Source organism: Streptomyces sp. NPDC044044 (assembly GCF_056434405.1).
The window spans coordinates 224427-280519 of record NZ_JBWKFG010000012.1 but is presented as its reverse complement, the minus strand read 5'-3'; the positions used below and the strand labels follow the sequence as shown (position 1 = coordinate 280519).

52 protein-coding genes (2 of these 52 cut by a window edge) are annotated in these 56093 nt (G+C 72.1%); 31 read left to right on the top strand and 21 right to left on the bottom strand.

Annotated features, from left to right (window positions below; genetic code table 11):
• The 3 genes from AC07AG_RS38660 to AC07AG_RS38650 form a co-directional block, all read left to right on the top strand.
• On the top strand, positions 1-228 hold the final stretch of the coding sequence (locus tag AC07AG_RS38660) for a PadR family transcriptional regulator (protein ID WP_478761411.1). 420 nt of this gene lie to the left of the window's left edge; only the last 228 of its 648 coding nucleotides appear in the window; its start codon lies off the left edge, out of view; its stop codon occupies positions 226-228.
• Positions 229-305: 77 nt separating this feature from the next.
• Positions 306-440 (top strand): hypothetical protein, encoded by a 135-nt coding sequence (locus tag AC07AG_RS38655; RefSeq protein ID WP_478761409.1) that lies wholly within the window; start codon positions 306-308, stop codon positions 438-440.
• A 74-nt stretch (positions 441-514) separates the two neighbouring features.
• The gene (locus AC07AG_RS38650; protein WP_478761407.1) at positions 515-1198 is read left to right on the top strand and encodes a glycerophosphodiester phosphodiesterase; all 684 of its coding nucleotides are present in this window, start codon (positions 515-517) and stop codon (positions 1196-1198) included.
• 34 nt (positions 1199-1232) lie between these two features.
• Here AC07AG_RS38650 and AC07AG_RS38645 read toward each other — a convergent pair whose 3' ends face one another.
• Positions 1233-1784, bottom strand: a complete 552-nt coding sequence (locus AC07AG_RS38645; protein ID WP_478761406.1) for a GNAT family N-acetyltransferase — start codon at positions 1782-1784, stop codon at positions 1233-1235.
• 93 nt (positions 1785-1877) lie between these two features.
• On the opposite strand from AC07AG_RS38645, the gene AC07AG_RS38640 reads away from it, so the two are divergent.
• From AC07AG_RS38640 to AC07AG_RS38610, 7 genes are all read left to right on the top strand, one after another.
• The gene (locus AC07AG_RS38640; RefSeq protein ID WP_478761405.1) at positions 1878-2264 is read left to right on the top strand and encodes a VOC family protein; all 387 of its coding nucleotides are present in this window, start codon (positions 1878-1880) and stop codon (positions 2262-2264) included.
• A gap of 315 nt (positions 2265-2579) precedes the next feature.
• On the top strand, positions 2580-2855 hold the full coding sequence (locus tag AC07AG_RS38635) for a hypothetical protein (protein ID WP_478761404.1): 276 nt from the start codon (positions 2580-2582) through the stop codon (positions 2853-2855).
• 348 nt (positions 2856-3203) lie between these two features.
• Positions 3204-3821, top strand: a complete 618-nt coding sequence (locus AC07AG_RS38630; protein WP_478761403.1) for a TetR/AcrR family transcriptional regulator — start codon at positions 3204-3206, stop codon at positions 3819-3821.
• A 26-nt stretch (positions 3822-3847) separates the two neighbouring features.
• A complete protein-coding gene (locus AC07AG_RS38625; RefSeq protein ID WP_478761402.1) occupies positions 3848-4630 on the top strand; it encodes an MBL fold metallo-hydrolase in 783 nt (260 codons plus the stop codon).
• Between the two features lie 134 nt (positions 4631-4764).
• Positions 4765-6153 carry an NAD(P)/FAD-dependent oxidoreductase gene (locus AC07AG_RS38620; protein WP_478761401.1) on the top strand — a complete coding sequence of 463 codons (1389 nt, stop codon included), beginning with the start codon at positions 4765-4767 and terminating at the stop codon, positions 6151-6153.
• Between the two features lie 238 nt (positions 6154-6391).
• Entirely contained in the window at positions 6392-8074 is a 1683-nt protein-coding gene (locus AC07AG_RS38615; protein ID WP_478761399.1) for a hydantoinase/oxoprolinase N-terminal domain-containing protein, read from the top strand.
• Entirely contained in the window at positions 8067-9143 is a 1077-nt protein-coding gene (locus AC07AG_RS38610) for a DUF917 domain-containing protein (protein WP_478761398.1), read from the top strand. The genes AC07AG_RS38615 and AC07AG_RS38610 overlap by 8 nt, the downstream gene beginning before the upstream one ends.
• Here AC07AG_RS38610 and AC07AG_RS38605 read toward each other — a convergent pair.
• The 6 genes from AC07AG_RS38605 to AC07AG_RS38580 form a co-directional block, all read right to left on the bottom strand.
• On the bottom strand, positions 9116-11494 hold the full coding sequence (locus tag AC07AG_RS38605; protein WP_478761396.1) for a penicillin acylase family protein: 2379 nt from the start codon (positions 11492-11494) through the stop codon (positions 9116-9118). The genes AC07AG_RS38610 and AC07AG_RS38605 overlap by 28 nt on opposite strands.
• 28 nt (positions 11495-11522) lie before the next feature.
• Positions 11523-13067 (bottom strand): sodium:solute symporter family protein, encoded by a 1545-nt coding sequence (locus AC07AG_RS38600; protein ID WP_478761395.1) that lies wholly within the window; start codon positions 13065-13067, stop codon positions 11523-11525.
• Positions 13064-13417: a DUF3311 domain-containing protein gene (locus AC07AG_RS38595; protein WP_478761393.1), complete on the bottom strand. Its 354-nt coding sequence runs from the start codon at positions 13415-13417 to the stop codon at positions 13064-13066. Before AC07AG_RS38595 ends, AC07AG_RS38600 begins: the two co-directional genes overlap by 4 nt.
• Positions 13418-13483: 66 nt before the next feature.
• Positions 13484-14284 (bottom strand): SDR family NAD(P)-dependent oxidoreductase, encoded by an 801-nt coding sequence (locus AC07AG_RS38590; protein ID WP_478761391.1) that lies wholly within the window; start codon positions 14282-14284, stop codon positions 13484-13486.
• An 81-nt stretch (positions 14285-14365) separates the two neighbouring features.
• Positions 14366-15817, bottom strand: a complete 1452-nt coding sequence (locus AC07AG_RS38585) for an aldehyde dehydrogenase family protein (RefSeq protein ID WP_478761389.1) — start codon at positions 15815-15817, stop codon at positions 14366-14368.
• Complete coding sequence (locus AC07AG_RS38580) at positions 15814-17076, bottom strand: M20 family metallopeptidase (protein WP_478761387.1); 1263 nt, start codon at positions 17074-17076, stop codon at positions 15814-15816. Before AC07AG_RS38580 ends, AC07AG_RS38585 begins: the two co-directional genes overlap by 4 nt.
• A 157-nt stretch (positions 17077-17233) precedes the next feature.
• Between AC07AG_RS38580 and AC07AG_RS38575 the strand changes: the two genes are divergently transcribed.
• Positions 17234-18010 (top strand): FadR/GntR family transcriptional regulator, encoded by a 777-nt coding sequence (locus tag AC07AG_RS38575; protein WP_478761385.1) that lies wholly within the window; start codon positions 17234-17236, stop codon positions 18008-18010.
• Positions 18011-18028: 18 nt separating this feature from the next.
• On the opposite strand, the gene AC07AG_RS38570 is transcribed toward AC07AG_RS38575, so the two are convergent.
• Together AC07AG_RS38570 and AC07AG_RS38565 are read right to left on the bottom strand one after the other, a co-directional pair.
• Complete coding sequence (locus AC07AG_RS38570; RefSeq protein WP_478761384.1) at positions 18029-18694, bottom strand: MarR family winged helix-turn-helix transcriptional regulator; 666 nt, start codon at positions 18692-18694, stop codon at positions 18029-18031.
• A gap of 37 nt (positions 18695-18731) precedes the next feature.
• Positions 18732-20456 carry an FUSC family protein gene (locus tag AC07AG_RS38565; RefSeq protein WP_478761382.1) on the bottom strand — a complete coding sequence of 575 codons (1725 nt, stop codon included), beginning with the start codon at positions 20454-20456 and terminating at the stop codon, positions 18732-18734.
• Positions 20457-20613: 157 nt separating this feature from the next.
• Between AC07AG_RS38565 and AC07AG_RS38560 the strand changes: the two genes are divergently transcribed.
• The 4 genes from AC07AG_RS38560 (at position 20614) to AC07AG_RS38545 (ending at position 23980) form a co-directional block, all read left to right on the top strand.
• Positions 20614-21177: a DUF5134 domain-containing protein gene (locus AC07AG_RS38560; RefSeq protein ID WP_478761380.1), complete on the top strand. Its 564-nt coding sequence runs from the start codon at positions 20614-20616 to the stop codon at positions 21175-21177.
• 155 nt (positions 21178-21332) lie between these two features.
• Positions 21333-22268: a M56 family metallopeptidase gene (locus tag AC07AG_RS38555; protein ID WP_361048137.1), complete on the top strand. Its 936-nt coding sequence runs from the start codon at positions 21333-21335 to the stop codon at positions 22266-22268.
• Positions 22269-22381: 113 nt separating this feature from the next.
• Positions 22382-23080, top strand: coding sequence for a phosphatase PAP2 family protein (locus AC07AG_RS38550; RefSeq protein ID WP_478761378.1), 699 nt, complete (start codon positions 22382-22384; stop codon positions 23078-23080).
• Between the two features lie 198 nt (positions 23081-23278).
• On the top strand, positions 23279-23980 hold the full coding sequence (locus AC07AG_RS38545) for an HAD family hydrolase (protein ID WP_478761376.1): 702 nt from the start codon (positions 23279-23281) through the stop codon (positions 23978-23980).
• A 4-nt stretch (positions 23981-23984) separates the two neighbouring features.
• Here AC07AG_RS38545 and AC07AG_RS38540 read toward each other — a convergent pair whose 3' ends face one another.
• Together AC07AG_RS38540 and AC07AG_RS38535 are read right to left on the bottom strand one after the other, a co-directional pair.
• A complete protein-coding gene (locus AC07AG_RS38540; protein WP_478761374.1) occupies positions 23985-24407 on the bottom strand; it encodes a (4Fe-4S)-binding protein in 423 nt (140 codons plus the stop codon).
• Positions 24408-24455: 48 nt separating this feature from the next.
• Positions 24456-24701 (bottom strand): DUF2630 family protein, encoded by a 246-nt coding sequence (locus AC07AG_RS38535; RefSeq protein ID WP_249591440.1) that lies wholly within the window; start codon positions 24699-24701, stop codon positions 24456-24458.
• Positions 24702-24893: 192 nt separating this feature from the next.
• Here AC07AG_RS38535 and AC07AG_RS38530 point away from each other — a divergent pair, with 192 nt between their 5' ends.
• Positions 24894-25574, top strand: coding sequence for a TetR/AcrR family transcriptional regulator (locus tag AC07AG_RS38530; RefSeq protein ID WP_478761373.1), 681 nt, complete (start codon positions 24894-24896; stop codon positions 25572-25574).
• Here the strand turns inward: AC07AG_RS38530 and AC07AG_RS38525 are convergent.
• On the bottom strand, positions 25562-27064 hold the full coding sequence (locus tag AC07AG_RS38525; protein WP_478761371.1) for an LVIVD repeat-containing protein: 1503 nt from the start codon (positions 27062-27064) through the stop codon (positions 25562-25564). The two genes, AC07AG_RS38530 and AC07AG_RS38525, sit on opposite strands and share 13 nt — an antisense overlap.
• 177 nt (positions 27065-27241) lie before the next feature.
• On the opposite strand from AC07AG_RS38525, the gene AC07AG_RS38520 reads away from it, so the two are divergent.
• Positions 27242-27895, top strand: a complete 654-nt coding sequence (locus AC07AG_RS38520; protein WP_478761369.1) for a DUF305 domain-containing protein — start codon at positions 27242-27244, stop codon at positions 27893-27895.
• An 83-nt stretch (positions 27896-27978) separates the two neighbouring features.
• Here the strand turns inward: AC07AG_RS38520 and AC07AG_RS38515 are convergent, their stop codons facing one another.
• A complete protein-coding gene (locus tag AC07AG_RS38515; protein WP_478761368.1) occupies positions 27979-29229 on the bottom strand; it encodes an MFS transporter in 1251 nt (416 codons plus the stop codon).
• A gap of 141 nt (positions 29230-29370) precedes the next feature.
• Between AC07AG_RS38515 and AC07AG_RS38510 the strand changes: the two genes are divergently transcribed.
• Positions 29371-30300, top strand: coding sequence for a LysR family transcriptional regulator (locus tag AC07AG_RS38510; protein ID WP_478761367.1), 930 nt, complete (start codon positions 29371-29373; stop codon positions 30298-30300).
• Between the two features lie 43 nt (positions 30301-30343).
• On the opposite strand, the gene AC07AG_RS38505 is transcribed toward AC07AG_RS38510, so the two are convergent.
• On the bottom strand, positions 30344-30883 hold the full coding sequence (locus AC07AG_RS38505; protein WP_478761365.1) for a DUF6214 family protein: 540 nt from the start codon (positions 30881-30883) through the stop codon (positions 30344-30346).
• A gap of 179 nt (positions 30884-31062) precedes the next feature.
• Between AC07AG_RS38505 and AC07AG_RS38500 the strand changes: the two genes are divergently transcribed.
• Positions 31063-32412, top strand: coding sequence for an FAD-dependent oxidoreductase (locus AC07AG_RS38500; RefSeq protein WP_478761363.1), 1350 nt, complete (start codon positions 31063-31065; stop codon positions 32410-32412).
• Positions 32413-32485: 73 nt separating this feature from the next.
• On the opposite strand, the gene AC07AG_RS38495 is transcribed toward AC07AG_RS38500, so the two are convergent.
• The gene (locus tag AC07AG_RS38495; RefSeq protein ID WP_478761361.1) at positions 32486-32851 is read right to left on the bottom strand and encodes an ArsR/SmtB family transcription factor; all 366 of its coding nucleotides are present in this window, start codon (positions 32849-32851) and stop codon (positions 32486-32488) included.
• Between the two features lie 135 nt (positions 32852-32986).
• Here AC07AG_RS38495 and AC07AG_RS38490 point away from each other — a divergent pair, with 135 nt between their 5' ends.
• The 4 genes from AC07AG_RS38490 (at position 32987) to AC07AG_RS38475 (ending at position 38399) form a co-directional block, all read left to right on the top strand.
• A complete protein-coding gene (locus AC07AG_RS38490) occupies positions 32987-34084 on the top strand; it encodes an NADH:flavin oxidoreductase/NADH oxidase (RefSeq protein WP_478761360.1) in 1098 nt (365 codons plus the stop codon).
• Positions 34085-34252: 168 nt separating this feature from the next.
• Entirely contained in the window at positions 34253-34462 is a 210-nt protein-coding gene (locus AC07AG_RS38485) for a hypothetical protein (protein WP_478761358.1), read from the top strand.
• Positions 34463-34617: 155 nt separating this feature from the next.
• On the top strand, positions 34618-37524 hold the full coding sequence (locus tag AC07AG_RS38480) for a helix-turn-helix transcriptional regulator (RefSeq protein ID WP_478761356.1): 2907 nt from the start codon (positions 34618-34620) through the stop codon (positions 37522-37524).
• A gap of 128 nt (positions 37525-37652) precedes the next feature.
• Complete coding sequence (locus AC07AG_RS38475) at positions 37653-38399, top strand: AfsR/SARP family transcriptional regulator (RefSeq protein WP_478761355.1); 747 nt, start codon at positions 37653-37655, stop codon at positions 38397-38399.
• A gap of 374 nt (positions 38400-38773) precedes the next feature.
• Here AC07AG_RS38475 and AC07AG_RS38470 read toward each other — a convergent pair whose 3' ends face one another.
• From AC07AG_RS38470 to AC07AG_RS38445, 6 genes are all read right to left on the bottom strand, one after another.
• The gene (locus AC07AG_RS38470) at positions 38774-40207 is read right to left on the bottom strand and encodes a hypothetical protein (protein WP_478761353.1); all 1434 of its coding nucleotides are present in this window, start codon (positions 40205-40207) and stop codon (positions 38774-38776) included.
• On the bottom strand, positions 40191-41261 hold the full coding sequence (locus AC07AG_RS38465) for a caspase family protein (protein ID WP_478761352.1): 1071 nt from the start codon (positions 41259-41261) through the stop codon (positions 40191-40193). Before AC07AG_RS38465 ends, AC07AG_RS38470 begins: the two co-directional genes overlap by 17 nt.
• 32 nt (positions 41262-41293) lie before the next feature.
• The gene (locus tag AC07AG_RS38460) at positions 41294-42805 is read right to left on the bottom strand and encodes a hypothetical protein (RefSeq protein ID WP_478761351.1); all 1512 of its coding nucleotides are present in this window, start codon (positions 42803-42805) and stop codon (positions 41294-41296) included.
• A 63-nt stretch (positions 42806-42868) separates the two neighbouring features.
• Positions 42869-43699, bottom strand: a complete 831-nt coding sequence (locus tag AC07AG_RS38455; RefSeq protein ID WP_478761349.1) for a transporter substrate-binding domain-containing protein — start codon at positions 43697-43699, stop codon at positions 42869-42871.
• Between the two features lie 98 nt (positions 43700-43797).
• Positions 43798-45372, bottom strand: a complete 1575-nt coding sequence (locus AC07AG_RS38450) for a M81 family metallopeptidase (RefSeq protein WP_478761347.1) — start codon at positions 45370-45372, stop codon at positions 43798-43800.
• Complete coding sequence (locus tag AC07AG_RS38445; protein ID WP_478761346.1) at positions 45369-46601, bottom strand: ROK family protein; 1233 nt, start codon at positions 46599-46601, stop codon at positions 45369-45371. The genes AC07AG_RS38450 and AC07AG_RS38445 overlap by 4 nt, the downstream gene beginning before the upstream one ends.
• Before the next feature lie 169 nt (positions 46602-46770).
• Between AC07AG_RS38445 and AC07AG_RS38440 the strand changes: the two genes are divergently transcribed.
• The 8 genes from AC07AG_RS38440 to AC07AG_RS38405 form a co-directional block, all read left to right on the top strand.
• Positions 46771-48642, top strand: coding sequence for a peptide ABC transporter substrate-binding protein (locus AC07AG_RS38440; RefSeq protein WP_478761345.1), 1872 nt, complete (start codon positions 46771-46773; stop codon positions 48640-48642).
• Complete coding sequence (locus tag AC07AG_RS38435) at positions 48639-49589, top strand: ABC transporter permease (RefSeq protein WP_478761344.1); 951 nt, start codon at positions 48639-48641, stop codon at positions 49587-49589. Before AC07AG_RS38440 ends, AC07AG_RS38435 begins: the two co-directional genes overlap by 4 nt.
• A complete protein-coding gene (locus tag AC07AG_RS38430) occupies positions 49586-50500 on the top strand; it encodes an ABC transporter permease (RefSeq protein ID WP_478761343.1) in 915 nt (304 codons plus the stop codon). Before AC07AG_RS38435 ends, AC07AG_RS38430 begins: the two co-directional genes overlap by 4 nt.
• A 15-nt stretch (positions 50501-50515) precedes the next feature.
• A complete protein-coding gene (locus AC07AG_RS38425; protein ID WP_478761341.1) occupies positions 50516-52594 on the top strand; it encodes an ABC transporter ATP-binding protein in 2079 nt (692 codons plus the stop codon).
• The gene (gene mmuM / locus AC07AG_RS38420; protein ID WP_478761340.1) at positions 52591-53493 is read left to right on the top strand and encodes a homocysteine S-methyltransferase; all 903 of its coding nucleotides are present in this window, start codon (positions 52591-52593) and stop codon (positions 53491-53493) included. The genes AC07AG_RS38425 and mmuM overlap by 4 nt, the downstream gene beginning before the upstream one ends.
• A 133-nt stretch (positions 53494-53626) precedes the next feature.
• Positions 53627-54718, top strand: a complete 1092-nt coding sequence (locus tag AC07AG_RS38415) for a WD40/YVTN/BNR-like repeat-containing protein (RefSeq protein ID WP_478761338.1) — start codon at positions 53627-53629, stop codon at positions 54716-54718.
• Positions 54719-54751: 33 nt separating this feature from the next.
• The gene (locus tag AC07AG_RS38410; RefSeq protein ID WP_478761337.1) at positions 54752-55429 is read left to right on the top strand and encodes a uracil-DNA glycosylase; all 678 of its coding nucleotides are present in this window, start codon (positions 54752-54754) and stop codon (positions 55427-55429) included.
• Positions 55426-56093 carry the 5' portion of an N-acetylglucosamine kinase gene (locus AC07AG_RS38405; RefSeq protein WP_478761336.1) on the top strand. Its footprint extends 358 nt past the window's final position, so 668 of the gene's 1026 nt are visible here — the first part of the coding sequence; the start codon lies at positions 55426-55428; the stop codon falls past the right edge of the window. Before AC07AG_RS38410 ends, AC07AG_RS38405 begins: the two co-directional genes overlap by 4 nt.

Below are 56093 nucleotides of genomic sequence, written 5' to 3'. Positions count from 1 at the left end.
AGCGAGCACATCGCGCACACGCGGGGCGAGCTGAAGGAGGTTCATGACGCGCTCGCCCGCGCGGACGGCCAGGAGGCGTGGACGCATCCGCAGATCGCGCTCCGGTGGAGCGGGCGGCGGCTCGAGGCCGAGATCGAACTGGCGGAGGCGATGCTCGCCGATCTCGCTCGCGTCGACCTCGCGGAAGCCCCCGGTCAACCCCCCGAGGACTCGCCCACCCACGGGTGATGTGGCTCGCGGCGCGGGGCCCTCAGCCGGTAGGACGGGCGGGGTCAGCCGACCCCGCCGTATGGAGCAGTGCACCTGTGACCACCCGTGCCGTCCTTGTCGCCGCCGTCATCACCGGGCTCCTTCTCGGGATCGTGGGAAGCAGAGCGGACGACTCCGATTCCTCGGGGCGCCCCGGTACGGGCGGTTCCATCACGGAGGCGGGCCGTTAGGCTGCGACCGCCGCGTGGCACCTCCGTCCTCGCCGCGTGGCCACCGAGCCGCCGTCGACGGAAGCGAGTGAACCTTGAACTTCCTCACCATCGGTCATCGCGGGGTCATGGGTGTCGAACCCGAGAACACCCTCCGGTCCTTCATCGCCGCGCAAGCCGCGGGCCTCGATCTCATCGAGCTCGATCTGCATCTGAGCAAGGACGGCGCCCTCGTCGTCATGCACGACGCCGACGTGGCCCGTACGACCGACGGAAAGGGACCGATCGCCGAGAAGACCCTGGCCGAGCTGCGGGAGCTCGACGCGGGGCGCGGCGAGCGCATCCCCGTCTTCGAAGAGGTCCTCGACGCCGTGAAGGCGCCGCTGCAGGCCGAGATCAAGGACGTGGCCGCCGCCCGCGCCCTCGCCGAGGTGATGCACCGCCGCGATCTGGTCGCCCGCGTCGAGGTGATCTCCTTCCACGACGAGGCGATCGCCGAGATCGCGCGCCTGGTCCCCGGCGTACGCACCGCGCTCGTCGCGAGCCGCTACGGCACCGACGTCGTGGAGCGCGCCACGGCGGTCGGTGCCACCACTCTCGTGCTGAACATCAGGCGCCTGACGCTCGAGATCGTCGAACGTGCCAAGAAGGCCGACCTGCGGATCATCGGCTGGGTCGTGAACACGCAGGACGATCTGCGGCTCGTGCGCGCGCTGCAGCTGGACGGCGCGACCACGGACTACCCGGAGATCAAGCGCACGGGCCGCTTCACGGCCTGACCCGGCTCGGCACCTACAGACGCACGCGCTCAGATCAGACCAGGGATTTGACCAGCAACTCGAACTGCAGGTCGTCCCGCTGCGGAATGCCGAACCGCTCGTCGCCGTACGGGAAGGGAGTCATTTTTCCCGTACGGCGGTAGCCGCGCCGCTCGTACCAGGCGATGAGGTCGTTGCGTACGGAGATCACGGTCATGTGCATCTCCTTCGCGCCCCACGCCTCGCGGACGGTCCGCTCGGCCTCTGCCATGATCACCTTGCCGAGGCCCGCGCCCTGGAGCGCCGGGCTCACCGCGAACATCCCGAAGTAGGCGTGCTCGCCGCGGTGTTCGAGCTGGCAGCAGGCGACGACCTCGCCGTCGCGCTCGACGGCGAGCAGCTTGCTCACGGGCGACTTGATGACGTCGACGACACCCTGCGGGTCGGTCCGCTGCCCCTCCAGGATGTCCGCCTCCGTGGTCCAGCCTGCCCGGCTTGAGTCACCGCGGTACGCCGACTCGATGAGCGAGACGAGCACGTCGACGTCCGCGTCGGTGGCATCCCGGAAGGTGAGGTCGCTCGTGCTGGGGCTCGGTGCGGTGTCCATGGGGCGGATTCTCCGATCTCTCTGGCCCACCGCTGTCGGGCGCGGCGTGGGCGAGGCACCGCCGAGCGTATCTCCCCACTAAGGTGCGGCTGCATGGTGCATGTACTGAGCAGCAGGACCCTTCTCCGCCCCACCGACCCCGAGCGCTCACGCACGTTCTACGGCGAGGCGCTCGGCCTCGCGGTCTACCGCGAGTTCGGCACGGGCCCCGAGCGCGGCACGGTCTACTTCCTGGGCGGCGGCTTCCTGGAGGTCTCCGGCCGCTCCCAGACACCACCCGCACCCGGCCTCCAGCTGTGGCTGCAGGTGGCGGACGTGCGGGCGGCGCATGCGGACCTCGTGGCGCAGGGGGTGGAGGTGGTGCGGGAGCCGGTGAAGGAGCCCTGGGGTCTCGTCGAGATGTGGATCGCGGACCCGGACGGCGTCAAGATCGTCATCGTCGAGGTGCCGGAGGACCACCCGTTGCGGTACCGCCCCTAGCCCGGAAATCGCGGCTCGCGGCAGAGCCCCCACTGCCGTCAGTCCCAGCGGTACACGCCGCCGCCGGCAGGGGCGCCGGACCGGAGAACGGCGCCCACGATGTGGAGTCAAGTCCTGCGAGACCCCCATGAGATGGGGAAGGTCACGTACTGGCTGCGGCGCGTCCTCGCCGAGCTGTCGACGTCGTCGGCGGTACTCGCCCTGCTCGCCGGGTCAGGCTGCCCGTATCAGCCCGTATCACCCTTTGGGCCAATCAGGGGAAGACGGAGCGGTCTCCATCGATGTGGGCCCGCCAGCTGCGGAAGGATGCGTTCCATGCGAACCATGAAACGCGTTCTCCTCGCGGCTGCGGCCGTGTCACTGCTGGTGGCGAGCCACGGCGCAACTGCCGCCGCCTCCGCACCCGCACCCTCGCCCGCACAGTCCACGCCGGCCGCCGGGCCGGGCTGGCACCACGTGGCGGACTTTCCTCCGGCCGAGGAGAACCGCTGTCATGAGCGCGGCCGGTGGTACTTGGAGAACGGCGTACGCGCCTACGAGTGCCGAGCCGCCGGAGTCTGGGAGTTGTGGGTTCTCACCGAGCCCTCCTGACCAGAGGTCGGGGCCGGATCGTCGCCCTTGAGGCGGTGCAGTCCGCGGCAGCAATGCCGGGCAGGCACCGCCTCCGTCGGCGGTGCGGTCTGCGGCAGCCGGCGAGCCAGGCGAGGGACCGTTCGACGACCCAGCGGTGTCCGCGGACCAGACAGGTCATCGCGCCATGCCCCCTCACCTCCCATGAGCGGGGATCCTCGGGTCGCGGCACGCGTCCATGAGTGCGCGCTCCTCTCCGGAGCGATACGAGCCGTGCCGACCGTCGCACTCGTCGTCTTCATCCCACCTCTCGGTCAATCCCCTCTGACCTCTTGTTCTCTCTAGACCGGTCGGTCTAGAGTCTCCCGTGTGACCAAGACACGCGGCGACACCCGCGCCCGCATTCTCCGCACAGCCGCCGACCTGTTCCAGCGGCAGGGGTACGGCGCGACGGGACTCAATCAAGTGCTCGCGGAGAGCGGTGCCCCCAAGGGGTCGTTGTACTTTCACTTTCCGCAGGGCAAGGAGCAGTTGGCCGCCGAGGCCGTGGCGCTTGCCGGGGGTGAGATGGAGGCTCGGATGGCCTCCGTCGTGGGCTCTGCCGACGGGGTGGCCGATGCCGTTGTCGGGGTCGGTGAGTTGCTCGCTGGAGGACTGCGGGACTCCGGCTTCCGGGACGGGTGCCCCGTCGCCACCGTCGCGCTCGAACAGTCCGGGGGCGACGGGCCCATCAGCGACGCCTGTCACGTCGCCTATGACTCCTGGCTGGCCGGGCTCGCCGAAGCCTTGCGGGGGTGGGGGGCCGCCGATGACGAGGCCGCCGAGCTCGCCGAGCTCGTGATGTCCTCGCTGCAGGGGGCGCTGCTTCTCGCGCAGGTGCGGCGCGACACCTCGGTCATTTCGTCGGTTGCCCGGCGCGTCGGCTCGGTCGTCGCGCAGAGCCTGGAGAAGCAGAGCCTGGAGAAGGGGACGGCGAGCACATCGTGAAGGTTCATCATCTCAACTGCGGGTCCATGATGAAGATCGAGCCCACCTATGACGGGCCGCCTCCGTTGCACGCCGTGTGCCACTGTCTGTTGGTGGAGACCGATGCGGACGGTCTCGTACTCGTCGAGAGCGGGCTCGGGCGTGGTGACGTGCGCAGGCCCCTCGAATCCCTCGATCCGGAGTGGGCCGAACTCGCCGCTCCTGAGCTGGACTTCGCCGAGACCGCGCTCTCCCAGGTCGAGCGGCTGGGGTTCGCCGCCTCCGACGTGCGGCACATCGCCCTCACGCATCTCGACGTCGATCACAGCGGCGGACTTCCCGACTTTCCCGAGGCGCGTGTGCACCTCATGGCCGCCGAACTCGACGCGGCGCGCACCGAAGCGCCCAGCCGGCGCTACCGGCCCGCGCACTGGGCCCATGGCCCGCGCTGGGAGACGTACGAGGAGAACGCGGGCGAGGAGTGGGCCGGGTTCGCCGGGGTGCGTCAACTGGCCGGGCTCGGCGAGGAGTTCCTCATCGTGCCGCTCGGCGGGCACAGCGCCGGGCATGCCGCCGTGGCGGTGCGGGATCGCGGGCGGTGGCTCGTGCACGCCGGGGACGCGTACTTCTACCACCGCGAGATCGCGCAGGACGCCCCGCACTCGCACCCCCTGATGGACATCATCCAGCTGGACGCCCAGGTGGACGCCGAGCTGCGGGTCGCCAATCAGGAGCGGCTACGGGAGGTGGCCACCCGGACGGACGAGTTCACCGTCCTCAACGCGCACGACCCGTGGGACTATCTCCGGCTCGCGGGGGCAGGGGGCTGATCCGACGGTTCGGGTGTGGTCGTCCGACGGTTCGGGGGTACTCGGGTTCCTCGCCCGGCGCATCCGACGTGCGCCGGGCCACCCCTCGTCGGAGGATTGACCGGACCCCTCGCCCAACCCTGGAGCGATCTCTTATGCAACGTCCCCGGATTCTGATCATCGGCGGCGGTTTCGCCGGTATGGAGTGCGCGCACAAGCTGGAGCGGACGCTCAAGGCGCAGGACGCCGAACTGCGGCTCATCAGCCCGCAGGACCATCAGCTGTATCTACCGCTGCTCCCCCACGTCGCGTCGGGCGTGCTGACCCCGCAGTCGGTCGCGGTGCCGCTGCGTCGCATGCTGCGCCGTACGGCGATCGTGCCGGGCGGGGCCATCGGGGTGGATCCGCACGCGAAGGCCGTGATCGTACGGAAGATCAATGGCGAGGAGGTCGTGGAGCGCTACGACTACCTCGTCCTGACCCCGGGCAGCGTGACCCGGCAGTTCGACATCCCCGGTGTCGACCGGCACGCCGTGGGCGTGAAGACGCTGGCCGAGGCCGCCTGGATCCGTGACCACGTGATCTCGCAGCTCGACCTGGCATCGGCGAGCTCGGACCGCGCGGAGCGGGAGGCCCGGCTGCAGTTCGTGGTCGTCGGCGGCGGGTACGCGGGCACGGAGACGGCGGCCTATCTGCAGCGCCTGACGAGCGCCGCCGTCAAGCGGTACCCGGGACTCGACGTCTCGCAGATCAAGTGGCATCTGGTCGATGTGGCGCCGAAGTTGATGCCCGAGCTGGGCGACCGGCTCGGCGAGAAGGCCCTCGCCATCGTGCAGCGGCGTGGGATCGAGGTGTCGCTCGGGGTCACGGTCGACAAGGCGACGGAGGACACCGTCACGCTGACCGACGGGCGCACGCTGCCCTGCCACACCCTGATCTGGACCGCCGGCGTGGCACCGAGCCCGCTCATCGCCACGCTGGGCGCCGAGACCAACCGGGGGCGCCTGGTCGTCGACCCGGAGCTGACGGTGCCCGGCCTTGACGGCGTGTTCGCGCTCGGCGACGCGGCGGCCGTCCCCGACCTCGTCAAGGGCGGCGACGCGATCTGCCCGCCGACCGCACAGCACGCGATGCGGCAGGGATGGGCCGCCGCGAAGAACATCACCGCGGCGCTGCGGGGCGCGCCGCTGACCCCCTACCGGCACAAGGACATGGGTCTGGTCGTCGACCTGGGTGGCATTCAGGCCGTATCGAAGCCGCTGGGCGTGCAGTTGACCGGCCTGCCCGCTCAAGTCGTCGCGCGCGGCTATCACTTGGGTGCCCTGCGCACCGTCACCGCGCGCTTCCGCACGGCCGCGAACTGGGGGCTCAACGCCCTCGCGGGTGACGACTACGTACGGACCGGGTTCCAGACCCAACGGCCCGCCACGCTCAAGGACTTCGAGATGACGGATGTCTATCTGTCGCCCGAGGAGATCCACGCGCGGGTGACGGCGGAGGTGGCCGGGCGTTCGATGGCCCCGGAGAAGCCGCTGCTGCCCTGACGGCGGCAACCGGAGAGGCCTCCGGGCGGCGACCGGGGGCGCACCACCGAGGAACACGCGCACGCCGGGGCGGGTCGCCGCCTCCCTGGTCGTGCGGCTGAGCGGCGACTACCAGTGGTGGGTGGTCGCCGCTCTCAACTCGCCCCGGGCCCGGCCGCGTCGGAGCAAAGGGCGCACGCGCAGGGCTCCGGAAAGGGGCGGCGGGCGTCTGAAGGCCGATGCCGCCGTCAGGTGGCTGATGGACGCCCTTCCTGGGCACCGTCTCGTCGCCTGGTTGATCACGGCGTGCGTCACGTCCGTACTACGCATCACCCGTCGTCACACGAAGGACTCCACCACCATGCGTATCGGCATCGATGTCGGTGGGACCAACACCGACGCCGCCCTCCTGGGGCACGACGACCGTGTGCTCGCGGCCGTCAAGTCACCGACCACCCCCGACATCACCTCCGGTGTCACCGCCGCGATCCGGGCGCTCGCACCGCCCGTCGAATCCCTCACCGCGGTGATGATCGGCACCACGCACTTCGTCAACGCGCTCGTCGAGGGCGCCCGGCTCACTCCCGTGGCGGCCGTACGTCTCGGCCTTCCCGCCACCGCCGCCCTGCCCCCCATGGCGGACTGGCCCGCGCGGCAGCGGGACGCCCTCGGCGGGCACGGCTACCTCTGCCACGGCGGGCGGGAGTTCGACGGGCGGCCGCTGTCGCCGCTCGACCCGGACGAGCTCAAGCGGACGGCCGCCGACATCGCCGCGCACGGACTCACCTCGGTCGCCGTGTCGTCGGTGTTCTCGCCGGTGGCGAAGGCCGACGAGCAGCGCGCCGCCGAGATCCTGCGGGCCGAGCTGGGCGAGGGCGTGCACTTCTCGCTCTCGCACGATCTGGGCCGGGTCGGGCTGCTCGCGCGGGAGAACGCCACGATCATCAACGCCTCGCTCCGCGACCTGGCCACCGTCATCGTCGAGTCGTTCGGGAAGGCGCTGGCCGAGATGTCGATCACGGCGCCGTTCTTCCTGTCGCAGAACGACGGAACGCTGATGGACGCCGACTTCGCGCGCGCGTACCCCGTGGCGACGTTCGCGTCGGGGCCGACCAACTCGATGCGGGGCGCGGCCTTCCTCTCCGGGCTCAGAGACTGCGCGGTCGTCGACGTGGGCGGCACGACGGCCGACATCGGCATCCTCGCAGGAGGCTTTCCGCGCGAGGCTGCGGGCGAGAGCGAGGCCGCGGGGATCCGCACCAACTTCCGTGTCCCTGACGTCCTTTCGCTCGGCATCGGCGGTGGGTCCTGGGTCTCGCGCGACGGCGAGAGCGGGCCACGGTCGGTCGGCTACCTGCTCACGGAGGAGGCGCTCGTCTTCGGCGGCACGCGGCTGACAGCGACGGATCTCGCGGTGGCCGCGGGCCGGGCCGACATCGGGGACAGCTCCCATGTCGCCCATCTGGACCGGGAGTTCACCGAGCGCGCCCTGGAGCGCATCGCCGAGCGGCTCGCCGAGGGCGTCGACCGGATGCGGACCTCGGCCGCGGCGCTTCCGGTGGTCGCCGTCGGCGGCGGCTCCATCCTCGTCCCCGACGGGCTGCCCGGCTTCGAAGACGTGCGCAGGCCCTGGCACTTCGACGTGGCCAACGCGGTGGGCGCGGCCATCGCACAGGTCGGCGGCGAGGTCGACCGGGTCTTCCACGTCCCCGAAGGCCGCCGCGACGCGGTGCTCGCCGGGGCCCGCGAGGACGCCGTGGGGCGTGCGCTGGATGCCGGGGCACGACCCGGCAGCGTACGCGTCGTCGACATCGAGGAGGTGCCGCTCGCCTATCTGCCGGGCGGTGCGACACGCATCCGCGTCAAGGCGGTGGGCGATCTCGACCTGGGGCGTCTTCCCGCGGCCACGGGGTCCGGTGCCGGGGCGATCCGCGATGCGTGAGGTCACCCTCGACAACCTCGACGACATCGCACGGGGCGCGGGCATCCTCGGCACGGGCGGCGGCGGTGACCCCTACATCGGAAAGCTGCTCGCCCGCGAGGCGATCCGCGCACACGGCCCGGTGCGGGTCGCGCACATCGACGAGGTCGACGCCGACGCGACCGTCGTCCCCATCTCCGGCATGGGTGCGCCCACCGTCCTCCTGGAACGCATCCCCAACGGAAGGGAGGACCTGGCCGCGCTGCGCGCCCTGGAGAAACACCTCGGGCGCCGGGCCACGCACCTCACCGCGCTGGAGGTCGGCGGGGTCAACTCGATGCTGCCGATCGCTTGCGCCGCGCGGGCCGGGCTCCCCCTGGTGGACGGGGACGCGATGGGGCGGGCGTTCCCCGAGGCGCAGATGGTGCTGCCCGGCCTCGCCGGGATCACCAATTCGCCGATGGCGCTGGCCGACGACAAGGGCAACACGGTCATCGTCGAGGCCATCGACAATCACGCGGCCGAGCGGATCGCGCGCGCGGTGTGCGTGGAGCTCGGCTGCCAGATCAGCTGCGCGGACACGGTGCTGCGCGGCGATCAGCTCGCCGACGGCCTCGTCCCGGCGACGCTGACGCTCGCCGCGCGGCTCGGCGCGGTGGTGCGCGAGGTGCGCGCCGCGCACGGCGATCCGGTGGAGGCGGTGCGGGCGACGCTGGACGGCAAGGTCCTCCTTGCGGGCAAGGTGGTCGACGTCAGCCGTCGCACCGAGGGCGGGTTCGCGCGCGGTCACGCCCGTGTCGAGGGGACACGGGAGGACGCGGACCGGGTGCTCGAACTCGGCTTCCAGAACGAGCACTTGATCGCCACGCGTGACGGGGCGACCGTGGCGACCACGCCCGACCTCATCTGCGTCCTGGACAGCGACACCGGTGACCCGGTGACCACGGAGGGACTGCGCTACGGCCGGCGCGTGAGCGTCGTCGCCGCGCGCTGCGATCCGCGCTGGACCACTCCGGACGGCCTCGCGCTCGCGGGTCCCCGCTCCTTCGGGTACGAGGTGGACTACCTGCCCTTCGGGTCGGCCGCCTGAGACACCCCTTGAGCCGCTCCCTGAGCATCCCCGGCGGACGGTCGCAGCGTGATCGTCCGCCGCGTGTGCTTCTCCACCGCCTCACGCGAGTAGAGCAGCGGGAAGGAACCGTCGGCGGCCCAGCTCGCGAACAGGTCGTCGTAGTGCGGGCTGCCCGGAACACCGGACTGCCCCGGCGAGTTCATCGCCACGGAGTCGTCCCAGGAGCCGACGTCCACGACGATCCGGAAGGTGGCCCCCGCGGTCTGCCGGAACCCAGCGCCGTAGGCGGCGGCCCCCACGGTGTCGCCGCTGCCGCCGCGCGGCACGGGGCCCACGGAGGCCCACTGGGGCGCGGGCCCGTCGAGCAGGGCGGCGATGGGGTGGTGCGGGTGGGCGTGGTGGAGTGCGCCCCAGGACCAGGCGTCCGGATCGGCGCCCAGGAGCGCGGTGAGTTCCTCCACGGCCGCGGCGAGCGTGCCGAGCAGCAGCGCAGGATCCGGATCACCGTCCAGGAGCTCCAGATCGACACGGGCGTCCGCCGCCGCGTCCTCGGCGGGCAGCACCCGCGCCAGGGCCCGGTCACGCTGCTCCTCGCCCACGGCCGCATCGAGCGCCCGCGCGAGGAGGGCGGGGCGCAGGTGCCGCCGGTACCAGACCTCGAAGAGGGCGGCGGCCGGGGATTCGACGGTGAGGCGGGTGTCCCAGCGGCGGAGGAGGGCGAGGGCTGCGGCGACGCGGACATCGGGGGCGCAGGCGCCGTCTTCCGCACCCGCATCCCCCAGCCCCGCGAGCAGCTTCTGTATCCGCCGCCCCGGCAAGCTCACGTAGTCGGCCTGCAGCCGTACGCACTCCTCGACCGTCCAGGCCTCGTGCGCGCTCAGTTCCTCCGTGATGCGGTCGTGGCGGGTCGGTGCATACCAGTCGTACGTCACCGTCTTCTCCGCGTTCGGGTACGTGGGCGGCAGGTTCAGCTCGTTGGCCGTGGCGAACCAGCCCTGGGCCGGGTCGCGGACCGAGGGGAGTTCCTCCACGTCCAGGAAGCCGTCCCATTCGTAGCGGCCGTCACCCGGCACGGGGAGCGTGCCGTCCCAGCCGGGACGGACGGGGACGCGTCCTGCGGGGCGCCAGCCGATCGTGCCGTCGGGGGACGCGTAGACCTGGTTCTCGCCGGGGGCTCCCCAGCGGCGCATCGCCGCCACGAACGCGTCAGGGGTCGCCGCCCGCATGTAGTCCATGCTGCCCAGGTAGGGGGCCATGCCGGGGCCGAGCCAGGCCGCGCGGACCGCGAACGCGGCGTTTTTGTCGGGGAGTTCGCGGATGACCGGGCCGTGGCGGGTGAACCACAGGTCGGCCACGATCGGCTCGCCGCCGCGCACCGGGATCGGTTCCGTGACGCGCGTCATCGGCTCCCAGCGGTCCTGGTACCAGTACTCGTGCGGGTTCGCCGGGTTCGTGCGGTAGACGTACAGGTCCTCCTGGTCGATCGGGAAGATCGTCAGGCCGAACGCGACATGGCCGTTGTGGCCGATGGAGATGCCGGGCAGGGCCGGTTCGCCCGCTCCGACGGCGTCGATGCCCGGCGCCGAGAGGTGTGCGAGGTAGCGGAGGGCGGGCAGGGCGATCCCGCGGTGCGGGTCGTTGGCCAGGAGCGGGCGGCCGGTGGCCGTGCGGGACGGGGCGATGACCCAGTTGTTGGAGCCGTCGAGGCCCTGGCGGGGCGCCGCGCCCGCCGCCCACGGAGGTGTGGTGGCCATCTCGTACACGCGCAGGACGTCGGCCGGGATGACGGACAGGTCGAGGCCTTCGGGGACGCTCAGCCGGTGCGGGGCTGGCTCGCGGCGGCGGCGCAGCTCCTCCGCCTCGGGGCCGTGGTCGCGCAGCGTGAGGGCGCGGGCGACCTCGTCGCGGAGGTTGTACTGCAGGCCGTGGCTGCGGATGCGGGCCACGTCGGAGGGCTGCCAGTAGGCCGGTTCGTACTTCAACAGGGCGAATTCGGGCGGGAGTTGGGCCGCGTCGGCGCGGCAGAGAGTCACGTAGGCATTGATGCCGTCGACGAACGCCGTCGTCACCCGCTCCGTGTCGTCCCCGTACGCCCGCCACTCCTCGGCCATCTCCCCCCGGTAGAGGAACAGCCTTGCGGCACGGTCGTGTTCGGCGTACCGCTCCCCCAACACCTCGGCGAGCAGGCCGAGTCCGCGGCGCCGCCACAGGTCGAGCTGGAAGAGGCGGTCGCGGGCGGCGTTGAAGCCCTGGGCCAGGAAGAGGTCGTCCTGCGATGCGGCGTACAGGTGCGGGACGCCCCACTGGTCGATCCGGATCTCCACGGGCTCCTGAAGGCCCGGCACATCGAAGACGTCCGTGTCGGTCATGCGCGCCTCACTCCCCAGGTCTCGTCGGTCATCGGGACTCCCTCACGGAAGCCTGCGCCGAACTCTCGCCCGGAACGGCCGGCTCGGTGGCCGCCGTGGCGGCCGGTCCTGGCCCGGGCGCCAGCCGGACGACCGCGAGCAGTACGACGAGGTTGGCGGCGAGCGCGATGATGCCGCCGTTCACGCCGTGGTACGGGTCGTTGTCGGTGGCCCACAGCGCGGTCATCACCACGAGCCCGGTGACCATCCCGGCGACGGCGGCCCTGGCGGTCAGCCGCCGCCAGAACAGGGCGAGCAGCACGACCGGCACGAGCTGCGCCAGACCCTCGTACGACAGGACGGAGAGTTCCACGAGGGTGTTCGGGTAGAAGAGACTGCCCGCGAGGGCGATCAACCCCGCGATGATGCACACCAGTTGGGAGAGCCGCTTGGTGCGCATGTCGTTCGCGTCGCCGGACTTCCCGGGCGCGCGGCGGCGCGCCCGCGGGTCCGCGCCGTTGCCGCCGCCGAGGACCGTGCGGCCCCACAGCGTGCCGATGGAGAGCATGAAGACGCTCATCGGGACGATCGCCGAGAGGGCGCCCGCGACGCCGATGAGCGCGACGACGGGTGAGGGCAGGGAGTCGGTGACGAGGCTGAAGAGGGCCAGGTCGGGATTGCCCAGGGTCGGCATCACGAACAGGGCGGTGGCGCCGACCACCATCGGGACGAACAGGAGCAGTTGGTACCAGGGCAGGAGCAGCGCGTTGCGGCGCAGCGCGTTCGGGCTCTTCGCGCTGAGGTAACCGGCCACGGTGGTCGGGAAGATGGTGATCGTCACGGCGTTCAGGACCACGGTGCTCAGGAACCACATGGCGTTGCGCCCGCCGGACTCGTGCCCGGGGAAGGTCAGCCACTCGGGCTTCTCGGTCACCATGCGCTGCATGAAGTCGCTGAAGCCGCCGAGGTAGTGCATCGGGATGTACACGGCGAGGAACACGACGGCGACGATCACCAGCATGTCCTTGAGCGCGCTCACCCACGCCGAGCCGCGCAGACCGGACACGAGGATGAACACCTCGGCCACGACGAAGGAGATGACGGCGGCGACCTTGAGGTCGACGCTGCCGTACGTCATCGCGTTCACGACGACGCCCATGCCCTGGATCTGCACCTGGATGTAGGGAACGATGAAGACGGTCGCGACGACGGCGACGAGGATCCCCACCGGGCGTGAGCGGAACCGGAATTCGGCGATGTCCGCGATCGAGATGAGGCCGTGCCGGGACGCGTACGTCCACAGGGCGGGGCCGACGACGTACGCGACGGCGAAACCGACGGTCAGATAGGCGACCAGGTAGAGGATCGGCGCGCCGAAGGAGTACGACCAGCCCGCGGTGCCGAGGAACGAGAAGCTCGTGTACGTCTCGCCGGCCATGAGCAGCCAGATGAACAGGACGCCGAGCCCGCGGCTGGAGACGGACCATTCGGCGAGGCCCTTGGACCGGCCGCGGGCGCTCCATACGCCGATCCCGATGGTGGCCACCATGGCGATCCCGAAGATGGTGGTCGCGACTGCTGCGGAGCCGTTCATCGGCGGCCTCCTTCGGTGTCGGGGCCCGCGAGGTCGTCGGCCGGGATGGGCTCGACGGCGTTCGTGCGGTACGCCGGGTCGAGCCGGGCGGCCAGCCAGATGACCAGAGGGCTGATCACCGTGGCGGCGATGACCCAGGCCAGGAGGAAGGGGACGCCGAGGATGCGCGGTTCGATGCGGTTGGCCACGAGCGGGGCGGCGCCGTAGAGCAGGACGGGGACGAGGAGCAGCCAGAGGGAGGGGCGGGCCACGCCGCGGACGGTGGGGAGGCCGTCGAGGGGCGAGGCCGCGGGGTCGCTCGTGCTGTCTCCGGCGCTGTCCTTCGCGCCGTCATCAGCTGTCGGGGGCATGGGGGACTCCTTGTGGGGCGGGCATCAGGGGCACGCCGGGGGAAACGGAGAGAGAAGCAGTGGGGGCTACACGGAGGGGTCGTAACGGCCGTCGACCGCGGTCCAGCCGCCGTCGACGCTCAGCACTGTGCCGGTGACGAACGTGGACGCGTCCGACACGAGATAGGCGACGGCGCCCGCGAGTTCGTCGGCGCGGGCCCACCGCTTGAGCGCGGAGGCCTGGGCGTAGGCATCGAACCATGCGGGGTCGGCGGCGATCTGATCGGTGAGCGGAGTACGGACGACGCCGGGCGCGACCGCGTTGAAGCGCACGCCCTGCGGCCCCCATTCTGCGGCGGCGGTCCGCAGCAGCTGCACGAGGCCTGCCTTGGACGCGGCGTAGGGCCCCTGCCCCGGCTCCACCTGGAAGGCCCGCATCGAGGCGAACCCGACCACGCTCCCGCGGCCCCGCTCGGCCATGCCGGGGGCGACGGCCTGGACGAGCGTGAGATAGGAGCGCAGGTTCAGTGCGATGACGCGGTCGAACTCGTCGAGGCTGTAGTCGGCGATGCGCTTGCGCACGTTGGCCCCGACGGTGACGACGAGCCCGTCGAGCGGCCCCCATGCGGCGACCGCGGCACGGACCGCTTCGGGGTCGAGAACGTCCAGGGCGTGGATCTCGGCGGTACCGATGCCCTGGGCCGCCGCCTCACCCTCCCCCACCGCCAGCGCCACCGTCCGGGCCGCGCCCTCCGTGTCCCGGTCGGCGACGACGACGTGCGCGCCCTGGGCGACAAGGGCGCGTGCGGCCTCGCGGCCGATGCCGCTCGCGCCGCCCACGACCGCGACGCGGCGGCCGTCGAGCCGGAACAGATTGCCGTAATCCATGGTGGTGATGCCTCTCTTGCCGGGCCGTAGGTCCGTGGGGCCGGTGGGGTCGGTCGGGTGCCTGCTGTCTCTGCCGAAGGCCTAGGGCCGTACGACGACCATCCGCGTCACCGTCAGTTCCTCGATGGCGAACCTGGGGCCCTCGCGGCCGATGCCCGAGTCCTTGACGCCTCCGTAGGGGGCGATGTCGCTGCGGTAGCCGGGGACTTCGTTCACCACGACACCACCGACCTCCAGGCGGTCGACGGCGCCGAGCGCGGCGCGCAGGTCACGGGTGTAGACGGCCGCGTGCAGGCCGTAACGGCTCGCGTTGACGAGGTCGTACGCGGTGTCCAGATCCGGCACCCTGCGCAGGCAGACGACCGGGCCGAAGATCTCCTCGTCCCAGGCGGGTTCGCCGTCGGGGACCTCCGCGAGCAGGGTCGGGGCGATGCACCGGCCGTCCGCGTCACGGACTCCCCCGGCCACCAGGCGCGCTCCCGCCGCCCGCGCCCGCTCGACCCAGTCGAGCACCCGCCGCGTCGCCGTCTCGTCGATGAGCGCCGAGACGCGGGTCCCGGGATCCCTGGGGTCGCCGACCACCACGTCCGGCAGCCGCCGCGCGAGCAGCTTCTCGAACTCCTCCGCCACCGCGTCCACGACGATCACCCGCTGCACGGAGATGCAGGCCTGGCCCGACGCGTAGAACCCGCCGCGCACCACCGCGTCCGCGGCCGCGTCGAGATCGGCGTCCGCGGCCACGACGAGCGCCGCGTTGGAGCCGAGTTCGAGGACCACCTTGCGGGGTGCCGCGTCGCGCGCGATGTGGTGGCCGACGGCCGCGGACCCGGTGAAGGAGACCGCGGCGACCTCCGGGTGCGTGGTGAGCGTACGGCCGACCTCCGCGTCCCCCGTGACAAGTTGCACCGCTCCGGCCGGCGCGCCCGCCGCCACGAGCTGCTCCCGTACGAGATGGACGAGCCGCAGGGTGGCGAGCGGTGTCGCGGGGGCGGGCTTGACGATCACCGGGCAGCCCGCGGCGAGCGCCGGTGCGATCTTGTGGGAGGCGAGCAGGACGGGGTAGTTGAAGCCCGCGATGCCGACCACGACGCCGACGGGCTTGCGCGTCCAGAAGCCGAAGAGGCCCTCCCCGGAGGGCTGGAGGTCCAGCGGCACGGTCTCCCCGTGCAGATGGGCCACCTCGTCCGCGGCCGACTGCCAGGTGGCAACGGCCCGTTGCATCTCGACCCCGCAGTCGACCCGCGGCTTCCCGGTCTCCAGGACGAGCAGGTCCACCAGCTCGGCCGCCGCGTCGGCGAGGGACGCGGCGACCCCGGCGAGCACCTGCCGCCGCACCCCGGCGGCCAGCCTGCCCACGTCCACCCGCACCGCCGCGGCGTGCTCGACCGCGCGCTCCGCGAGATCCTGGTCACCGACGGGCGCCACGGCGATCTCGGTGCCGTCGTACGGAAAACGGACGGGCCGACCTGCGGGCGCGGTCACCCAGCCGTCCCCGACGGGCAGCCCTTCGGGGCACGTCCCGGGGTGGGTCATCGCGCACCTCCGGTGGCGCCGTTCAGGAACGCGCGCGCCGCGGCGGCGTACACCCGTGTGTACTCGACGATCTCGCGCACCTCGACGAACTCGTCCTTCTGGTGCGCGATCCACTTCCCGCCGGGTCCGTAGACGACGGTCGGCAGACCGGCGTCGCGGGTGAGGATGGTCCCGTCCGTGGTGCCGGGGACGGCTCCGAACGGCGGTGGATCACCGTGCACGTGACGGTGTCCTTCGACGAGCGCGGTGACCACCGGGTGGTCCTCGGGGAGTTCGATGGCGGGCCGGTCGTCGACGACGGTGAGCCCGACGCCCACCCCCACGCTCCCGGCTGCCTCGACCGCGAACTGCCTGATGCGCTCGATGAGTTCGGCGTGATCGGTGCCGGGGATCGTGCGTACGTCGATGCCGACGATCCCGTGGGCGGGGATGACGTTGAGCTGGTCCGGGTCCCCGCCGAGCAGCACGGTGGGCGTGACCGTCACCCTCCCGGCGTGCGGGTGGGTGCCGTACCGCTCCTGGGCCCAGTCCTGCGCACGGCCGAGCGCCTCGACGACGCGCGCCCCGGCGACGATCGGGCTCTTCGCCTCCTGCGGCATGGCGCCGTGGGCCATCACCCCGTCGAGATCGAGCCGGAGCCGGATGCCGCCACGGGCGGATGTGCACACCTCGTACCCCTCCGGCTCGCAGACGATCACCCCGTCCACCTCGCGCGCGAGCGGCGTCGCGGCGAACGCCTTCGCGCCGAGCATCAGCCCTTCCTCGTCGCAGAGCACGCCGAGGACGACGCGGCCCGGGAAGGGACCGGCGAGCTGCAGCGCCCGCACTCCGTAGATCATCGCCGCGACACCGGACTTCATGTCGGCGGAGCCTCGGCCCCACAGCTTGCCGTCCCGGATCTCGGCCCCGTAGGGATCGACGCTCCAGTCGCCCGGATCGCCCTCCGTGACGACGTCGATGTGCCCCTCGAACATCAGGGTCGGCCCGTCGCCTCCCCCGCCCTCGATGACGGCGACGGTGTTGGGCCGGCCCGGCGCGACCTCCACCACGTCGTAGGTCCAGCCGAACTCGGTGAAGAGCCGGGCGACGAGTTCGGCGGCGGGCCGCTCGACCTCGGTGGCTCCGGCCGCGTTGACCGTACGCAGCCGGACCAGATCCTGGGTGAAGGCGACGACGGCGGCGGAGTCGACGGCCGGGTCGGCGAGGGGCGCGGCGGATCCGGTGTGCCCTGAGCCGGTGTGCCGTGAGCTGGTGTGCATGGAACCTCCAAGTCGGCCGACCACGAGGCCAGTCGACTGGTCAGACCAGTTGAGTTCCCGTACTCTGCCTCCACGTTCACGGCCGGGTCAACCACCAGATCTTGGTTTTCCCGCGCCGATGTCGCGTATCAGCTACGTACGTGGAGGGGGCGGGCCGATGGCCGCCGACGACACCGACCTGTTCCGGCCGGTCACACCGGTCCGCGCCTATCAGCGCGTCGCGGAGCAGATCGAGGAGCGCATCCTCAGCGGTGATCTGCCGCCGGGCTCCCGCCTGCCCGCCGAGCGCGAGCTGGTCAACCGCTTCGGCGTGGGCCGCTCCACGGTCCGCGAGGCGCTGCGCGTCCTGCAGTCGGCGGGCCTGATCCGCTCCCGGCCCGGCGATCCGCTGGGCGCCGAGGTCCTCGGCGTCTCGCCCGACAACCTCAGTCAGGCCCTGGGCCGCCTCACCCGCTCCAGCGTGTCCACGCTCGGTGAACTGGTGCAGTTCCGCATGGTGTTGGACGCCGAGAGCAACCGCCTCGCGGCTCGCCTGCACGGCGCGGACGACCTCGCCCGGATGCGCGAGCAGATCACCCGGATGGAATCCCTCAGCGGCGGCGGTCCGGCGTCCCTGCACGCGTTCAGCGAGGCGGACGCGCTCTTCCACCGCGCGATCGCCGAGGCGAGCGGCAACTCCCTCCTCGGCCTGTGCGCACGCGCCGTGCACGAGGCGGTGGTCGAGGTGATCGAGAAGAAGATCGCGGGCGTCACGGACACGACGGCCTGGATGGAGCGCTCCATAGCCCATCACCGCGAGGTCCTGGCGGCGATCACCGCGGGCGACGGCCCCCGCGCGGCCCGCCTGGGCCGCACCGCGCTGCACGAGTACTACGCGGAGCATGTCGAGCCGGAGACGAGGGAGTTGCTGGCGGCTTCCGTCGAGGACCACTGAGCGGGCGGGGAGTTCCCCTCAGCCCCGGAAGCCGGGCGTGAGCCCGAGCCGCCCCTCCAGCTGCGCCAGCAACTCGCCCAGCAGATCACTGAGTTGCCCCTGGCCGCGCTCGTCGAGCCCCGCGAGGACCACGGTCTCGTAGGCCAGTTGGTCGGGCAGGATCGAGTCGACCAGATCGCGGCCCGTGGCGGTCAGACCGACATGCGAGACACGACGGTCACGGGTGTCGGCGCGCCGGTCGACCAGGTCGCGCTCCTGGAGCTGCTTGAGGCGCTTGGTGACGGCGGCGCCGGACGAGAAGGTCTCGCGGGCCAGTTCGCCGGGGGTCAGCTCGTGGCCGGTGCGGCGCAGCGCGCCGAGGAGGTCGAACTCGGGGCGGGTCAGGCCGACGCGGCGCAGCGGGGCGTCCTCGGCCTGCTGCAGGAGGGCCGCGCAGCGATTGATGCGGCCGATGACCTCCATGGGGCCGGTGTCGATGTCCGGCCGCACCGCCTGCCACTGCCGTACGACGGCCGCGACGGTGTCACGGGGTACGCCCGGGGCACTGCCCGCCGCGCCCGCCGCGCCCGCAGCGCTGCTCGCGGGGCCGCCCGCGCCGCTCGCACCGCGTACACCGCCCGCGCCGCCGTCTCCCGCACGGGCCGCGACGTCCGCCGCCGTGTCCCGTTCGCTCCCGTTCCTCATGCGCCCCTGTCCTCGCCCTTGCGCCTCGCCCGGCTCGTCACACCCGTACGCGTTCGCCGCGCTCGCCGTGCTCCGTGCCGCGTACCGTCGCCGCGAGCGTACGGTGTCCGGCCTGCTCGGCGACCATCACCCGCTGTTCCGGCAGGGCGCGCTGCCACCATTCGCCCGCCGCCGCGTCATGGGCGGTGCGCAGGTCGACCAGGGCGGCCGTCAGACCGCGGCGCGCCGGGCGCAGGGCGTCGGGGTCGGCGAGCGGGGCCGCCAGGGCCTGCTCGGCGCGGGCGCGGGCCCGGTCGGTGGCGTCGATGGCCAGCTCGATGTGGTCGGCGGCGCGCCGGTTGGTGACGGCGATCGCTGCGACGATGCCGAGCAGTGCCCCCACGAACGTGTCCACGACCCGGTCGAGGATCAGCTCTCCGGGCTGCTGGAACCGCGCGAACTCCGTGACCAGGAGCGCCATCGGCGTGACGCACACGCTGCCCATCCAGTAGTTGCGGGCCATCAGCGCCTCCGCTCCGAAGGCGAGGGCCAGGCAGCAGACGATCAACGCGGCCTGGCTCAGGTGGGCCAGCGGGACGATCGCGGCGAAGGCGAGCACCCCGACGAGGTTGCCGACCACGCGCTGCACTCCCCTGTTCCAGGTGAGCGTGACGTTGGCCTGGTAGAGCGAGGCCGCCGTGACGAGCGCCCAGTAGGGGCGGCCGACGCCGAGCGCCAGCGACGCGTACCCCGCGAGGGCGCAGCCGACCGCCGTGCGCAGCGCGATGGGCGGCAGCGGCGATCCGGGGCCGAGGCGCCGCCACAGGGAGCCCGCGGCCGAACCCGCCGCCAGCTCGGCTTCCACACCCAGGAGTTCGTCGTCCGCCTCGGGCCGTACGCCGCCGGGGCGTGGCACCGCGCCCGTGCCGCGCAGGCCCGCCGCCCAGTCGCGCAGCTGGGCGGGGTCCGCAGCCGCGGGTGCCGCCAGGGCCTCCTCGGCGCGGATCACCAGGCGCTCCAGGGCGCGGCGGGCCGCCGTGCGGGCGCCGGTGGCGAGCAGTGCCTGCCAGGCCGCGTGTACGGCTGCGGCCGCCCCCGGCCTGGCGCGCTCACGGCCGGGGCCCGAGGCCTCGGCGTAGGCGGCCGCCGCGCGCAGGGCCCGCGCGGTGGCCCTGCGCTCGGGGCCGTGGGGCCGGATCAGGGCCGGGGCCATGCCGACGAGCCAGGCCACGGCGCCCGCGCCGAGCGTCAGGGCCAGGTGGCCGGGGACCTGCCCGATGGCCTGCGGCGCGAACAGCGTGGCGGAGCTGATGAACGTGAAGATGAGGTGGCCGGGCGGGCCGATGCGGGTCGCGTCGCAGAGCGTCTTCTGCGCGGCGGCGAGCAGCGCACCGACCGCCACGAGCACCACCGCCGACGTGGTGAGCGAGGAGGCGACCATGGCGATCCCGACGCTGGCCAGCATGCCGACGACGACACCGGCGAGGGCGCGGGCCCGCGCGGCGTAGGGGAGGTTGTGGGTGTAGAGCGCGCAGAACGATCCGGCCATCGTGTACATGACGAGGTCGAGGCGGCCGATCGCGAGGAGCGTCAGATTCGGTATCGCGGTGGCGACGACGACGCTGGACGCGGGCTTGAACCAGATGTCGGAGCGCTTGCCCGGACGCAGCACACCGGCGAGCGGGAGCCGGCGGACACGGGAGGGGCCGGAGGCGCGGGGCGAGGGTGGCGGCGTACTGCTGACCGGCGCGCTGCTCGTAGGTGTCGTGGGTGCACTGCTCATACCAAGAACCTTAGCAAGTGTTTTACTCGAAAACGATTCATGTCGCCGCGGCCTCGCCCGCTCCCCTCCGCGCTCCCCGCGTACACCCATGCGCTCGCGTACGACGCCCCGTGCGAGGGCATCGACCCGACGACACCGTCGATCGGGGAGGTGCGCGGTGCACGGACCGGTGCAGGCCGGCTGGCTGCTCGTCGCGCTGTGTGCGGCGACCGGGTCCTACTGTCTGCTGCGGATGCGCAGCAGGATCGAGGAACAGCGCCGGACGGCCGGCGGCGAGGCGCTCATGGGGTTCGGGATGGCGCTGATGGCCCTGCCCGCAGCCGTGCTGACCCCGCCGCGATGGGCCTGGCTCGCGTACGCGGCCGTGTTCGGCGCGGCGGCTCTCCGCGCGCTCTGGGCGGCCCGGCACAACCGGCATCACCTGCATCATCTGGTCGGCGCCTGCGCCATGGTCCACATGGCGGTGGCCATGGCGGCGACCCCCGCCACCCACGCGGGCCACGGCGGCACGGGCACACCGGCGCTCACCGGAGCACTGCTGCTCTACTTCGCCGGATACGTCCTCTGGTCAGGGGCGCGCCTCCTGCCCGTACCGACGCTCGCGGCGGCGGAGGGAGGTGGCGGCGGCATGATCACGGGGTGGGCCGACCGCACGGAGCTCGCGATGGTGTGCCGTCTTTCCATGGGGATCGCCATGATCGCGATGCTCCTGACGCTGTAGACCGCCTCGGGAGGCCCTCTCGGGAGGCCCCGGAGCGCGGAAGGCGCGAGGCCGTGCGGTCCGTAAGGGGTGATATCCCGCGATCGGCCGTGGCGTGCGTCACTTGAGGCGATAGGCCATACCCTCCGGCAGCGCCGTCCTCATAGTCTTGACGCATGTTGCTCCCCGTTGCGCTGTTGCTGCTGGGCGCCCTCACCGCCGTCGTCGCCCCGCGCCTCCTCGCACGCGCCGACTGGCCGGAGCGCGAACCGGTGGTCGCGCTGTGGGCGTGGCAGTGCGTCGTGGCGGGTGTGCTCATGTGCTGTGCCCTGTCGATGACCCTGAGCGCCGCCGCCGCGTGGCAGGCCGTGCGCGGCCATGTCTTCGCCCCCGCGCCGCACGACGTGGTCGATGCGTACGCACTCGGGGCAGGCGGCGTCTGGGCGCCCGCGACCGCCGTGGCGCTGGCGCTCGGCGGGGTGTGGACCGCCGCGATGCTGACCCGGGAGATCGCCCGCGCGCGGGCCAGGCGCCGCAAGGGGCGCAGCGAACTCCTCCTGCGCGCACCGCTGTTGCCCGGCGAGGAGCCCGGCGCCGACCGTCTCGTCGTCCTGGAGGGCGAGCGCCCCGATGCCTGGTGGCTGCCGGGTGCGGCGCCCCAACTGGTCATCACCACCGCGGCGTTGCGCCGCCTGAAGGGCCGTCAGCTCGATGCCGTGCTCGCCCATGAGCAGGGGCACGCGCAGGCGCGGCACGACTGGCTCCTGCACTGCTCGGGCGCGCTGGCCACGGGGTTCCCGCAGGTGCCGGTCTTCGCCGCGTTCCGGGGCGAGATGCACCGCCTGGTCGAGCTGGCCGCCGACGACGTGGCATCGCGGCGCTTCGGGCGCCTGACGATCGCCCTCGCGCTGATCGAGCTCAACGAGGACCGGGGCGTGTTCGGCCCCTGCCCGACCCCACAGGCGCACGTGCCGCAGCGGGTGCACCGGCTGCTGTCCGCGCGGCCGCGGCTCACCGCCGGGCGGCGGCTGCGGCTGACGGCGGCCGCGGCGCTGGTGCCGGTGGTCCCGCTCCTGGTGACGTTCGTGCCGGGACTGCGCGCGCTGGGCTAGTGGCCCGGCGCCGGAGAGCGAGGCCGCCGGGGCTCACCTGGCTCACCCGGCTCACGCAAGGGGAGCGCGCCCCGGGATGGCCACCGGCACCGCGCGTCGGCGAGGATCTCCCCATGCACTCCGCCGCACCCCTCGACTCGCCGCCCAGTCCGCCCCGCCCGCGAAAGTCCCGTGCCGCGCTCGTCGCCGCGCTCCTGTCCGTCCCCTCGCTCCTGCTGATCCTCCTGGTGGAGCTGGAGTGGGGCCCGCTGGGCACCATCGACGGCGACATCGCGCGCACCACGCACCGCTGGGCCGTCGCGCACGACGGCCTCACCCATTCGAGCCGCATCCTGACCGACTGGGTGTGGGACCCATGGACGATGCGCGCGCTGTGCGCGGTGGCCGTGGTGTGGCTCGCCCTGCGCGGCGCGAACTGGCTGGCGCTGTGGATCGCCGCCACCTGCGCGGTGGGCACCCTGGTGCAGCAGGGCCTCAAGGCCGCGGTCGACAAGCCGCGCCCGAGGTGGCCGGACCCGGTGGACTCCGCGCACTTCGCGGCCTTCCCCTCGGGGCACGCCATGACGGCGACGGTCGTCTGCGGGCTGCTCCTGTGGCTGCTGCGCATGTACGGCGCCGGGCCCGCCGTGTGGCGCACGGGGGTGACGCTCGCCGTGGTCTCCGTGGCCGGGGTCGGCGTGACCCGGATCTGGAACGGCGTGCACTGGCCGTCGGACGTCGTGGGCGGCTGGCTCCTGGGCGCGCTGATGGTGGCCCTCGCGATCGCGACGTACGCGCACCGACCGGGCACCCGCACACGAGAATCCACGTAGCGAAACACACACCCAGGCAGCACACGCCCCACCACCGCCACTGCCGCCGCCCACGCCGCACCGGCCGGGCGCCCGCGCCGCCAGAACCGACCGGCCCGAGAACAGCGCGCACCGACGAGACATCGCGCAGGGACTCACAACGCACCTGCGGCCGGGCGCACTTGACCCTTTCTCAGGCCGTCCCGGAGGATCCTTGCCATGACGATCAAGGGCGCGCTCTTCGACTTCTCCGGGACCCTCTTCCGCATCGAGTCCGCCGGGTCCTGGCTGCGCGCGGTGCTCCAGGAGGCCCGGGTTCCGCTCCCCGCGGCCGAGTCGGAGCGGCTGGCCGCCGATCTGGAGCGAGCGGGGGCGCTGCCGGGCGGGGCGCGTCCCGCCGTCGTGCCCGACCGGCTCGCCGAGCTCTGGGGCAGGCGCGACCGCAGCGCCGCGGAGCACCGCGCGGCGTTCACGGCCATGTCGCGCGTGGTCCCGCTGCCCGATCCGCGGCTGCACGAGGCCCTGTACGACCGCCACATGCGGCCGGAGGCCTGGCGCCCCTACGCCGATGCGGCCGAGGTGCTCACCGCGCTGCGCGAGCGGGGCGTCCGCGTCGCGGTGGTCAGCAACATCGGCTGGGACCTGCGCCCCGTCTTCCGCGCCCACGGCCTGGACGGGTACGTCGACGCGTACGCCCTGTCGTACGAGCACGAGATCCAGAAGCCGGACCCGCGCCTGTTCGCGCACGCCTGCGAGGAGCTCGGCGTCGATCCGGCGGACGCGCTGATGGTCGGCGACGACCGGCACGCGGACGCCGGCGCCGCCGCGCTCGGCTGCGCCGTGCACTTCGTGGACCCGCTGCCCGTGGACCTGCGGCCGGACGGGCTGCGCCCCGTCCTCGGCCTCGTCGACCGGGGCTGAGGCGTCAGGCCTCGCCGGACGTTCCACAGGGGCCCGAGTGATCGCAGTACGGCTGGTTCCCGCTCGCCCCGCAGCCGCACAGCATCACGCGCGTCTCCCGCACCTCGGGGCCGCCCGTCGCCGCGATCCGCAGATCGCCGCGGAGCACGAGCGTGCCGCCGGCCGTGCGCTCGACGGTGGTGGGGCCGGTCGGCCGCTCCGTCGTCCCGTCGGCACCCTCGTACTGCAGCGCCCCGGACGGACAGCGGCGCACCACATCGGCGACCTCGTCCGCGGGGGCCGCGTCGGGGGAGATCCAGGGGCGGCGCCCGGTGTCGAAGACCTGGGGCAGCCCGCGTACGCACTCAGCGGCGTGCAGACACCGCCGCGCGTCGAAGGTGACGGTGATGCGCTGCCCTCGGTACGGCTTGCCCCGCTCGGCGCCCATACGGCTCCTCGGCCTGCGGTTCGGCTGACGACTACGGTGCGGGGCTGTTCATGAGCGGTAGCCCTCGACCTCGGCGGCGGGCCGCACCCGCGCCTCGTCCGGGTTCTCGCCGAACTCCGCCTTCGCGCGCCGCTGGCGCAGCAGATCCCAGCACCGGTCAAGTTCACGTTCGAGCGCGCCGAGCCTCGCGCGCTCCGTCGCCTCGTCGATGGCTCCCGATGCCAGGGAGTCCCGCAACGTCCGCTCGTCGTCGACCATCGACGAGATCCGGGACAGAATCTGCTCTTGATCCATCTCAGTACGCCTCCTCGGCCCCCCGGCCCACTGTAAGGACGGTTCGGCCGATCGGCACCTGTGAGCAGGCAACACTCCCCCGCGGTGTTGCCTGCCCCAGGCCACACCGGACCATGAGGGACCCACTGGGGCTCTTGGTCCGAGACACGCTGAGTATACTGGCTCGAAGCCAGTCAACGCAGGAGTTACAGGATGTCCCCGCGTAGCGCATCGGTCAATGAAGAGTTGCGAAGGCGTTCCAGGGAACGGCTCCTGCAGGCCACGGTCGAGCTGGTGAGCGAGCGCGGCTATGAGGCGACGACACTCGGCGACATCGCGGACCGCGCGGGCTCGGCCCGCGGTCTGGTGTCGTACTACTTCCCCGGCAAGCGCCAGCTTCTGCAGTCGGCGGTGCACCGCCTGATGCACCGCACGCTCCAGGAGGCCCTGGAACGGGAGCCGCGGACGACGGACGGGGACGAACTCCTGGCCCGTGCCATCGACGCGATCCTCGGTCTGGCCCGTGATCAGCCGCTCCTCATGCGCACGCACATGGCGGGGATCCTCCAGGCGGACGGGTTCGTGCGCTGCCCGGAGCAGCAGCACCTCGCCGAACTGCTCCGCGACACCGTCGTACGCCATGGGTCGCCCGACGTGGACACCGACTATCCGCTGCTGCGCGCGCTGCTGATGGGCGCGGTCTTCGCGGTGCTGCTCCCGGGGGCGCCGATGCCCGAGGGCGCGCTGCGGGCCGAGCTGTTCCAGCGGTACGGGCTCGCGTGGGAACGCGGCGTCCCGCCGGGCGACGAACCGCCCGACGGGACGCATGCGCGAGTGGACGACCAGGCCGCGCAGGAGACGCGGTCCGCTCGGCGGCCGACTCAGTCGAAGTAGTCCGGCTGGGTCTGGACGTTGAGCTCACGGACGCGGACCCGCTCGGCGGGATCCGTCCGCTTGTCGTCGATCTTCAGGACGTCGAGGCCCTTCTCGATGTCGTTCGAGTAGACGTAGCCGTTGTAGTAGTACGCCGACCAGGAGCCGCCGATCTTGATCGCGTCGGTGGTGAGCGGACCGCGCTCGAAGTAGCCGATCTCCTTCGGCTTCGAGGAGTTCGTGAAGTCCCAGACGGAGACGCCGCCTTGGTACCACGCCTGGACCATCAGGTCCTTGCCCTTGACCGGGATCAGCGAGCCGTTGTGGGCCACGCAGTTCTCGGTCGCGGCCTGGTGGCGCGGGATCTTGTAGTAGCTCTTGAAGACGAGCTTGCGGTGGTTGCCCTTGCCGGTGACGTCGTAGATGCCGTTGGCACCACGGTCAGGACCGGTCGCCTCGTCGCAGGTGGCGCCGCCACCGCCGCCCAACTCGTCGGTGAAGACGACCTTGTCGGCCTTCTGGTTGAAGGTCGCCGAGTGCCAGAACGCGAAGTTCTTGTTGTCCTGGACGCGGTCGATGACCTTCGGGTTCTCCGGGTCCTTGATGGAGAACAGGATGCCGTCGCCCATGCAGGCGCCCGCCGCGAGGTCCTTGGAGGGCAGCACGGTGATGTCGTGGCAGCCGGTGGTCTTGGAGACGCCCGGGTTGGTGGGCCCGCCCGGGTTGCCGCCGCCGTCGGGGCCTTCACCCGGGAAGAGCACGGGGAAGTCGACGACCGCCGCCTTCTGCGGGGCCTTGCGGGGCACCTTGATGACGGAGATGCCGTCGTGCGGCGGCTGGCAGTCCGGGAACGTCGCGCTCGGGGAGTACGAGGAGACGTACACGTAGACGTTCTTCTTCTCCGGCACCAGGGTGTGCGTGTGCGAGCCGCAGGCGGTCTCGACGGCGGAGACGTACTTCGGGTTGGCCTTGTCGCTGATGTCGAAGACCTTCATGCCCTCCCACGAGGACTTCTCGGTCGCGGGCTGCGTGGTGCTGCTGCAGGAGTTGTCGTTGCGCGAGGAGTCGGTGGAGAGGAAGAGCAGGTTCCCGGAGACGGAGATGTCGTTCTGCGAGCCGGGGCACAGGACCTGGGAGACGGTCCGCGGCTTCTTCGGGTTGCTGATGTCGTAGATGCGGAAGCCGTCGTAATTGCCCGCGAAGGCGTACTTCCCCTGGAAGGCGAGGTCGGTGTTGAGACCCGGCAGCGCGTCCTTGGGGATGTTGGCGAGATGTTTGATGTTGTCCGAGTGCACGATCTCGTCGGGCGCCGGTATCTTGCCGCTCTTGATCGCCGCCTTCGCGTCGGCGGCGTCACTCTTCGACACGCTCTTGGGCGCGGCGGGCGAGTCACCCGGGTCGGGCGTCGCACCGGCGGGCGCCGCGCTGAACAGCGCGGCAATCAGACCGAGCGCGGCCGCGCCGACGCCGAAGCGTCTGCGCCGTGTTCGGGGGTTGTTCAACAGGGTCACTGCGTCCTCCCTAGTCGCCGTTCATAGTTGAACGGTTCACGGACACCCCGCAGTATCGTGCTCAGCATGCACAGATCAACAGATGGCAACGCATCTGTAATGAAAGTTTTTGATCATCCACGCGCGCAAGCGTGCTAGGACGGTCACCAACTCCCCCGCGCGCCACAGGAGGCAGCCGTGCTCAACCGTCGTACGCCCGCCGTCACCGTGTTCCTCACGGCCGCCGTTCTGGCGCTCGGCGCCTGCGATTCAGGTGGTTCCGACGCCGGCTCGGAAACGGCCGGGAAGGCCGCGCCAGGACCCTCCGTGATCGCTCCGGGCAAACCGGGCGAGACGGCCGCGACGATGTCCGCCGAGGACGCGGCCAAGAAGAGAACCGACGACGACAGCCCCAACTCGGCCGACTTCACCTACACGCAGATGATGATCACGCACCACGGCCAGGCCCTGACGATGACCGAACTCGCCCCGAAGCGCGCCGAGTCCACGAAGGTCAAGCGCCTGGCCGACCGCATCGCGGCTGCGCAGCGCCCGGAAATAGGCGCCATGAAGGGCTGGTTGAAGAGCCACGGCGGCGCGAAGAAGCAGCAGGGGCACGACCACGGGACGATGCCCGGCATGGCCACGGAGGGCCAGCTGAAGCAGTTGCGCGCCGCGGAGGGCAAGACATTCGACGAGCTCTTCCTGAAGCTGATGATCACGCACCACAACGGCGCGATCACGATGGCCACGGAAGCGCTCACCGACGGCAACAACATCCAGGTCGAGGAGATGGCCAACGACGTGATCGCACAGCAGACGGCGGAGATCGGCCGGATGCGCAAGATGTGAGGTGCCCGTCGGGAGGGCCATCGGCGGAGTAGAGCCGCCGGGAAGGCCGTCGGGCGCGGGGCGTCAGGTGACTTCAGGTGACGTCAGGTGTGGCTTCGGGCGGCGGCTTCCCGTTCGTCGTGCGGCGCGTGGTCGCGTCGCGGCAGCAGCAGCGGGGTGGCCAGGATGAGGATCCCGGCGATCCCGACCGCGGTGCGCGGACCGGTCGCGGCGGCCAGCAGGCCCCAGAGACCGGTCAGGGCCGCGATGCTGAGCTTGCTGGTGACCGACCACGCGGACAGGGTGCGGGCGACACGGTCAGCGGGGGTGTGGTCGAGCCGGTAGGTGGCGAACACCGGGTTGAACACCCCCGAGCAGGTGATCAGGCCGAACTCGACGACGATGACGAGGACGAGCCCGGCGGCGCCGGGGCCGATGAAGGCAAGGCCGATCAGCCAGCACGCCCGCAGCGTTCCGGCGGTGCGCAGGACCCGGTGGCGCCCGAACCGCTCGACGAGCGGCCGTGCGAGCCGCGAGCCGAGCAGGCCGCCCACGCAGGGCGCGGCGAAGGCCAGGCCGTACTGCCAGGGCGCGAAGCCGAGTTCGCCGACCATCAGGACGATCAGCAGGGGCGATGTCGCCATGATCAGGCCGTTGTTCAGCACCGTGTTGAAGAACAGCGGGCGCAGCGCCGGGCCCGCCAGGATGTAGCGCCAGCCGTCGAGCAGATCGCCCGCCCGGAACCGGGCTTGCGGCTCGGTGCGCTCGGGGTGCGGCTCCTTGCCGCCGATCGCGCGGATGCCCAGGGCCGAGAGCAGGAAGCTGACCGCGTCGGCCACCACGGTCATCACCGGGCCGAAGAGCCCGATCGCGGCGCCGCCCAGCGGCGGCCCGAGCACCAGGGCGGTCCAACTCGTCGATTCGAGGCGGCCGTTCGCGACGAGCAGGTCCTGCGGCCGCACGAGCGCCTTGAGGCAAGCGCCGCTCGCCGCGGTGAAGGCGATGTCGGCCGCGCCGACGACGACCGCCACGAGCAGGAGCTGGCCGAAGCCCAGCAGGCCGAAGGCGTATGCGGCGGGGATGCTGAGCAGCGCCGCGCACCGGACCACATCCATCGTGATCATCACCGCCCGCTTGCGGCGGAACTCCACCCACGGACCGAGCGGCACCGCCACCACCGCGCCGACCGCGAACCCCGCGGCCGCCAGGACCGACACCTGCGTCGGCCCCGCGTCCAGGGCGAGGATCGCGATCAGGGGGAACGCGTCGAACGCGAGCCGTGTGCCGAACGCGCTGACCGCGTAGGCCGCCCACAGCCATCCGAACCGCCGCCCGAGGGACCTCCTGGCTCCCATGCCCGGTGCCACCCCTCGCCGTCGCGCTCGAACCACCTCACCTTGACCTGCGGCATCCAATCCGGCGGCGGGTCCGCAGGTCAAACAACCGCATCGCGTGGGCGGCCACAACCGCTGGTTGTGGCTCATAGGATGTCCGGCGTGGACCTTCACGCCGTGCGCACCTTCGTCGCCGTCGCGGACGCCGGTCAATTCCAGGGGGCGGCCTCCGCGCTCGCGGTGACCCAGCAGGCCGTGTCCAAGCGCGTCGCCGCCCTGGAGAAGGACCTCGGCGTGCGGTTGTTCACGCGGACCGCGCGCGGGGCCCGGCTCACCATCGACGGGCAGGCGTTCCTGGCCCCTGCCCGTGATCTCCTGCGGGCCGAGCAGCGGGCGGCGGACTCCGTGCGGCCGGGCCGCCGGGCGCTGCGGGTCGACGTGATCGGCCGGCGGCTCGCGCCCGCGGGGCTCCTGAGCGGCTTCCGCCGGGCGCATCCGGGCACCGCACTCGACGTCGTGACGCTCTTCGACGCCGACACGGCACTCGCCGCCGTCCGGTCGGGCACGATCGACGCGGCCTTCCGCGCCCTCACCCGGCCCGCGCGGGAGCTGCCCGACGGCATCGAGGCGGCCCGGGTGTACGACGAGCCGGTGCAGCTGCTCACCGGGCCCGACCACGCGTTCGCGGCCGAGCACGCGGTGACGCCCGCCCGGCTCGCCGGGCACAGGATCTGGATGCCCGGAATCGTCGCCGGTACGGAATGGGCCGCGTACTACGAAGATCTCGCCGCCGCGTTCGGGCTCACCATCGAGGTGACAGGGCCCGATTTCGGCACCGAGCCGCTCCTGGACACGCTCGCGGGATCCTCGGTCATCGCGACGTTCGTCGGCGAGCGGACCCGCCTCGTCTGGCCCGCCGACCACGACCTGCGGCGCGTCGCGGTGCACGGCCCGATGCCGGTCTACCCGCACTCGCTGATCTGGCGCGGCGACAACCCGCACCCCGCGCTCACCACGCTCCGCGACCACCTCGCCGCCACCCGGCCCGACAGCCGCGACGCCGATACGTGGACGCCGAGGTGGGCGCGGTGATCGGCCCGGTGATCAGCGCCGCGTCGGCCGCACCGGGCGCGGGCTAGCGCCGGTTGTGGCGTGGGGGCAGGGTGCCGGCGTCCCGCGCGGAGGCGATGAGCTTGAGGGACCTGCGGCGGCTGCGGCCGGTCGCGTACATCACGGCGAGCACGGGATCCCGCCCGTCGGCCTGCGCCGCGCGGTACTCCTGGGCCACCATCAGCCGCCCCTCGCGCCCGCGCGGCCACGACGGGCGGGCGCGCTGCACGGCGGGCTGGTCCTGGGCGGGCGCGAGCACGTGCGGATGGGGATGGGACTGCGGACGGGGATCCGGTTCGCAGCGGGGCTGCGCGGCCACGTCGTGACCGGACAGGACGGAGAAGTCGTGACCGGACGGGGCCGGGAAGTCGTCGGCCGGATGCGCATGCGGCGGCCGGGCGTGCAGGCCCTCCAGGGTGATCCGCCCTTCCGACACCACCGCCCGCGCGTCGACGGCGGCTCCGTCACCGAAGGTCAGCCGTACATGGAATGAGGGCGAGCCCGTCGAGCAGGCAGGATTCGGTCGATAGTGATCAGAAACGCCAAGAAAGAGGCTCTCAAGCACAATCAAAAGGTAGCCGTGCGATCGCATTAGGTCACGAACGGCACGCAGGGCCGCGCGGCGGTCAGCCCTGGAGCGAGGCACCCGGATCAACGCGCCCCCTCACCGCATCTCCCCCTCGACGCACCTTGGTGCGATGCTGAACCCATCCCCCGAGGCCGCCTCGCGGAAGGAGCACCGCCGTGCTGCAGGTCGCCGTCGTCGGATCGGGCCCGAGCGGGGTCTACACCGCGCAGTCCCTCGTCCAGCAGGACCGCGTGCCGGGGGTGCGCGTCGACGTCATCGACCGGCTGCCCTGCCCCTACGGCCTCGTGCGGTACGGCGTCGCACCCGACCACGAGAAGATCAAGTCCCTCCAGAACAACCTGCGTACGGTCCTGGAACACGACCGCGTCCGCTTCCTCGGCGGCATCGAGATCGGCCCCGGCGGCTTCCCCGTCGCGCGGCTGCTCGGCCTCTACCACGCGGTGGTCTACTGCGTGGGCGCGGCAGCCGACCGCAGGCTCGGCGTACCGGGCGAGGATCTGCCGGGAAGCCACTCGGCCACGGAGTTCGTGTCCTGGTACAGCGCGCACCCGGACGCGGCGGCCGACGGTTTCGTGGGGGGCGTGGAGTCCGCAGTAGTCATCGGCGTCGGCAACGTCGCGGTGGACGTCGCGCGGATGCTGGCCCGCGGCGCGGCCGAGCTGCGGCCCACCGACATGCCGCAGGCCGCGCTCGGCGTGCTCGCCGCGAGCCGGGTGCGCGAGGTCCACATGGTGGGGCGGCGCGGCCCTTCACAGGCGCGCTTCACCACCAAGGAACTGCGTGAGCTCGGTTCGCTCCCGAACACCGAAGTGATCGTGGATCCCGGTGAGTTGGCGCTCGATCCCGCGTACGCCGACCCCTCCGGCCTGCCCGCGGTGGGCCGCCGGAACGTCGAGGTGATGCGCGGCTGGGCCGAGCGCCCGGAGCGGCACCTGCCGCGCAGCATCCGGCTCCGCTTCTTCCTGCGCCCCGTGGCCGTCACGGAGGCGGCGGGCCGCGTCGGCGGGGTGCGGTTCGAGCGGACGCTGCCGGACGGGCGGGGCGGGGTGACGGGGTCCGGGCAGTACGAGGACATCGCGGGGCAGCTGGTCCTGCGCTCGGTCGGCTACCGCGGGGTGCCGATCGACGGACTGCCGTTCGACCCCGGGCTCGGCACGGTTCCGCATGCGGCGGGGCGGGTGCTGCGGGAGGGCGCGGTGTCCCCCGGCGAGTATGTGGCGGGCTGGATCAAGCGGGGCCCGACGGGCGTCATCGGGACCAACCGCCCGTGCGCCAAAGAGACGGTGCAGTCCTTGCTCGACGACGCCCCATCCCTCGTACGCGAAGGGGTGCCCGAGGATCCGCTGCCCGCTCTCATCGACGCGGGGCTGCACCCCGTCGAGTGGCAGGGCTGGCTGGGGATCGAGCGTGCGGAGGCCGCGGTCGGCGCGGCGCTCGGCCGGGGGCCCGTGAAGATCCCCGACTGGCCGGGGCTGCGGGCCGCCGCGCGGGGCGAGCAGCCGTAGGCGCCGGGCGGGTCTCGGGTGGACAGGGATCCGCGGGCCCGGCGAGGGCCGGTCGCGCAGGTCCTCGCGCCCTTTACGGGGCGCCCGTACGCTCCGCCTGCGCCGTCGCCGCGACGAGAACCGTGTCGAGGAGCCCGGGGAAGAGCGCGTCCAGGTCGTCGCGGCGCAGTCCGTTGAGCTTGGCCGTGCCGCGGTAGATCTGCTGGATCACGCCACTCTCGCGCAGCACCCTGAAGTGGTGGGTGCTCGTGGACTTCGTGACGGGCAGGTCGATCTGCGAACAGGAGAGGCCGTCGAGCCCCGGCTCGCACCCGGCCAACTGCCGTACGACCCGCAGGCGCATCGGGTCCGACAGCGCGTGCAGCACAGCCTCGAGCCGGATCTCCACCCGCGCCGGATGGTCGAGCGCGCGGGTGCTGACCGGTGCGGCGATCGTCATGACGGCTCCACTTCGTCCGGGCTTCACGTCTCTCGAAGGCCTCCATAGTACGAGAGTCATCGTAGTTTGACATCTGGCGTACTACGAGGGCTACCGTACGAGCCGTACCGAAGTCCGTGACGAATGGAGTCCGCCGTGAGCGCGCTGTTCGAGCCCTACACCCTGCGATCCCTGACCGTCCCCAACCGGGTGTGGATGGCGCCGATGTGCCAGTACTCGGCCGAGGTGTTCGGACCGAACGCGGGTGTGGCGAACGACTGGCACTTCGCCCACTACGGAGCGCGCGCCGCCGGCGGCACCGGCCTGATCCTCGTCGAGGCGACGGCCGTGAGCCCCGAGGGCCGCATCAGCCCCGCGGACCTCGGGATATGGAACGACACGCAGGTCGAGGCGCTGCGCCGCATCACCGGCTTCCTGAAGACCCAGGGCACCACTCCGGGCATCCAGCTCGCCCACGCGGGCCGCAAGGCGTCCACCGACCGCCCCTGGAAGGGCGGCGGACCCGTCGGCCAGGAGGAGAACGGCTGGCAGCCGCTCGCACCCAGCGCGCTCCCCTACGACGAGGGCCACCACCTGCCGCACGAGCTCACCACGGACGAGATCCACGCCGTCGTCGGCCAGTTCGCCGCCGCGGCCCGGCGCGCCCTTGACGCCGGATTCCAGGTGGTCGAGATCCACGGCGCCCACGGCTACCTCATCGGCGAGTTCCTCTCGCCGTTCACCAATCACCGCACGGACGAGTACGGCGGCTCCTTCGAGAACCGCTCCCGGCTCGCCCTCGAGGTCGTCGACGCCGTCCGCGCCGTCTGGCCCGAGGAACTGCCCCTCTTCTTCCGGATCTCGGCGACCGACTGGCTCACCGAGAACCCCGAGGACGAGCGCGATGGCTGGACCGCCGACGACACGGTCCGCCTCGCGAAGGAGCTGCACGCCCACGGCGTGGACCTCCTCGACGTCTCCAGCGGAGGCAACGCCCCGAGGGCACGCATCAAGACGGGCCCCGGCTACCAAGTCCCCTTCGCGGCACGGGTGAAGGCCGAGACGTCCCTGCCCGTGGCGGCCGTCGGCATGATCACCGACCCCGAGCAGGCGGAGAAGATCCTCGCCAACGGCGAGGCGGACGCCGTGCTCCTGGGCCGCGAACTCCTGCGCAATCCCTCGTGGGCCCGGCACGCAGCGAACGAGCTCGGCGGCGATGTGGCCACTCCCCAGCAGTACCACCTCATGGTGTGAGCACCACCGCGCAGGGCGCCGACCATCCGCAATAGCCTTGGCCAAGGGTCGGTGACTGGGGACATCCCTAGGTGACACCCCGAAGCGAGGGGCGGTCCAGGCTTCGTACCGTGGCGCTGTCGCGATGTGTCACGGTTCGGGGCCCGTACCGGCCCTCGGGAGGGCGTTGTGCGCTACGTCATCGAGGTGTTCCGCTCGCCTGCGGGCGTGCACGGGAACGTGGTGGATGAGTGTGAAGAGGAAGGGGACACGGGCCGCTGCACGCCGTTCCACGGCTGGCTCGAGCTGCTCTCGCTCCTCGAACCGCCGCCGGACGCGTCGTCCACGGAGACCGGAGAGCCGGCCTCCGCGACGGATGGCGACTCCTGTGGCGCCTGATCCCACGGCATGGCAAACAGCTCGGCGGGAGCGGGGAATCTGCTTGTACCGGGACCCGTTCGGGCATCATCGTGGACGTTCAGGGCCATGCGCCCGGCACGGGTCGCCGTCACAGTCCTGGCGTCCGTACCGGGTGCCGACATGTGGGGGCGGTGATGACGTCCGGCGGCATACTGAACGGCCATGCCCACGCACCGGCGCCCCATGAGGCGTTCTCCGGTCGGCGCCATGAACTCGCGGCGCTCCAGGAGGAGTTCCGCCAGGCGTGCGACGGTGTGCCGCGTCTCGTCCTGATCGACGGTCCCGGCGGCATCGGCAAGTCCGCGCTGGTGCGCAGGTTCCTCGACACGGCGGGCGACGCCTGTGTGCTGCAGGCCAGCGGCGAGGAGAACGAGAGCGCGCTGCCCTGCGGGGTGCTCGCCCAGTTCGTCGGGCAGAGCCCGATCCCGCTGCCGGACTGTCTCGGCTCGCTGGTCCGCACGCCCCGCTCGGCGCCCGGCACCCTGCCGCCGCTCGCGGCCGGCTTCGGGCTGCTCGACCTGCTGAGCGAACTGCAGGACAAGGGTCCGGTCATCCTGGTGCTCGACGACGCCCACTGGGCCGACTCCGCCTCCCTGAACGCCCTGACGTTCGCGCTGCGACGGCTGCGCGTCGACAAGGTCCTCGCGATCGTGACGGCGCGCGACCCGCAGGCGCCCCAACTCCCGGACGGCATCCGCCGGTTGCTGTCCGACGTCCGCACCCGGCGCATCCCGCTGCACGGGCTCACACCGGACGAACTGGGCTCCCTCAGCGCGCAGATGGGCTCCGACCGGCTGCCGCACTCCGCGTCCGTACGCCTCCACACTCATACGCACGGCAATCCGCTGCACGCCCGGGCGCTCCTGGACCAGGTGCCCGCGCACGTCCTGCGGGACGTCGCCACGCCGCTGCCCGCGCCCCGTTCGTACGCCATGCTGGTGCTCGCCAATCTCGCGGAGTGCGGTTCCCAGGCGCTGCGGCTCGTCCAGTCGGTCAGTGTGCTCGGGCTCTCCTGCCAGCTGGGCGTGGCCGCCTCGCTCGCCCGCGTCACCGCGCCCCTGCCCGCGCTCGAACGAGCCGTCAAGGCAGGCCTGTTGAAGGAGACGCACCCGGGGGCCGCGCCCGAGATCGCCTTCCCGCATCCGCTCGTCCACGCCGCGGTCTACCAGGACATCGGGCCCGCGCACCGGGCCGACCTGCACACGCGGGCCGCGGCCCTGGTCGACGACGAGTACGCGAGCCTGCGGCACCGGGTGCTCGCGGCCACCGGACCCGACGAGCACCTCGCCGCCGCCCTCGCCGCGTGCGCCCGGCGCGAGGCGGCCACCGGACAGTGGGCGGTCGCGGGCACGCACCTGCGGCACGCGTCACGGGTGGCGACCACCGACCTGGAACGCGACCGGCTCGCCGTCGAGGCCGTCGAGGCACTGCTGCTCGACGGCCGGGTGCACGAGTCGGCCGAGCTCGCGGCCGGTCTTCCGGCCGGCGCCGACCCGGCGCTGCGCGGGTACGTACGCGGTTATGTGGCGCGCGTCCAAGGGCGCATGGAGCAGGCGCAGACGCTCCTCGTCGACGCCTGGAACCAGTGCGACCACGAGAGCGACCCCTCGCTGGCCGCGCGGGCGGCCGAGCAGCTGAGCTACGCCGCCGTGATGCGGGGGCGCTCGGCCGACGCCGCCCAGTGGGCGGAGCGCGCACAGCGGCTCTCCACCCTCCAGGGGCCGAGCCGGATGCTGCGCTTCAACCACCTGCTCGCCCTTGGCCTCAGCGGGTTCGCCAAGAAGGGCATCGAACTCGCCGGGGACCTGCCCGATCCGCTCCTCGTCCCTCCGTCGAGCATCGATCTGCTCCTGGCGCGAGGGCAGTTGAGGCTGTGGTCGGACGATCTCCTCGGCGCACGCGCGGACTTGCAGGGAGCCGTGGCCAACTGCCGCAGGGGCACGGTGCCGTTGCGGCTGCTGTCCGCCTCCGCGCTCGCGCAGACCCTGCACCGGCTCGGCGACTGGGACGAGGCGCTGATCCACGCAGAGGCGTCCGCGTCGATCGCCGACGACACCGAGCAGTCGTGGCTCAAGCCCGTCACGCACGCCATCGCCAGCTGGATCCTCTCCGCACGCGGCTCGTGGGACCGGGCATCGGCGCACCTGCGGCTCGCCCTGGACGCGCCGGGCTGCGACGAGAGCGCGCTGGCCTACGCGTACGCCGCGTCGGCGCACGGGGCCTTCGCCGAAGCGCGCGCGGAGCCGGAGCGGGTGGTCGAGGCACTGCGCCCGCTCCTGGACTTCGCCTCGCACGACGGCGTGAACGAACCCGGCGTGGTGTCCTGGCGTGAGCTCCTGGTCGACGCGCTGACCCAGCTCGGCGAGTTCGACGAGGCTCAGGCGGTGCTCCTGCCCTACGAGGAGCGGGCCTCGGCGCGCGGGCAGCACTCGGCGCTGTCCGCCGCGGCCCGGGTGCGCGGCAATCTGCATGCGGCGCAACGGGACACGGACCGCGCCCAGGCCTCGTTCCTGCGCGCGCACGACCAGGCGGCGCAGATCCCCTCGCCGTTCGGCCGCGCCCGCGTGCAGCTCGACCACGGGGCGTTCCTGCGCAGGATCGGCCGCCGCTCGGTCGCCGTGGCCCAGCTGCAGGCCGCGTACACGACGATGCGTGAACTGGACGCCTCGCCCTACCTCGCGCGGTGCGAAAGGGAGTTGGACGCCTGCGGGCGTGCGGCGCCGCCGCGGCTCGCGCACGATCCGACGGCCGCCGACTCCGCTTCCGCCGCCGAGGGGCTCACTCCGCAGGAGCTGGCCGTCGCGCGTCTGGCGTCGCAGGGCTTCACCAACCGGCAGATCGCCACCGCGCTCGCGCTGAGCGTCAAGACCATCGAGTACCACCTGGGCCACACCTATACGAAGCTCGGGATCGCCTCGCGCATCGGGCTCGTGCAGCACTTCGCCCCCCCAGGAGCGGCGCACGTCCTCCTAGCCCGTCCTGGTCTGTCTCCTGGTCCGTCTCCTGGCCCGTCTCCTGGCTCTTCCCGCCGGTCCTCCTAGCCCGCCCCCTGGGCGGAGCCCTGGCACACCGGGGTTATCCCTGGGCGGTTCCCTGAGGCACCCCTGCCCCTGCCCGGCGTAGGTTCTTGGCTGGTCAGGGCACGGAATGCACAACTGGGGGTGCACAGATGGCTGTCACGGAATGTCCGGCGGTACGCGACGACGCGCCACCGGCCCTGCGTCTGCGGCTGCTGGGGGGATTTCACCTCAGCCGCGGCGAGGGCGACGGCGGCGAGCAGGTCGACGTGTCCGCCAGCGGGCAGCAGTTGCTCGCCCTGCTCGGGCTTCGTGGCCCCGCGACGCGTTCGGTGCTCGCGGGGACGCTGTGGCCCGAGGTCACCGAGGAGCGTGCGCGTGCCTGCCTCCGTACGGCCATCTGGCGCCTGAACGCGGCGGGTTCGGCCATCTGCGACCCCCGGCCCGGGGTGCTCGCGCTCAGCCGGCTCGTCCGGATGGACATCGAGGACTTCACCACCACTGCACACCACATACTCGCGGCCTCGGCAGAGGGGACCGGGGCCGCGTGCGCCTCGCTGATGGGCATGGGTGAGCTGCTGCCCGGCTGGTACCAGGACTGGGTGGTGTTCGAGCGCGAGCGGCTGCACCAGCTGCGGCTGCACGCGCTCGAGGCCCTCTCGGCCCGGCTTGTCGCACAGGAGCAGTACGCCCCCGCCCTGGAGGCCGCGTTGGAGAGCACCCGGATCGATCCGCTGCGCGAGAGCGCGCGGCGGGCGGTCGTGACGGTGCACCTCGCCGAGAACAACCTCGCGGAGGCGGTGCGCCACTTCAAGGCGTTCCGCGGGCTGCTCCGCACGGAGCTCGGCATCGAACCCTCGGAGCAGTTCCTCACGATGGTGCGCCACGCGCTGACCTGACGTGCGCGACGGGGAGGCGAGGCAGCCATGGCGACCGTGACCGCGGCCGGGATTCCCGCGGCCGGAGTTTCCGCGGCGGGGGTTCCTCAAGTACGGGTGACGCGCCATCACGTCACCGCAGGCCTGTCTGTCCGTGCGCGCTCGGGGGCGCACGGGCCGCAGGTCGGCCCACCCACCCCTGCCGGCCGTGTTGGGGGACGCGGCCGGCAGGCCACCGACGCTCCACCACGCACGGACACGGGGGTGCCGCGCGCGGCGACGGAGCCGTCGGGAGCCGCGACGGCCGGGGCACGACTTCCCGGCCGTCGCGGCCTCATGCCGTCCCCGTGGGCCCTCTTGGGCGCTGCGGGCGCTCGCGACGGCCGAGCGGGGCCTCACTCTCCTTGCGGCTTCCCCTGCGGGCGCCTGAGCTCCCCGATGGCCTTGTCCACCGCCTTGTGCGGCATGCCGGTCCTGTGGGACAGGTCCTTCGGCTCCATGCCCCGCAGGACGTCGTCGACGCTCTTGTCCTCGACGCTCGCGATCTCCCGTACGTAGCGCTGGACCCGCTCGACCGGATCGGCGGCCCGCGGTCGCCGGGCCGCGCCGGCGCCCCCCGGCACCAGCGGGACCAGGCCGCCGCGCGCCGCGATCCCAGGCCCCTGGCCCTGCTCGTACTCCTGCCTCTGCTCCTGCTCCTGCTCCTGCTCCAGCCAGGTCGTCCAGACGCCGCGTCCGACCATGTGTTCCGCCGCGCTCTCAGCCACCGAACCGTCCTGGAGGATCCCCGGGTCCGCCGAGTCCGCCCGGACGAGCAGGCGGCAGGAGGCCGCGAACATGGGCGGCGACGCGACCGGCGGCACCGGCTCGCCGACCAGGGTGCACAGCGCGGCGATGTCCGGCTGGTCGGGGGCATGGTGGACGAGGCGCTCCAGGATGCTGCCGATCCGCCCCAGGTCGGGCGTCGGGTGCAGCAGCAGGGCGTGCGCCCCGATGATGCCGAGGAAGGGGTTGACGCTCCTGGCGTCGAGCAGGCCGAGCAGTTGCCGCGTCGACACGAGGTCGATCCCCTGCCGCAGCCCCGAGAGCGCGGCCTCCAGGGCGAGGTCCAGGGTGCGGTCCGCCGGCTGCCAGCCGACGCCGCGGGGCACCATCTGGATCGAGGCGAACTGCGGCTGCGGGCCCTGTGGTCCGTTGCTCACGAACACCAGGGTCGTCCACCCGTCGAGGACGTGCAGCGCCTGTGCGAGGGTCAGCCCGTCGGCGGGCTTCCTGCGCGTCCTCAACCGGTAGCCGCCGGGCGGCAGTTCACCGCTCCAGGCCGACCACTCCTGTCCCCCGGCAGGCTCCCAGCCCCCGGCGCCGCCGTCCACGGGCCTGCCGCACTCGTCGGCGATCTCCAGGGAGAACGGGTCGAGCTGCCAGCCCCTGCGCAGATTGCGGATCAGGACCATCAGGGTCGGCGGGCCCGTGCCGTGCGTCGCCTCGGTGCTCCAGCGCACCGCCGCCGCGCGGTGGTCCTCACGGGTCGTGGGGGTGCCTTCGACCGGGGTGGCCGTGGGCATGTCGGGCAGCGCGAGCCGCTCGACGAAGGGTTCCGTGCCGACCTCGACGAACCGGCTCTCCACGGCGCCGCCGAAGCGCTGCTCGATGCGGTAGATGCCGGGCGGCAGCGTGGTGTCGATGGTGCCCATCGCGTGCGCCACCTCGCGGAACGCGGAGTCCGTGACGGTGACGAGGACCGACGGGGTGTCCGGTATGACGACGAACGGCACCCGCTTGGCCTTCTCCTCGCGTGCGCGCCGCCGCTCTTCAGAGCTGGACACCATTCCCACCGCCCGTCATTACCTCGAAGAATCCACCGTTCTGGAAGTCGTCCGCCGCCCAGCTCTCCGGCGTGACCCGGTACAGGCCGGGGGCGAGCTTCTCGACGTGTTCCGCGGCGTCGACGTGCCACCTCAGCGGCGGCTCGTCGGGGTCGCCGCCGCGCAGCTGCACCCAGCCCCGGAATCCCTCCGGGAAGCGCAGCGTCACGAAAGGCATCCCGTTCTCCACGTCCCGCACGAAGACCATCGGGGCGCTGCCCTTGACGAACCTGGGCTGCTGCGGGACCAGCAGGTGCCGGGTGCGGTCCTCCACATGCCGCACGACGTAGTCCGCGAGGCTGTCGGAGGTGATCAGCCCCTTGCGGGTGACGCTGCGCCCGCCGAGACCGTCCAGGAGCGCGGTCGTGAAGTGCCCGCGCGCGAGGTCGGGGTCCGCGTTCTGTTCCTCGTAGGCGGGGTCTCCTTGCGAGGTGGCGTACCCGACGAAGCAGTCGACCTGCTCCAGCGCCCCCACCGTGGTGGTGAAGGGCGGCCCGAAGGGGAAGACCGAGCCGTTGCCGTTGCTCGTGCGGCAGCAGTCCGCGAAGCAGACGATCTCGCGGAACGGCGACGACGACTCGTACCAGTCCAGGTACTGACCCACGGCGAGATGATTGCCCAGGAGGTCGAACGCGGCGTTGGCCATGAGCAGCGCGGTGCTGTTGGGGGGCGTCATGAAGCCGTGCCCCGCCAGGAAGAAGTAGAGCCGCGTCCGCTGCCTCGCGGCCTCCCACTCCTCCTCGGGCCGGTCCTCGATCGCCCGCTGGACCGCGATGTTCGCCCGGTAGAGCGCCAGGTCGACGTTCTCTCTGGTCGGTACGGCCGTCATGAAGTCCGCGGTGCGCTCCTGCTCCTCGGTGGCGGTCACCAGCGTGACGTTGCCTTCGGGCACATCGCCTCCCTTGGGGTCGACGAGCCAGTCACGGAACCGGACGGCATCACCCCGTGCGGCCTGCAGGTCACCGATGGCCGGATAACGGTTGATGCCGACGACCACGGCGTAATGCAGGTCGTTCATCGGACTCTCCCCCTTGTTCAGCCTCGCGCCGTTCAGTCGGCGAGCATGGCGGCCACGCTCGCGAGGACCTCCGGGTCGTCGTCGAACGCGGTGTGGCTGCGCGCCCCCGCGCGCAGACCGGGGCCGACGTCGCCGGGCGACCAGACCGTGCGTGCGGGGTCCGCCCGCAGGAAGCCGCGCAGGCCGTCGGAGTCGGGTCCCGTGGCGGCAGGGTCGAGGTACCAGCGCTGCAGGCCCGCGATCGGTGTGACGACGGACCGCTGGGAGGGCCCGCGCTCCAGGACCCCGGAGATGAAGTAGAGCAGCGACCTCGGGTACAGGAACGGCACCAGGTGGTCGGCCTGCTCCGCCGCGTCGGTCATGGTGAACATCCGGAACCGGTCGAAGAGTTCGGCCTGGCGGCGGACCACCGGGGCCAGCTGCGCCACCGTGCAGGCGGGCGCGAGGAGCACCACGTCCCGCAGCCGGAAGTCGGCGGGGACGGGGTCGTCGTCCTCGGCGCGCCTGCGCGCGAGGTCGTCGAGGAGGTTGGAGATGAACACGGCGCCCGCGCTGTGGCCGACCACGGTCACCCGGGGGCGGGTGCCGGCGGCCAGCAGCTCGGCGAACCGGTCGAGGAAGTACCGTCCGGCGCGGACCTCGTCCCCCGCACCGGCGAACGTGTCGGCGGTCTGCCGCTTCATCGCGTCCCAGATCGCGGCGCCCGCGTTGGCGAGGTAGAACTCGCGGAGGATCTCCTCGACGACCGTCGGATAGAGGCCGTGGTCGTTGCGCTGCCGGAAGCGGCCCACGACGGCGGCCACCACCCGCACGGTCTTGCGCACGACCAACGCGGTGCTCACCAGGGCACGTTCCCCCGTGCCCGCCCTGGCCGCGAGATCGGCCACGACGTCGGGTGACATCAGTGTGGCCGCCGCGGCACGCCCCCCGATGACCTCTCGCGCCGCGGCGACCGGCTCTGTGGGGTGGACCTGGTCCGGTGGCACCACCGAGTTCACGATCTCCCGGGTGCGTTCGGCCAGTTCGATGTCCGCCGAGAGTTCGGCGGCGATCTGCTTCTGCTCGGCCTCGCTCAGCGGCGGCACGTCCGGCGGCGCGGTCAGCCGCGCGTACGGCTCCTGTCCATCCCGCACCTGGGCGAGTTCGGCTGCTACCGCCCTCGGGGAAGGGGTGGCCACCACCCCGAGGGCGCGCTGTCCCGGCTGCCGGAAGACGGTGCCGGTGGCGTAACGGGTGACGCGGTTGAGCAGCGTGCGGAAGACGCTCTCGTTCAGGATCTGCGGAAGGTTGCCCCGCAGGGTCTCCAGGAGTCCGCTGCTCCACACGAAGAAGACGGGGTCGGCGCCGGCCGCCTCGTACACGGGCGTGAGCCGCTCGGCCGTGGCGAACCCCAGCGTGTCGTCGATGAGTCCACCGTGGAAGTGCAGCACGACGCGCGGCCGGTCCTTGAGCCCGGCCACGAGCTCGTCGATGTCGGCGGTGGTGGTCGAGGCGAGCCGACCACCCTGCCGGCTGTGGATGCACCGTTCACGGAAGGAAGCCATGCCCAGGAAGGTAGGACGGCCGCGCCGCCCGGACATCGGGGGCGGGCTCAGGGAAACCCCTGGCTAGGAACCCGAGGGGGCGCCCATCCACTCGGCCTCGTACCCGGCGTACGTCCCGTCGTGCGTCGCCAGGTGCGTGAACTGGTCGACGTACTCCTTGAATTCCTCGTCCCCGCGCGGCAGTGCGTAGGCCTTCTCGGAGAAGGTGAAGGGCTTCTCCGGGTGCAGGGAGCAGAGTTCGGGGTGGATCTTGGCCTGGTAGCGGGTCTCGCTCGCGTCCGTCATCATCACGTCCGCGCGGCCCTCGATGATCTCCTGGAAGATCGTGGTGTTCTCCGGGTGCTGCTTGATCGTGGCCTGCTTGATGTGGGCGCGCGCGAACTGCTCGTTCGTGCCACCGGGGTTGACGATGACGGTGGTCCCCGCCTTGTCGATGTCCTTGAGTGTGCCCTCGCCGAACTTCTCCTTGTCGGCGCAGCGGATGATCGGTGTCTTGCCGTCCTCGCGGGTCGGCTCGCTGAAGTAGACCTGGCGGGCGCGCGGCAGGGTGATGGAGACGCCGCCGACCGCGATGTCGCAGCGGCCCGCCGCGACGTCCTTGGTCAGGTTCGCCCAGGTCGTGGCCACATACTTGGGCTTGGCATCCAGGCTTTTCGCCAGGTCTTCGGCCATCTTGATGTCGACGCCGCTGTACGTGCCGTCGGCGGGGTCGAGGTGGGTGAACGGGCGGTAGTCGCCCGTCGTGCACACCTTCAGGACGCCCTTCTTGGGCACGGAGTCCAGGAGGCTGCCGTGGTGGCGGTCCTTGCCGCGCCCCGCGTCGGGGGACGCGGGGGCGGCGGCCGTGACGGCGAGCAGACAGACCAGGGCGGACAGGGTGGCGGCACGCTTCACGGGGGCTCCTCCGGGCGGGTTCGCGGCTCGAAGGGATCACCCTCGCAGAACCGTTCTGGCCGGTGAAGCCCCTTCTCACCAGGCGATCACCGGGCTCTTCAGGCGAGCGGCGCCAGCCGGGCCGCCGTCAGGGCGGGGCCGTCCCCGCCCTCGTACGCGTCCTCGTCGAACGGGTACAGCGGGCGCTCGACCCGGTGGTGACCGAGCCGCAGCAGGTCCTGGTCGACGCCGCCGGGAGTGAGGGCGAGGAGCCAGTCGGCGGCCATGTCATGGAGCTCGGGCTCCAGATAGCCGATCTTGACCACGACCAGGTCGAAGGTGCGCGGGTCGATGCCGAGGCCGCCGTCCGCAGGTCCCATGAAGTCCGCGAGGGTGTGGAAGGGCTTGCGGCGCTCGACCAGGATCACGGTCACGCCGCCGGTCTGCACGGCCGCCATGTCGACGCCCCGGTCGTACGCGCCGCCCTCGGCGCGGTCCTTCTGCTCGGCCGCACGCTGCAACGCCACGACGGTGCCGGTGAGTTCGTAGGGGCCCCCGTGGTGCGCGTCGACCTTGCCGCCGACGCTCAGGGTGACCTCGGCGCCCACTCCGGCCTCGAAGCAGCGGGCGACGGCCACGGGGTCGGTGATGCCGGGGTGGACCGCGGTGACCTTCCCGGAGCGGATCGCGTCGTTCTCCAGGAGCTTGCCCAGCATGTACGCCAGGTCGCCGGCGCCGCCCGCCGTGGGGTTGTCGCCGGAGTCGCTGATCAGGAAGGGCCGCTTCGTCGAGGCCACCGCCTGTGCGATGCACTCCTTCGCGCCGCCGGTGGGGCCGACGAAGAGGAAGTCGCGGCGCGCGTCCCAGTAGCGGCGCGCGAGCTTCTCGGCCTCGGCGGCGGCCAGTTCGGCGTCGTCGCCGGTGACGACGATCGCGGCCTTGCAACGCGGTTCGTCCGCCCAGGCGTAGCCGACCCACATCGCCGCGTCGAGGATGCCGGGCAGCTGCTCGATGTCGGCGAGCGAGGCGTAGAGGGACTTGGCGGGCTCCAGGCGGGTGCTGGTCTTCTCGCCGGGCAGGAGCACCGGCACCTGCACCCAGGCGCGGTGCGGCCGGGTGCCCTCGCGCAGGCAGCGCACGAGATTGCGTGCGGCGCGCTCGCGGGTCTCCCAGGCGTCCTCGTGCGGGGCGAGGCGGTGCGCGGTGAGCAGGTCGATCGGCTCGGCGAACCGGCGCGAGACGTTGCCGTGCAGGTCCATGGCGGTGGAGATCATCGGGCGTCCGCCGTCGGGGGTGCCGACGGCGTCGAGTGCGGCGCGCACCGCTTCCGTCAGGTCGGCTTCGGCGTCGGTCAGGCCGATGACGCTCATCGCGCCGTGGATGTCGTAGACCAGGCCGTCCAGGGGGCCCGCTTCCCGTATGCGCGTGACCAGTTCGTCCTTGAGGATCAGGTACGACTGGGCCTCCACCGGACCGCCGGGCAGCGAGGTGGCGTGCAGGAGAGGCACCCACTCGACCGTGTAGGCCAGGTCCGAGTCCGGCTGGGTCCAGGTGTAGCGGTCCAGGAGGTCCTGGCCGCGGGTCTGGCGGAAGTCGTCGGTGGTGGAGCGGTGCGGGCAGAAGGTCGAGGACTCGATGCCGATGCCGCCGATGCCGATGCGGAGGCGGCGCTGGTTCGTCGCGGGGGTGGTCATGCCTGGACGCTCTCTTCCTGGGACGACGGGTCCTGGGGTGCCGGGGAGTGGGGGAGGTTCTGGCGCAGGGCGGTGAGTCCGGCGCCGAGCAGGCCCGCGTCGCGGCCGGTCACGGTGGTGGTGATCTCCAGGTCCGCGGTGGCCAGGGGCAGGCAGCGCTCGTAGAGGACGCCTCGTACGGCGGCGACGAGCGGTTCGGCGGTGGCCAGGACACCGCCGAGGGCGACGGCCTGGGGGTTGAAGAAGTTCACGACCACGGACAGGACCGTGCCGATGTGCCGTCCCGCGGTGCGGACGAGGGTGGTGGCCTGCGGGTCGCCGTCGGCGACGAGGCGCAGGAGTTCGGTGGTGTCGTCCACCTCGACGCCCTGCAGGGCGAGTTCGCGGATGAGGGCGGCGCCGCTGGCCACGGTCTCCAGGCAGCCGATGTTGCCGCAGCTGCACGGGCGGTCACCCGCCGCCTCGATGCGTACGTGACTGATGTCGCCCGCGGCGCCGCCCGCGCCGTCGTGCGGGCGGCCCGCCACGATGACGCCGCTGCCGATGCCGCGGCCCGCCTTGACGACGACCATGTGGTCGAGGCCGGGGCGCGCGGTGCGGTGCTCGCCGACGGCCATCATCGTGGCGTCGTTGTCGACGGTGACGGGGATGCCGAGGCGTTCGGCGAGGACGTCGCGCAGCGGGTAGCGGTGCCAGCCCGGCATGCGGGACGGGCTCAGGACGCGGCCCTCGGCGGGCTGTACGGGACCGGGGAAGGCGACACCGAGGGCGCGGACGGCGCGGCCCGCCTCGCGCTGGCGGGCGCCCATGTCGGCGACCTGGCCGCAGAGCCAGTCGACGGCGGACTCGGGGCCCGCGGTGATGTCGTGCGGCAGGTCGACGGCGTCGAGGACCGTGCCGCCGAGGTCGACGACGCCGATGCGCGCGTGGTGGCTGCCGAGGTCGGCGGCGAGTGCGACGCCGCCCTGCGCGTGGACGCGGAGCAGCCGGGGGCGGCGGCCTCCCCGTGACGCGCCCTCGCCGGACTCGGTGAGCACGCCCGCGGAGACGAGTTCCTGCACGCGCAGCGACACGGTGGAGGGGGCGAGCCCGAGCTCCCGCACGAGATCGGCCCGGGAGGAGGCGGCGCCCGAGGAGACCAGCTGCAGGATGTGCTGCGCCGACCCCGGTTCGCCGTGCGGTGTACCGGACATGCCGCCCCCAGTTGCTTCGATCAGTTCGTTCGACATCGGGACGAACACTAGGTCCCCTCAAAGCAAGTTGGCCAGACCCTCCCGATTTTGAGACTTCTTGCCGAACGAAGCTCTTGACTTGATTTTGTCGCCAGACCTAGCGTTCAGGCGCCGCCCGTCGATCTCCGGCACGGTCCGGCTCTCGCATCCTTGGAGGCCCTTCGCCATGCGCTCAAGGCGATCACGTCCCCGCGCGCGGCGCCGCGCTCTCATAGCCGCGGCGGCATCCGTCGCCGCGCTCGCCCTCACGGCAGTGACCGGCTGCACGAAGGAGGGCGGCCGCGTCGACATGGGCCCCACCGGCGGCACTCCGGTCGAAGGGGGCACCGCCACGATGGCGCTGCCGCCCGCCGCGACGCCGAACTGGATCTTCCCGATCGGCGCCCCCGGCTACGGCGCCTCGTACAACTACGGGATCCAGTCGCTGCTCTTCATGCCGGTGTACGACGCCGTGCAGGACAAGGGCGAGCTGACCACGCACGGCCCGAGCACCCTCGGCGGGAAGCCGGAGTTCAGCGACGGCAACAAGACCGTGACGGTGCCGCTGCGCGAGGGCGTGACGTGGTCCGACGGAAAGCCGGTCACCGCACGCGACATCGAGTTCTGGTTCAACCTCGTCAAGGCCAACAAGGCGAGCTGGGGCAACTACTCGGTCGGCACGATGCCCGACAACGTCAAGCGCTTCGAGACCGTCGACGACCACACCGTGCGCCTGCACCTGAGCCGCGCGTACAACCCCGACTGGTTCACCGCCAACCAGCTCACCCTGATGCGGGCCCTGCCCCAGCACGCCTGGGACGCCAAGAACGACGGCGGCGAGGTCGGCGACTGGGACCGCACGAAGGACGGCGCCAAGGCCGTCTTCGCACGGCTCACGCGGCACGCCAAGAGCCTGGGCTCGTACGGCTCCGACCCGCTGTGGAAGACGGTCAACGGCCCGTGGAAGCTGGCGGGCTGGCGCGACAGCGGCCAGGTCACCATCGTCCCGAACGACAAGTACACCGGCCCCGCGTCCCAGCGCCCGCACCTCGACAAGGTCGTCTTCAAGCCCTTCACCACGGCCGACTCCGAGTACAACGTGCTGCGCTCGGGAGGCGTCGACTACGGCTACATCCCTCCCTCGGTGATGGCGCAGAAGGAGAAGTTCGAGGAGAAGGGCTACCGCGTCGATCCGTGGGAGGGCTGGGCGGCGACGTACATCGTCTACAACTTCAACTCCACGCACGCGGGCCCGATGATGGACCAGCTCTACATCCGCCGGGCGATGCAGCACCTCGTCGACCAGAAGGCGATGAGCGACGTCATCTGGCAGGGCAGCGCGACACCGACGCTCGGACCGGTGCCGGTGACGCCGAAGAGCCAGTACCTCTCCGAGGCGATGGAGAAGAACCAGTACCCCTTCGACGTCAAGAAGGCCAAGGCGCTCCTCACCGCGCACGGCTGGCGGACCGAGGACGGCACCGCACGCTGCGTGCGCCCCGGGACGGGCGCCGACGAGTGCGGCAAGGGCATCGCGAGGAACGCCCCGCTCGAACTCACCCTGCTCTCCCAGTCGGGCTCCACCGAGACGACGAACATGATGCAGGAGCTCAAGTCCTCGCTCTCCAAGGGCGGGATCGACCTCACCGTGCGCCAGCAGCCGCTGAACTCGGTGCTCGGCAACTCGGTGCCCTGCAAGGCCAAGGACCCCGGCTGCGACTGGGACATGTCGTTCTTCGGGACGGCCGGCAGCTGGTACTACCCGCTCAACCCCAGCGGTGAGCAGCTCTTCTCCACCGGCGCCTCCGCCAACTTCGGCAACTACAGCGACAAGAAGGCCGACCGGATCATCCGCGCCGTGCAGTACTCGCCCGACATGAAGGCGATGCACGCGTACGGCGAGTACCTCGCCGAGCAGCTCCCGGTGATGTGGATGCCCAACCCCGCCTATCAAGTCTCCGTGATCCGCAACGACTTGCGGGGCATCGGCCAGAACCCCACCGTCACGTTCGCGCCGCAGGACTGGTACTACGTCAAGAAGAAGGGAGCCGACAAGTGACCGGCTTTCTGGTCAAGCGCTTCCTTCAGGCGCTCGTCGTGCTGTTCCTGGTCTCGATCATCGTCTTCACCCTGCTCCACATGCTGCCCGGCGGCCCCGCGCGCGCCATCCTCGGCCCGAAGGGCACACCGCAGCAGATCGAGCACTTCAACCACCAGCAGGGGTACGACCGTTCGCTGCCCGCGCAGTACGTGATGTACCTGAAGCGGCTGTTCACCGGCGACCTCGGGGAGTCGTTCAAGCTCAACTCGCCGGTCTTCGACCTGCTCAAGCAGCGCCTGCCCAAGACCCTGCTCCTGACGGTGCTCTCCACAGCGCTCGCGGTGGTCATCGCGGTCCCGCTCGGTCTGCTGCAGGCGGTGCGGCGCGGCAAGGCGTCGGACTACGCACTCACCGGCGTCGCGTTCCTCCTCTACGCGACGCCGGTGTTCTTCCTCGGCCTCATCATGATCATCCTGTTCGCACAGGTGATGCCGATCCTCCCGGCAGAGGCACCACAGGGCGAGAGCGTCGGTGAACTCCTCGGCGATTTCACGGGGCTGGTCCTTCCCGTCGTCACCATGGCGTTCGGCATCGTGGCGATGTTCAGCCGCTACATGCGCTCGGCGGTCCTCGACAACCTCACCGAGGAGTACGTCCGTACGGCGATGGCCAAGGGCCAGTCGAGCCGCCGGATCATGGTCCGCCACGTCCTGCGCAACGCGCTGATCCCGCTGGCCACCCTGCTCGGCCTGTATCTGCCGACGCTCTTCAGCGGCGCGCTCGTCGTCGAGTCGATGTTCAACTACCCCGGCATGGGGCTGCTGTTCTGGAACGCGGCGCAGGGCTCCGACTTCCCAGTGCTGCTAGGCGTGACGCTCGTCGTCGGTGTCGCCACCGTCGTCGGCTCGCTGCTCACCGACATCCTGTACGCCGTCCTCGACCCCCGGATCCGGAGCGTGGCATGAGTACCGCGACCGCAGACGTCACCCCAGAGGCCGCTCCGGGGAACGAGGCGGCGGCCCAGGCCACGCCCTCGCTCGCCCGCCGCACGCTCCAGGTCTTCACCGGCAACAAGCTCGCCCTGACGGGCGTGGTGGTCCTGGTCCTCCTCCTGGCCTTCAGCTACCTCGGACCGCTCCTGCACCCCACCGAGCAGGTGCACACCGACCTCACCCGGGCGAACCTCGCGCCGGGCAGCCCCGGCCACCTCCTGGGCACCACCGACCTGGGCTACGACATGGTCGGGCGGCTGATGGTCGCCGGGCAGACCTCGCTCGAGATCGGCCTGGCGGCGGGCCTGTTGGCGACGCTCTTCGGGACCGTGTACGGCGCGGTCGCGGGGTACTTCGGCGGCTGGGTGGACGCTGCCATGATGCGGATCACGGACGCCGCGCTCGCGATCCCGGCGATGTTCCTGCTGGTCGTGGTCGCCGCGATCATCACGCCCAGCAAGGGCGTCCTCATCGTCATCATCGCCTCGGTCGCCTGGCTCTCCCCCGCCCGCCTCGTGCGCGGCGAGGCGCTCTCGCTGCGCGACCGCGAGTACGTCCAGGCGATGCGGATGATGGGCGGCGGCGGCGCGCGTGCCGTGTTCAAGCACATCGTGCCGAACGCGATCGGCACGGTCATCGTCAACTGCACCTTCCAGATCGCCGACGCCATCCTCTACGTCAGCTATCTGGCCTTCCTCGGCCTGAGCATTCCGCCGCCCTCGGCCGACTGGGGCTCGATGCTCTCGGCCGGCATCACCTACACACAGAACGGCTACTGGTGGCTGATCTTCCCGCCGGGCATCGCGATCGTCCTGGTCGTCGCCGCGTTCAACTTCATCGGTGACGGACTGCGGGACGCGTTCGAAGTACGGCTGAGGAAGTAAGGGAGAACCGACGAGATGACCGAGCCACTGCTCACAGCCGAGCCGCTGCCCGCGCCCGAGCCGCTGCTCAGGATCGACGATCTGCGCGTCGACATCGCCTCGCGCGAGCGCACCGTCCACGCCCTCGACGGCGTCAGCCTCGAACTCGCCCCGGGTCAGGCCCTGGGCATCGTCGGCGAGTCGGGCTGCGGCAAGACGATGACCGCGCTCAGCGTCCTCGGACTGCTGCCGCCCGGCGGCGAAGTCACCGGCGGACGCGTCCTGTTCGACGGCCAGGACCTGGCCAAGGCCCCCGCCCCGGTCCTTCAGGGCGTACGGGGCAACACCATCGGCATGGTCTTCCAGGACCCGCTCACCTCACTGAACCCGACGATGACCATCGGCGCGCAGGTGGCCGAGCCGCTCGTCCTGCACCGCCCCGACCTGAGCAGGAAAGAGGCGTGGGCGCGGGCCGAGGAGATGCTGCGCCTGGTCGGCATGCCACAGCCCGCCGAGCGCATGAAGGCCTATCCGCACCAGCTGTCCGGCGGCATGCGCCAGCGCGTGGCGATCGCCATGGCCCTGGTCTGCGAGCCGAAGCTGCTCATCGCGGACGAGCCGACCACCGCCCTGGACGTCACGACGCAGCACCAGATCCTGGAGCTGATCGACGGCCTGCGCGAGCGGCTCGGCATGGCGATGATCCTGGTCACGCACGACCTGGGTGTCATCGCCAACCGGGTCGACCGGGTCGCGGTGATGTACGCGGGCAAGGTCGCCGAACAGGCGGACGTGCGCGGCCTGTTCGCGCGACCCCGGCACCGCTACACGGAGGCGCTCTTCGCCTCGCTCCCCGAGCGCGCCGCGGACAGCGGCACCGCGCTCCACACTATCCCGGGCCTGCCACCGAACCTGGCGGTGCGCCCCACGGGGTGCCGCTTCGCCCCGCGCTGCACCTTCGCGACGGACGAGTGCCGCACGCGGGAGCCGCAGCTCGCGGACGACGAAGTGCGCGGCGGCGAGCACCGGTTCGCCTGCTTCCACCCGGTGCCGGAGAACGCCACGGAGGCGGAGGTCGTGATCCCGCCGGCCGTGCCGGCGCCGCGCGCCCCCGGCGACGTACTCCTCGAACTCGACTCCCTGGCCAAGGACTTCCCCCTCAAGGGCGGCGCCTTCTCGCGCAGCCGGGGCACGGTCAGCGCGGTCGGCGGAGTGTCCCTGGAGATCCGCAGGGGCGAGACCTTCGGCATGGTCGGCGAGTCCGGGTGCGGCAAGACCACGCTCGGGCGGATCGTCGCGGGCCTGGAGGAGCCGACGGCCGGACACGTGCGCTTCGACGGGCACGACCCCGCCCGCATGTCACGGACGGAACGGCGGGCGCACCGGCGGCGCGTGCAGCTGATGTTCCAGGACTCCACGGCCGCCATGGACCCCCGGATGCGGGTGGGCGAGATCCTGCGGGAGCCGCTCGTCATCCAGGGTGTCGGCAGCCGCGCCGACCAGGAGAAGCTGATCGGCGAACTCCTGGACGCGGTCGGCCTGCCGCGCGGCGCCGTGCACCGCTACCCGCATGAGTTCTCCGGCGGCCAGCGTCAACGCCTGGGCCTGGCGCGGGCGTTGACGCTCTCCCCCGACCTGGTGGTCGCGGACGAGCCGGTCTCCGCGCTCGACGTCTCCGTCCAGGCGCAGATCCTGAACCTGATGCGGGAGCTGCAGCGGGAACGCGGTCTGACGTATCTGTTCATCTCGCACGACCTGGCGGTGGTGCGCCACCTCGCGGACACGGTCGGCGTGATGTACCTGGGCAAGCTCGTCGAGTCGGGGCCTGCCGCACAGGTGTACGCGCACCCGCTGCACCCCTACACGCGCGGGCTGCTCGACACGGTCAACCTGCCGGACCCGCAGGCCTCGGACGGAGTGGACCGCACTCCCCTGGAGGGCGAGACGCCGTCGGCCGCCAGGCCCCCGTCGGGCTGCCGCTTCCGCACCCGGTGTCCCGTGGCCCAGGAGGTGTGCGCCACCACGGAGCCGCTGGTGAGCACCCCGAACAGTGCGGGACATCAGGTCGCGTGCCACTTCCCCCTGTCCGCGCCTCGGCTAGCGTCGGCAGTGTGAAACTCGCGGAAGCACTGACCCGACGCCCGCTCGTGCTCGACGGCGGCCTCTCCAACCAGCTGGAGGCCGCCGGGCACGACCTGAGCGATGCCCTGTGGTCGGCGAGGCTGCTGGCCGACGAGCCGGAGGCCGTCGCGGCGGCGCACCGGGCCTACTACGAGGCGGGCGCGGACATCGCCACCACGGCGAGCTACCAGGCGACGTTCGAGGGCTTCGCGAAGCACGGCATCGACGCGCTGAGCACCGCCGAACTGCTGCGCCTGAGCGTGGAGTTGGCGCGCGAAGCAGGCGCGGACGTGGGCCGCGAGGTATGGGTGGCCGCGTCCGCGGGCCCGTACGGGGCGATGCTCGCGGACGGCTCCGAGTACCGGGGCCGCTACGGCCTGACGGTGGCGGAACTCGAACGCTTCCACCGCCCGCGCCTGGAGGTCCTGGCCGACGCGGAGCCGGACGTCATCGCCCTGGAGACGGTCCCGGACACCGACGAGGCGCGGGCCCTGCTGCGGGCTGTGCGCGGCCTGGGGGTGCCCGCCTGGCTCTCGTACACCGTCTCCGGCGGCTACACACGGGCGGGCCAGCCCCTGACGGAGGCCTTCGCCCTGGCGGCCGACGCCGAGGAGATCCTCGCGGTCGGCGTCAACTGCTGCGACCCGCAGGACGCGGACGCGGCGGTGCGCCTCGCCGCGCGGATCACGGGCAAGCCGGTGGTGGCCTACCCCAACAGTGGCGAGACGTGGGACGCGACCGCCAGGGCGTGGCGGGGCCCTGCCCACTTCAGCGCGGGCCGGGTCACGGGATGGCGGGACGCGGGGGCGCGGCTGATCGGGGGGTGCTGCCGGGTGGGGCCGGAAACGATCACGCAGGTGGCCGCCGAGCTGTCGGGCGACGGGCCGAAGTGAGGGACCGAGGACGTGCGCCACATCCGTCACTCCCGACCTGACCTGCGAGAACGCCCTGCCCAGGGGTGACTGTCAGTGCCGAGGTGCAGACTGAGCCATACCTGTGACAACGACGTCCCGGAGGTGGCTCACCATGGCCGAGATCATTCTCACCGTAGGCACCCGCAAAGGCCTCTTCATCGGCCGCAAGCGCAGCGGCGCGAGCACCTGGCAGTTCGACGAGAGTCCGTACTTCAATGCCCAGGCCATCTATTCGGTGGCCATCGACACCCGCGCCGAATCCCCCCGTCTCTTGGTGGGCGGCGACAGTTCCCATTTCGGCCCGTCCGTCTTCCACTCCGACGACCTCGGCCGGACGTGGACGGAACCGCCCAAGGCGGCCGTCAAGTTCCCCAAGGACACCGGGGCCTCCCTGGAGCGGGTCTGGCAACTGCACCCCGCCGCAGCCGAGCCGGACGTGGTGTACGCGGGCACGGAACCGGCCGCCCTGTACAAATCGCGGGACCGCGGCGAGACGTTCGAGCTCGTGCGCCCGCTCTGGGAGCACCCCACACGCGACAAGTGGGTGCCGGGCGGCGGCGGAGAAGGCCTGCACACGGTGCTGACCGACCCGCGCGACCCGGACGCGGTGACGGTCGCCGTCTCCACCGCCGGCGTCTTCCGCACCCTGGACGGCGGCAAGAGCTGGGCCCCGTCGAACAGCGGCGTATCGGCGGCCTTCCTGCCGGACCCGGACCCGGAGTTCGGCCAGTGCGTGCACAAGGTCGCGCGGGACGCGGTCGATCCGGACCGCCTGTATCTGCAGAACCACTGGGGCGTGTTCCGCAGCGACGACGCGGGCGCGCACTGGACGGACATCGGCGAGGGACTCCCCTCCGACTTCGGCTTCGCCGCCGTCGCCCACCCGCACCGCGCGGACACCGCCTACGTCTTCCCGATCAACGCCGACATGGACCGCGTCCCCGCCGACCACCGATGTCGCGTCTACCGCACGAGCGACGCGGGCAAGAGCTGGGAGCCGCTGAGCGCGGGCCTCCCCTCCGGCGATCACTACGGCACGGTGCTGCGCGACGCGATGTGCAGCGACGACCAGGACCCGGCGGGCATCTACTTCGGCAATCGCAACGGCGAGGTGTACGCATCGGCGGACGACGGGGACAGCTGGCAGGAGTTGGCCTCCCACCTGCCCGACGTACTGTGCGTCAGGGCGGCGGCCATCGGTTGATCGACGCCCCCGTTACGGCAGTAGGGTGACGCCGTGGCACCACGACCCTTGCATGAAATCGTCGAAGCGGGCTGGGCGAAGGCCCTCGAACCCGTCGCCGGGAAGATCACCGAGATGGGCGGCTTCCTGCGCGCGGAGATCGCCGCGGGACGCACCTACCTCCCGTCCGGGCCGAACGTCCTGCGGGCGTTCCAGCAGCCCTTCGACGAGGTGCGGGTGCTGATCGTCGGTCAGGATCCCTACCCGACCCCCGGGCACGCGGTGGGTCTGTCGTTCTCGGTCGCGCCCGAGGTGCGCCCGCTGCCCGGCAGCCTCATCAACATCTACCGCGAGCTGGGCTCCGACCTGGGGCTCCCGCCGCCGACGAACGGCGACCTCACGCCCTGGACCCAGCAGGGCGTCCTGCTGCTCAACAAGGCGCTCACCACGGCCCCGGGGCGTCCAGCCGCGCACCGGGGCAAGGGGTGGGAGGAGGTCACCGAGCAGGCCATCAAGGCGCTCGCCGCGCGCGGACGCCCCCTCGTCTCCATCCTGTGGGGGCGTGACGCCCGCAATCTGCGGCCGCTGCTCGGCCCGCTGCCGTCGGTCGAGTCGTCGCATCCCTCGCCGATGTCGGCGGACCGCGGCTTCTTCGGCTCGCGCCCCTTCAGCCGGGCCAATGACCTCCTTGTCCAGCAGGGCGGGCAGCCGGTGGACTGGCGGCTTCCGTGACGGACGCCTCGTGTGTCATCGGGGTCGACTCGGGCGGTTCAGGGATGCGGGTCGCCCTCGCCGGTGCGGACGGGGCGGGCCTGCCTGCCCGGGTGAGCTCCAAGGAGCCGGTGCGCACCGGTGCGCGCGGCATCGACGCCGGGCACTTCACGGAGCAACTGGTGCCCATGGCGCGGGAGTTGCTGGAGCGGTCGGGCAGCGCCCGTATCGCTGCCGTGGCCATCGGCGCCGCGGGCATGGCGACCCTCGGTGACGACCTGCGCGCGGAGCTGCCGTCCGCGCTCCACGGGGCCCTTGGCGTCGGTCGCCTGGCGCTCGCCGCCGACGCCGTCACCGCGTACGCGGGCGCGCTGGGCGATCGCCCCGGCGCGGTCGTCGCCGCGGGCACCGGCATGATTGCGATCGGCACGGATCTGACCGCCTGGCACCGCGCCGACGGCTGGGGGCATCTGCTCGGGGACTGCGGAGGCGGCGCGTGGATCGGCCGCGCGGGCCTGGAGGCGGCGATGCGCGCGTTCGACGGCAGGCACGGCGGTTCGAAGGCGCTGCTCGCCCGCGCCGAGGAGCTCTTCGGCCCCGCGTCAGGAGTGCCCGGTCAGCTCTATCCCCGTACGGACCGGCCCGCGATGCTCGCCTCGTTCGCGCCCGAAGTGGCGCGCTGCGC

Bases quoted from the DNA above. Each gene is read 5' to 3' on its own strand.
- AC07AG_RS38645 (WP_478761406.1), bottom strand. From the start codon at position 1,784: ATGGACACCGCACCGAGCCCCAGCACGAGCGACCTCACCTTCCGGGAT.
- AC07AG_RS38640 (WP_478761405.1), top strand. From the start codon at position 1,878: ATGGTGCATGTACTGAGCAGCAGGACCCTTCTCCGCCCCACCGACCCC.
- AC07AG_RS38635 (WP_478761404.1), top strand. From the start codon at position 2,580: ATGCGAACCATGAAACGCGTTCTCCTCGCGGCTGCGGCCGTGTCACTG.
- AC07AG_RS38625 (WP_478761402.1), top strand. From the start codon at position 3,848: ATGATGAAGATCGAGCCCACCTATGACGGGCCGCCTCCGTTGCACGCC.
- AC07AG_RS38620 (WP_478761401.1), top strand. From the start codon at position 4,765: ATGCAACGTCCCCGGATTCTGATCATCGGCGGCGGTTTCGCCGGTATG.
- AC07AG_RS38615 (WP_478761399.1), top strand. From the start codon at position 6,392: ATGGACGCCCTTCCTGGGCACCGTCTCGTCGCCTGGTTGATCACGGCG.
- AC07AG_RS38610 (WP_478761398.1), top strand. From the start codon at position 8,067: ATGCGTGAGGTCACCCTCGACAACCTCGACGACATCGCACGGGGCGCG.
- AC07AG_RS38605 (WP_478761396.1), bottom strand. From the start codon at position 11,494: ATGACCGACACGGACGTCTTCGATGTGCCGGGCCTTCAGGAGCCCGTG.
- AC07AG_RS38600 (WP_478761395.1), bottom strand. From the start codon at position 13,067: ATGAACGGCTCCGCAGCAGTCGCGACCACCATCTTCGGGATCGCCATG.
- AC07AG_RS38595 (WP_478761393.1), bottom strand. From the start codon at position 13,417: ATGCCCCCGACAGCTGATGACGGCGCGAAGGACAGCGCCGGAGACAGC.
- AC07AG_RS38590 (WP_478761391.1), bottom strand. From the start codon at position 14,284: ATGGATTACGGCAATCTGTTCCGGCTCGACGGCCGCCGCGTCGCGGTC.
- AC07AG_RS38585 (WP_478761389.1), bottom strand. From the start codon at position 15,817: ATGACCCACCCCGGGACGTGCCCCGAAGGGCTGCCCGTCGGGGACGGC.
- AC07AG_RS38580 (WP_478761387.1), bottom strand. From the start codon at position 17,076: ATGCACACCAGCTCACGGCACACCGGCTCAGGGCACACCGGATCCGCC.
- AC07AG_RS38575 (WP_478761385.1), top strand. From the start codon at position 17,234: ATGGCCGCCGACGACACCGACCTGTTCCGGCCGGTCACACCGGTCCGC.
- AC07AG_RS38570 (WP_478761384.1), bottom strand. From the start codon at position 18,694: ATGAGGAACGGGAGCGAACGGGACACGGCGGCGGACGTCGCGGCCCGT.
- AC07AG_RS38565 (WP_478761382.1), bottom strand. From the start codon at position 20,456: ATGAGCAGTGCACCCACGACACCTACGAGCAGCGCGCCGGTCAGCAGT.
- AC07AG_RS38555 (WP_361048137.1), top strand. From the start codon at position 21,333: ATGTTGCTCCCCGTTGCGCTGTTGCTGCTGGGCGCCCTCACCGCCGTC.
- AC07AG_RS38550 (WP_478761378.1), top strand. From the start codon at position 22,382: ATGCACTCCGCCGCACCCCTCGACTCGCCGCCCAGTCCGCCCCGCCCG.
- AC07AG_RS38545 (WP_478761376.1), top strand. From the start codon at position 23,279: ATGACGATCAAGGGCGCGCTCTTCGACTTCTCCGGGACCCTCTTCCGC.
- AC07AG_RS38540 (WP_478761374.1), bottom strand. From the start codon at position 24,407: ATGGGCGCCGAGCGGGGCAAGCCGTACCGAGGGCAGCGCATCACCGTC.
- AC07AG_RS38535 (WP_249591440.1), bottom strand. From the start codon at position 24,701: ATGGATCAAGAGCAGATTCTGTCCCGGATCTCGTCGATGGTCGACGAC.
- AC07AG_RS38530 (WP_478761373.1), top strand. From the start codon at position 24,894: ATGTCCCCGCGTAGCGCATCGGTCAATGAAGAGTTGCGAAGGCGTTCC.
- AC07AG_RS38515 (WP_478761368.1), bottom strand. From the start codon at position 29,229: ATGGGAGCCAGGAGGTCCCTCGGGCGGCGGTTCGGATGGCTGTGGGCG.
- AC07AG_RS38495 (WP_478761361.1), bottom strand. From the start codon at position 32,851: ATGACGATCGCCGCACCGGTCAGCACCCGCGCGCTCGACCATCCGGCG.
- AC07AG_RS38480 (WP_478761356.1), top strand. From the start codon at position 34,618: ATGACGTCCGGCGGCATACTGAACGGCCATGCCCACGCACCGGCGCCC.
- AC07AG_RS38475 (WP_478761355.1), top strand. From the start codon at position 37,653: ATGGCTGTCACGGAATGTCCGGCGGTACGCGACGACGCGCCACCGGCC.
- AC07AG_RS38470 (WP_478761353.1), bottom strand. From the start codon at position 40,207: ATGGTGTCCAGCTCTGAAGAGCGGCGGCGCGCACGCGAGGAGAAGGCC.
- AC07AG_RS38465 (WP_478761352.1), bottom strand. From the start codon at position 41,261: ATGAACGACCTGCATTACGCCGTGGTCGTCGGCATCAACCGTTATCCG.
- AC07AG_RS38460 (WP_478761351.1), bottom strand. From the start codon at position 42,805: ATGGCTTCCTTCCGTGAACGGTGCATCCACAGCCGGCAGGGTGGTCGG.
- AC07AG_RS38450 (WP_478761347.1), bottom strand. From the start codon at position 45,372: ATGACCACCCCCGCGACGAACCAGCGCCGCCTCCGCATCGGCATCGGC.
- AC07AG_RS38445 (WP_478761346.1), bottom strand. From the start codon at position 46,601: ATGTCGAACGAACTGATCGAAGCAACTGGGGGCGGCATGTCCGGTACA.
- AC07AG_RS38440 (WP_478761345.1), top strand. From the start codon at position 46,771: ATGCGCTCAAGGCGATCACGTCCCCGCGCGCGGCGCCGCGCTCTCATA.
- AC07AG_RS38430 (WP_478761343.1), top strand. From the start codon at position 49,586: ATGAGTACCGCGACCGCAGACGTCACCCCAGAGGCCGCTCCGGGGAAC.
- AC07AG_RS38425 (WP_478761341.1), top strand. From the start codon at position 50,516: ATGACCGAGCCACTGCTCACAGCCGAGCCGCTGCCCGCGCCCGAGCCG.
- AC07AG_RS38415 (WP_478761338.1), top strand. From the start codon at position 53,627: ATGGCCGAGATCATTCTCACCGTAGGCACCCGCAAAGGCCTCTTCATC.